Source organism: Methylobacterium sp. A49B, from assembly GCF_053346215.1.
Genome location: NZ_JBKFBO010000002.1, coordinates 1 through 47,481, shown reverse-complemented (window position 1 = coordinate 47,481; position 47,481 = coordinate 1). Strand labels below are relative to the sequence as shown.

Sequence of the window (47,481 nt, the reverse complement as noted above, 5' to 3'; positions counted from 1 at the left end):
TCTGGTCCTCTGTCTCCCGTTGGACGGGATGTGTGCGGTGCGACAGGAACTGCAGGATGTCCTCGGGCGATAGTGCACGGATGCAACAGCCCGAACGAGGCCCCTGGGAGGGCTACATGGAGGTGCGCTGCAGCACATCCCGCGCAGGATCGAAGTTGATCTGCATCAGGATATGTAACGGGCCGCTTCCGGAAACAAAAAGCCCCGTCGCTCGGAGGCTGACGGGGCTGAAGTTCGTTCGTGAACGATCCCAGGACCAACCGGGAAGCTTCACCGTTTGTTAAATCCTAACGCTCGGCGGCCTGCAAGCCTGCGCGCAGCGGTAGAATGGCGTTAAGATTAACGCGGTGGTGCGGCGGGTTCGGCTCGCTGCCTGGCGCCCGAGCTTTCAGAGGGCGCCGTTCCGGCGCGACAGACTAGACGCAAGGTTCTTCCTGGGGCCGATCCGGTTCAGCCCGGCGCCTATCCAGTGCTCGCCGCAGGCATGACCCACGGGGCGCCGTCTCGGGGCGTCCATGCTCTTGGAGGTCGGGTCCCGAGCATTGTAATCTCCGGGGCGGGCGGCGAATCGGGCAGCCGGACGTCCGGCCCGGAGCGGTCTGCCGCCGACGCGGCCACGCGCACGGCCACGCCGTTCGGCCTGTGGAGAAGGGGCGGATGTCGAGCGTCAGCGAGCGGACCGCGCGGCATCAGCGGATCATGGGCCCTCTCCTCGTCGCCGCGATCCTGTTCGGCCTGGCCGGATTGCCGATCGCGGTCTGGCTCGACCTCCGCGGCCTGTCCGAGCGCATGCTGGCGACGCAGGCGGTGGAGACCGGCCGGATCATCGACCAGATGCGCAGCTTCTACGCCAGCGACGTGGTCCAGGCGGTCAACGGCGCCACCGGCCGCGTGGTGACGACCCACGATTACAAGGGCGTGCCGAACGCGATCCCGATCCCCGCAACGCTCTCCCTGGAACTCGGCGACCGGATCAGCGGCGGAGATGGGGCGGTGAAGTACCGCTTCGTGTCCGACCTGCCGTTCAAGGACCGCAAGCCCCACGAGCTCGACGCCTTCGAGGCCGCCGCCCTGGCCGACCTGCGCGCCCACCCCCAGACCAACTTCGTCAGCGAGACCACCGGCTCGATCTTCGACCGGCAGGTCCGCATCGCTGCGCCCATCCGGATGGAATCCGCCTGCGTGCGCTGCCACAACGCGCATCCCTTGAGCCCCAAGACCGACTGGAAGGTCGGCGACGTGCGCGGCATCCAGGAGATCGTCCTGCGCCAGCCGATCGCCGCCAACGTCCTCGCCTTCAAGTACCTGCTCGGCTACTTCATCCTGGCGGCGCTCGCCGGCACCACCTTCCTGCTCCTGCAGGCGCGCCAGTCCCGGCTGATCGACCGGATGAACCGCGAGCTGACGGAGTCGAACGGCTTCCTGGCCGCGATCTCGGTGCAGATCGCCAAGTACATCTCGCCCCAGGTCTACAAGAGCATCTTCAGCGGCGAGCGGGACGTGTCGGTGGCCACCGAGCGCAAGAAGCTGACGATCTTCTTCTCCGACATCAAGGATTTCACCGCCACCACCGAGCGCCTGCAGCCCGAGGAGCTGACCGCGCTGCTCAACGAGTACCTGACCGAGATGACCGCCATCGCCCTCAAGCACGGCGGCACGGTCGACAAATACATCGGCGACGCGATGCTGGTGTTCTTCGGCGATCCCGAGACACGGGGCGTGCGCGAGGACGCGCAGGCCTGCGTGCGGATGGCCATCGAGATGCAGAAGCGCCTCGGCCAGCTGAACGCCCGCTGGCGCCGGGCCGGCATCGAGCGCCCGTTCCAGGCCCGGATCGGGATCAACACCGGCTACTGCAACGTCGGCAATTTCGGCAGCGACGATCGGATGGACTACACGATCATCGGCGCGGAGGCGAACCTCGCCGCCCGCCTGCAATCGGTGGCCGCGCCCGGCGGGATCACCCTGAGCTACGAAACCTACGCGCTGGTCAGCGACATCGTCCGGGCGGGCCCGCAGGAGCCGATCCGCATGAAGGGCATCAGCCGCGAGGTCGTCCCCTACGCCATCGAGGGCGACCTCGCCGCGGAGGCGCCGGAGACGGTCTTCTCCGAGCACGCGCGGGGCATCGACTTCTACATCGACGTCGATGCCCTGGAGGCGGACGGCGCCGCCCGGCTCCGGAAGCGCCTCCTCGAGACGCTGGCCGCCGTCGACCGCCGGATGACCGGCTCGGGCGCGCCGAGCCCGGAGCCGCAGCCGGGCGCGTTGCAGCCCGCGGCGGCGGGCTGACGGGGCCGGACGGGCGTTGGAGATCCTGGGAAGACCTGTCGACGGGGCGAAGATGGACGGCAGCGGTCAGGGGGCGACAGGCACGAGGGCGCGGGTGTCGGGCGCGGGGGCTTCCGGAGCCGGGCCGCGGGGCACGCCCGTCGCCCGTGGGCGTGGCTCTCGCCTCGTCCTGGTCCTCACGGTCATGCCGTCCCTCCTGGTCACGGCCCGCACGGCCCGGGCGGTGGAGGAGGACACGGTCGGCTGGTGGATCTATGCCGGCGCGGTGCGCAGCACGCTGCTGTCGCGCTACATCGGACCCGAGGCGGCGACCGAAGCGCTGGCCGCGATCGCCCGCGCCGGCCGGGATTGCGGCCTGACGGCCCGGATCGACGCGCGCGACGCCTTCGGGGCCACGCCGCCCGGCGCCGCGCCGGTGGTGTTCGGCCCGTTCCTGAGCCGGGCGCGGGTCGCGGCTTCCCTGGCCTGCATCCGGCGCTATGTGCCGTCGGCCTTCGTCACGCAGTCCGGCCCGCCCGTATGACGCGGGTCCGGGCCGCCGGCCCGGAGACCGGGAGACCCGCATGAACCCGATCGCGCTGCTGTCGATGCTGGCCCTGCTCGCGACGTGGATCGGGATCGGTGTCGCCGTCCTGGCCTACGGGACGCCGCTCGGCGTCGCCTGCTACGTGCTCGCCATCGTCGCCACCCAGCCGCGGGTGTGGAGGCTCCGGTGACCGACGCCCCCGCCCCCACCGGCGCGTTCCTCGAGGCGCTGCCGCCGCCGGCCAGGCTGCGCGGACGGCGTCCCGTGGCAACCCGCGCGGCGCGGTAGCGCGGCGATGTTCGGATTCTCCCTCAGTTCCACCGAGCCAGACAGCATCGCGCACATCATCCAGGTGGCGCTCGCGCCCGCCTTCCTGCTCTCGGCCCTGGCCACGCTGCTGAACGTGTTCTCCACCCGCCTCGGCCGGATCTCCGACAAGGTCGACGCCCTCTCGGCGGAGGCCGCCCGGATGGCGCAGGCGAGGGCGGCGGATGCCGAGGCCGTCCGCCTGTCCCGTCGGCTGAGCTACCTGCGGCGACGCTCCTTCGTCCTCGACATGGCGGTCGTTCTGGCCTCGCTGGCGGGCGGGCTGATCGGGCTGGCCGTGCTGACCCTGTTCGTCGGGGCGCTGCGCGACGCCGCCACGGCGTCGATCCTGTTCGCGTGCTTCGGGGCGGCGCTGATCTGCACCGTCGCGGCGATCGCCGCGTTCATGGCCGAGATCCTGATGGCGGGGCGCGGCGTGCGCGACGAGGTCGAACACCAGCAGGACAAGGTGCCGGCCGGGCGCTGACCCGGCCCACGGATTGCGATTGCACGGATTGGGAACCGGCCCTTAATCTTAACGGTGCCTGATGCCGCCGTACGCTGCGCTCGAGTGTTCCGTCATGAGTCTCGCGATCTTCGTTGCCCTCATCGCCGGAGCCCTCTGCCTCGGGGCCCTGTCGTCGCTCCTTCCGTTCGGTCGGCGGGAGGACGAGGATCTGGAGCAAGCCCTTCCGCGCGAGGACGAGTTCTTCGACATGGGCGGTCCGGTCATCGACATGGAACCGCATCATTGAGGCGCCGGGGCCGCGCGCTGCGGCCCGGGACCGAGGGCCAGCCGGGGTTTGCAGGCGGCGCGACCTTGCGCAGTCTGTGCGACCTTGCCTGCGGCAGCGACGCGCATTCGTGCTGGCCGCGAGCCGAATGCTGGACACGTCGAAGTCTGCGGCTCGCGCCATCCCATCTTATACAACTAGCGGTAGTAAAAATGTCCGCAAATGGTTCACGTCGCCGACCCACTTGATTGATAAATCATCGTCGTACGCACTCCTCTCGGGTTTTTACGTCGCCTGGATGCAGTCATAGCGAGCTGTCGATCTTCTGCAGAACGCGGGTTGTTGATGGACAAGGCACAGGGCGACCGTACAGACGGCATGGAAAAGCCTGCAGACATCGCGCAGGAGGCGAACGGCATCGCCTTCCTGCTGGCCAGTGCCGCCTATCTGGCGCTCGCGGGGGCGCACCTGCGGCGCGAGGGAGCGGCAGGGCTCGCCCTGATGGACGAGATCGAAGGTCAGATCGAGGAGGCGCTGATCAGCTTCGCGGCCGAGAACACCTACGAGGTCGCGCGACCGGACATTCTCCTGCACGCGACCCGCAAGGTCCGCGCGCTGCTCGATGCGGGGCGCCTGATGGTGCCGGAGGTTCACTCCCTTCAGTGATCCCGTCTGTGGTGCTCCGCTCGGGCTGGGGCGACCGACCCGATCGCGCAGCCCTGCCGCGGGTTTGTCGCCCGGACGACTGTCGGATTGGATACGGACATGCCGGCGGCGGTTGACCGGCGGACGGAGGGGCGCGATGCGGGTGGATGAACCGCGGAGGCGCGACATGCCGCTGGCAGGCTATGAGGCGGGACAGCCGGTCATCGATCAGGAGACCCTTGCCCACGTGCGATTCGGGATGTTGGACGGTCGCGTCGTCCCCTGCCGTGTGCCGATCGACGTGCTGAGAGACCTGTTTCACGCGGGCGACCGCCCGTTCGACCCGCTCGACATCTTCCGGAGCCACCGCCGCGCCATCGAGGACGCGGCCATCGAGAAGTACGAGCGCTCGGGCGCGCCGGACGGCATCCTGGACCTCGACGAGTCCGATTTCATCTGAGCAGACCCGTGTCGGCAGGCCGCCGCTTCATCCCTCGGGTCCTTGGTGCATCACAGGTTCTCGTCGCAGGGTCGGTGGCGGCTTTTGCGCGGCGTGCGCAGAGCGCGGCGGCCCGGACCGGCCCGACGGGTGCCGGGGCGTGGGCGCGTCTGCAAACCGCGTCCCGGGCAGACGGCCGCGAAGGCGGCGCGCCGCTGAACCTGCGCCGGATGGCGGCGTTGACCTCCCGCCAACGCGGGGAGCGGCCGATGTCTTTCATCGACGAGATCAGAAGCGACCGGGCTGCTTGGCTCGAGCGTGCCCGTGCGGAGCCGGAGGATGCCTTCCCCGGCGAATCTTGGCTGTCGATGTCGGTGGCCGACATCGAAAGTCTGGAAGAAGTCGTGTCGGGTCGGTGCCCGCGCGACGACCGGCCGATCAGAGCGGCCCGTTCGGCATCGCTCGGCAGCGCGGAGCCGATTGTGCGCCGGCAGGACGGTCGCGGCACCCCGCGTGTCACCGGCGGTCGATCCGGAGCCGTGACGGGCGGGCCCGGTCCGGAACCGGCACGGCAGGGCGGCGCGGGCCGCCGAGCCTGACCCGCCGCGGAGCGGGCCGCCTCCGATGCGGAGCGCGGCGTTCGCCGATGCAACACGCGAAGCAATACGCCGGACATCGAGCTTGGCCATAAGACCGTTCGAGGCCTCCGATCGTCGGAGGCCGAACGGGGTCTGCGCGCGATGACAAGGCCAGCGACGATGACTAGCCGCCTCGTGGACGCCGTCGTGACGGCAGCTATGGGGTTCAGCCTGATCGTGCACGCGCAGTTCATGGTCCTGCCGCCGCACTTCGTGTGAGACTTGGGTCCGGTCGATGCCTTCGGCGCGGCTGTCTCCGCGAGCGGAGCGAAGCGATCCCGTGGCGCCACGCCCGATAGGGCCACGCTGCCCTGGGTCGCTCCGCCCGTGATGACGGGAGGAGCGCCTCAACCGATGCGTTCACGCGGACACCCTGCAGGGCCTGTGGCGCGTCGGCCCTGATGGTCTGCGCACCGGTCGCGACGTTGCGCGCGCGGACGCGAACGGCCGAGCCCGGCGCCGGTCGTGGACCGGGCCGCAGACTTCGCCTGGGGCCGTCGGATCAGCGCTGGACGAGGCGCACCCGATGATGCCGGTGGTGCCGGCGCCATTTGAGGAGCGCGTAGCGAACCTTGCTGAAGTAGGCGTAGAGTCTCGACTTGTGCCGATGACGATGTGCGAGCTGAACCCGGTGGGCATGTGGGGGCTGCACCGCGCGGCTCACCACGACCGTCGGCTTCCAGGCGGCGGGCTTCGCGTTCAGTACAGCGATGGGATCGACGTAATCGACCCTGCGGGCGCGCCCAGCGCCGCCGCAGCCCGAGCAGAGCGAGCCGGACAGCCGCCGCCAAGCCGCCTGTTCACGCGCGGCGATGCTCCGGTCGGCTGCATCCGACAGCTCGATCGGGCTTCTGAGCAGCGCCGACCGATCTTGTTGCCGGAGGATCCGGGACGAGGGACCAGAATCGTCGGGCACCTCAAGCATCGGAAGCCGGACAGTCTGTGGTTCTGCACGGCATGTCACAGCACAGGCGCAGCCGAGAGGAAGCGCTATCAGAAGCGTCATTCTGGATGCTGGATGAGACATCGTCGCCCACGACTCCGACGCGACCGCTCCACTACGCCGGACCGGGCTGCTGTAGCCAAATAATGCTATTTGCAACCGGATGGCGCAATCTAGCCCGTAAATACGACAGCTTAGGCAAAGTACTTAGAAGTTGGCGGCGGTCAATCGTTATTTGCGACCCGAGAGCAGAAACCTGATGGCTACTGAGCCCGAGGCTGAGCCCGAGCCGGCGCTACGGCGAAGCTTGGCTGTCGTTGCCGCGGAAATGTCGGCGCGTCCTGGGCTGAGGATGCCGGGCGTGGGCGCAAGGTCCCGTTCTCGTCCTGGATCCCGGGCGCTGGCCGGTCGCCTTCGGCCGTGCGTCCCATGCCGGTGCGTTTGCGAGGCGCTGTCCGGCTCTGCCGCAGGCGTCGCGAACCCCGTCCTCCAGTCCGCACGCGGCGGAGGGCACCGGTACGTCGGGCCGGCGGTGCGACCTTGGCCGCGGCCGCCCGCTGCGGGAACCCGCGACGTGCCCCGACCCGGCGGGACCTTGACGGTCGATCCGGCGAGCGCCTGAGCTGCGGCGTCCGGGCTCAGGGCGGCCCGGGAACGGGCCCCTCCGCCCTGGGCGGCCCGTCCTGCCGCGCGGACCAGACGACACGACCCGCCACGTCCCGCAGGGCTGCGGAGCCCGAGCGGCCCGCGAGCAGCTGCGCGAAGCGGGCCTTCGCGTCGGCGACGGCCGCGGCCTCGGAGGCGCCGAGGATCTGCTCGTCATGGATGATGATGCCGCTGGCGCTCTCGCGATGGATGACGCATTGCAGCCGATAGGGGGCGAGCGGTTCGGTCGAGGCCATCGCCAGTCCCGTCACGGAGCCGGTCTGGCAGCCGGGCCGCGACCGGCCGGTCTCGCCGCGGCGCGCCCGACGGCCCGGTGCGCCGGGCCCGGTTCAGCTGACCATTCGCCATCCCGGATGGCGAAGACGCAGCGGGACACCCGCGCCTCCTCAGATCGAGATCTCCAACGAGAAGATATCAGAATTGGCCGCGCCATGAACGGTTCGAGACGGGGCTGGCAGTGCCGTTGCACCTCGATCACTTCCGAGGTCCAGCCCGGATCGGAGCCGCGGTGGCGCGGCGCCCGATCAGACCGGATCGGGCGCCGCTCTGGAGGGCGGCTCAGGCCGCCTCACCCTCCGCGTCGTCGGCGTCCAGAATGGTCTCCAGATCGCCCACCAGGGCGTCCAGCTGGTCGGCGGTCGCCTTGAGCTTGAGCGTCGTGCCGTCCTGGGCCTCGACCGCGATCTCGATGTGATCGGCGACCTTCGCGGCCAGCGCCTGCTTCACCGTGTAGGTCGTCACGTCAGCCTTGTCCGCCATGCTGTCTCCTGGGTTGGCCCTGGGCAAACCCGGCACCCGTCGCATCGATGCTGCGGCAGAAGTTCGCGACGCGGCCCGGAGGAGCGGTCTACCGGCGCTGGCGCGTGTAGCGCTCGACGACCCGTTGCCGATGCGTCGGCGCCTCCGGGAGGTGGGATGCGCCCGCCGGGACGGCGGCACGGGATACGGGCCGCGGCGCGGGCAACAGCTCCGGTATGGCCCGGGGCGTCTCGAGGATGACGGCCTCCAGCACACGCGGCCGGGTCGATCGTGCCGGCCGCGGGCCGCGGTCCGGCCGTGCCGCGAAGGTCCCGAGTGCCCAGAGCCCGAGGCAGAGCAGGCCGATCAGGATCCCGTCCCAGGACGGCTCGGCCCGGCACATCAGGATCCCGGTCCCGGTCAGGGAGGCCGCGGCCGCGAAGAGCCGCGGAGTCGGATCGCCGGAGGTCATGCCGCAGCCTCGGCGCCGCGCGCTGACGGCGCGTAAATTCCACCGTTCCAATTGTCCCGAACCGGCCGATTCCGGTAGCCGAACACGGGCTGTCCTCAGCCGGCCAGGCTCGACGGCGGCTGCCAAGTCACGCCGGGATGCTCGCGGATGTCGCCGGCCCGGCTTCCGGTATCGGCATCGCTCGTCCAGTCGCTGGGCTCGGTGAGGCCGGCGATCTCGGCCTCCGGATAGGCGGCGGTCAGAAACAGGCGCGCCTCGCCCTCGGCTTCGGCCCTGACCGTGACGAGCGGCTCCGGGCCGCCCGGCCGGCGCAGCTGCGCGATGAACAGCTTGGTCATGACGGGGCTCCCGAGGCTCCGGCCGGCGTGAGCCGATCCGCATTGGCAGGCCATCGCTTCATCGGCTCAGGTCCTGGGTTGGCTGCGGGTCCCGCAAGGCCGGCCCACGCTTCTGCAAAGCCCCCGAGACCCTGCGCGCCTCCGACATCGATTTCCGCGACGTGAAGGCCGCCGGCGCGCAGGCGATCCGGAAGGCGCGCGCGGCCGTGGTAGCCGGCCGCGTGCGCCATACTGTCCAGCGCCGCGAGAGCGTCCAGCGCCGAGCCGGTCCAGAGGACGATGCCCGTCGCCGCTTGCATGATCCGGAACACCTTCACGCGACGCCCCAGGCCTCCGATGCTCGGACAAGCTTGCGAGCGGACTCGGTGTTCCCGGTCGATCCGGTCATGGCTGACGGTTCGGGCCGCGCGCCGCCGCGGGTCCGCGACGGGCGCCGGGAGGGGCTGGCGGACGAGGGCGGCAAGCGCGGCAAGCGCGGATTGCGCCCTGCCCATCCGCTGCGGCCGATTGGGCGGGGGCCGGAACACGCCGTCGAGGCGCGCGGTTATCCAGCCCATGCCGGCATGGTCTGCCCCGGGTCTGCCCCCGAGGCAGTTCTCAGTCAGCCCCGAGACAGTCCTCAGGGCCGGCGCCATGGTCCAGCACGTCCCGAACCCGATCGGAATCAGCAGACCCATGACCAGCCGAACCGTCTATTCCGCCCTGTTCGCCCTCGCCCTCGTCGCCGGCAGCGCCGGCATGGCTGCCGCGCAGAGCACGCCCAACGGCAACACGTCCACCTCCGGCGCCCCGGCCGGCGACAACAGCACCGGCAACGGCGCCACCGGCAGCGGCGCGGCGCCCAGCGGGCGGTAACCGGGCGTTAACCCTGTGCCATGACATCACCGGTCTTCACGACCGTGCACCTTCCACGTCCCGCGGCCAACCGGCACGCGGGACGTTTTGTATCGCGCGAAGGTACCGGCCTCACTGCTCCATATCGGCTCCGTCTGTGGATGAGCCTCAAGAATTGACTTTAGGAAGGATACTAAACGCGCCGGTGATGCCTCCTCGGATCTTGGATTTTCCGTCCGGGTTACGCGTGGACCCGTGAAGGCCCACGCCCTTTCCAAGGAAGCCGGAATCGTCGTACTGGGACCACCTAGACGATCATTCCGAAGCCAAAGGTCACGACACGGGCGATGCGGTCGAACTCTGTCCTGCAGCTCAGGAGTGAGAGCCCAGGTCCCCAACAGGCTGCCGCGTGGCGCGACGCGGTCGCGCCGTTCTGGACCTTCGCGATCCGCGAGGAGGACGTGGCCGAGTTCCGCGGGCGGTCGCAGGTCCGGCACCTCGGTAACGCGATCCTCTGCCGGGCGAGCGCCTCAGGCCTACGCTTCGCCCGCGAACGCGCCCTCGTGGCCCGTATGGGGGTGGATCATATCCTCGCGCATGTGCGCCTCTCCGGCCGCTCCCGGATCGGGACCGGCGGCGACGAGCGCGACTGCGCGCCGGGCGACATCTGCCTGTTCGACCTGTCGCGCCCGCTGACCGCCAGCACCACGGATTACCAGGCCCTCACGGTGGTGTTGCCGCGGGCCCTCTTCGGAGCCGATCAGAGCCGCCTCGACGCCCTGCACGGGGCGGTGATCCCGGGTGAGACGCCGTTCGGCCGGATGCTCGCCGATCACCTGCGCGCGCTCAGCACGCACGCCGACGGGTTCTCCGAGCGCGAGGCCGAGGCGGCGACGCGGGCCACGGCGGCGCTGCTCGCCGCCGCGACGAGCGCCTGGCCCGACGCGACGCGCGGCGAGGGTTCCGACAGCGCGCCGCTCCTCCTCGTCCTGCGCCGCGTCATCGAGATCGAACTGGCCTCCCCAGAGCTGAATGCCGACGCGCTCGGGCGCCGCTTCGGCGTCTCGCGCAGCGCTCTGTACCGCCTGTTCGCCCCGCTCGGAGGCGTGTCGGGCTACATCCGGCAGCGCCGGCTGGCCTGCGCCTATCGGGAACTCGCCGCGGGCGACGGACGCCACGCCCGGGTGTCGGAGGTGGCATACCGCTGGGGCTTCGAGAGCGCGGCCCATTTCGCCCAGGCCTTCCGCGCCGAGTTCGGCTGCGCCCCCCGGGACGTTCGGGGGCAGGCCGTGGCCGAGGCCCCGGCGGTGCCCGGCCAGCCGTCCCGGACGGAGACCTGGGCCGACTTCTACGACTGGGTTCTCAGGCTGGCAGCCTGAGGGATGCGGGCCGCGGCCCTTGTGCCGACGGCCCCGCATCGCCCATATGGCCCCTGATGACAGTCGGGGTTCGGCATAGGCGCGCCGCGCGTGCGCGGGGCTGGTGGGCGATCGCCGCCCGCGTGCTCGCGCTCGTCCTGGCGTTCGTCCTGGCGCTGGCCGTCGCGCCGCCCGGCGCCGGCCTCGCGGCGGATCTGACCTTTCACGCCGGCAGCCATCATGCCCGGACCGACGGACCGACCCTCGGTGCGCCGGCCGCGCCCGGGGACGTCGATCCCGGCCTCGGCGAGCACCTGCATTGCGGCTGCCATCAGGCCGCGCGCCTGGAGGCGGCCGAGGTCGCGCCTCCGTCCGTTCCGGGCCGACCGCTGCCCGCCGCCCTCGCGCAAGGCCGGCCCTCCGTCGCGCCCGACCGGCTGCCCCGGCCCCCGCGCACGGGCGCTGACGCCGCCTGAGGGCGCGCGTTCCGCCCGGTCGCCGGAATCGGCTCCGGGCCCACCCGCACACGACACCTGAACGGGACCCCGGAGGCCGCCGCGCGCGGCAGCCCGCCGTCCCGGCCGAGCAGCTTCCCCATGCGCATCCTCCTGTCCGCGGCCCTCCTGTCCGTGGCCTTCCTGGCCGCCGGCATCACCCTCGGCGCTGCAGTCCCCGCCCTGCCCGACCTCCTCCGGCACGCGCTCGCGGCGTCCGGTCTCGTCCCGGCCCCGCGCGATGGCCTAGACCACAAGCACGCCGCCGGGCCGGACCGGCCTGCGGGCGCCGGCCACGACCAAGAGCGTGGCCATGATCACGACCACCCGGACGGCGCGGGGGAGGCCCGCGACGCGGGCGTGATCCGCATGCGGCCCGATCAGGTGGAGGGCCAGGACATCGTCACCCGGACGGTGGCGGGCGGCACGCTGGCGCGCCACCTCCTGGTGCCCGGCACCATCACCCCCGACACCGACCGGATCGCCCGGGTCCCCGCCCGGGTGGTCGGCACCGTGGCCGAGATGCGCAAGCGCCTCGGCGACGCCGTCCAGAAGGACGAGGTCGTCGCCGTCCTCGACAGCCGCGAGGTCGCCGACGCGAAGAGCGAATTCCTCACCGCCCAGGTTCAGGCCGAGCTGCAGACGATCAATTTCGAGCGCCAGCAGAAGCTCCTGGCCTCGCGCAGCGCCTCGGAGGCCGCCTTCGAGACCGCGCGCGCCGCCTATTTGGAGAACCGGCTGCGCGTCGACCTCGTCCGCCAGAAGCTGTCGGCGCTCGGCCTCGACGCGGCAGAGGTGGCGGCCGCCCAGAAGCGCGACGAGGCCACGCCCAACCAGTCGAGCCTGCGCCGCTACCCCCTGCGGGCGCCGCTCACCGGCCGCATCGTCGAGCGCAAGGTCGATGTCGGCACCGCGGTCGGCAAGGAGGGCGACCCGGCGGACCTCTACACGGTGGCGGACCTCTCCACGGTCTGGATCGAGCTGTCGGTGCCGACCCTCGACCTCGCCCAGGTGCGGGAGGGCGCCCGCGTCACGGTCACGCCCGGCCGGACGGGCGAGACGGAGCGCCGGGCGGACGGGCGCGTGATCTTCGTCAGCCCCTTCCTCAACCCCGACACACGCTCGGCCCGGGTGGTGGTCGCCTTGCCGAACCCGGACCTCGCGTGGCGGCCCGGCACCTTCGTCACCGCCGAGGTCGAGATCGCCCAGGACGCGGTCCCGGTCCGGATCCCCAAGGCGGCCGTCCAGACGATCGCGGGCCGGAGCGTCGTCTTCGTGCGCAATCCGGACGGCTTCGAGAAGCGGCCGGTCACCCTCGGCCGGTCCGACGACGAGGCCTACGAAGTCACCGCGGGCCTCGCGGCGGGCGCCGAGATCGCGGTCGCCAACGCGTTTGTGCTGAAGGCCGAGCTCGGCAAGGCCGATGCCGACCACGACCATTGAGGATCGCGCCATGATCAGCCGTATCCTCGCCGTCTCGGTCCGCCAGCGCTGGCTGGTGCTGCTCCTCGTGCTGCTGGCATCCAGCTTCGGCGCCGTCGCGCTCACGAAGCTGCCCATCGACGCGGTGCCCGACATCACCAACAACCAGGTGCAGATCAACACCCTGGCCCCGTCGCTCTCGCCGGTCGACGTCGAGCGGCAGGTCACCTACCCGGTCGAGACCGCGCTCGCCGGCATCAAGGGCCTCGACTACACGCGCTCGCTCTCGCGCAACGGCTTCTCGCAAGTCACCGCGGTCTTCGCCGAGACCCTCGACATCTACTTCGCCCGCCAGCAGGTCGCCGAGCGCCTCGCCCAGGTGCGGGAGGACCTGCCCCCCGGGGTCGAGCCGCGAATGGGGCCGATCTCCACGGGGCTCGGCGAGATCACCATGTGGTCGGTGCAGTACGCGCCCCCGCGTGAGCGCACGACGGTGCCGGCGGGACAGCCGGGCTGGCAGCCGGACGGGCGCTACCGAACCCCGGAGGGCCAGGATCTCGGGTCGGAGCTGGAGCAGGTCGCCTACCTGCGCACGGTCCAGGACTGGATCATCCGGCCGCAGATCAAGGCGGTGCCGGGGGTGGCGGGCGTCGACAGGATCGGCGGCTTCGAGAAGCAGTACCACGTCCAGCCCGACCCGACGAAGCTGACCGCCCTGGACCTCTCCTTCGCGGACGTCGCCCGGGCACTCCAGGCCAACAACGCCAACCAGGGCGCCCGCTACCTGGAGGATAACGGCGAGAGCTACGTGGTGCGCGCCGCCGGCCGCCTGGAGAGCCCGGAGGCGATCGCCGACGTCGTCGTGGCGAGCCGCGGCGGCGTGCCGGTACGGATCCGCGACGTCGCTACGGTGCGAGTGGGGCGCGACCTGCGCACCGGCTCGGCCAGCGAGAACGGGCAGGAGACGGTCATCGGCACCGCCCTGATGCGGATCGGGGAGAACAGCCGCACGGTGGCGGCCGCGGTCGACGCCCGGCTGGACCAGATTCGGCGCGCGCTGCCCCCCGGCATCGTGGTCCAGACGGTGCTCGACCGGCGGCAGCTCGTCGAGGCCACGATCCGCACGGTCGCCAGGAACCTCGCGGAGGGCGCGGGCCTCGTCATCGTCGTCCTGTTCCTGCTGCTGGGCAACATCCGGGCGGCGCTGATCGCCGCGCTGGTGATCCCGGTCGCCATGCTGATGACCGTGACCGGCATGGTCGAAGGGAAGATCTCGGCCAACCTGATGAGCCTCGGGGCGCTCGATTTCGGCCTCATCGTCGACGGTGCGGTGATCATCACCGAGAATGCGCTCCGCCACCTCGCCGAGCGGCAGCACGCGACCGGGCGGGCGCTTACCCTGGAGGAGCGCCTGGAGACGGTGCGGGCGTCGGCCGAGGAGATGATCAAGCCGTCCCTCTACGGGCAGGCGATCATCATCCTGGTCTACGTCCCGCTCCTGACCTTCACGGGGGTCGAGGGCAAGATGTTCCAGCCGATGGCGCTGACCGTCATCCTCGCCCTGGCGGCGGCCTTCGTGCTGTCGCTGACCTTCGTGCCGGCCCTGATCGCCGTCGCCCTCACCGGCCGGGTCACCGAGGCGGAGAACCCCCTGATCCGGGGCCTGAAGGCGCTCTACCGGCCGGTGCTGGCCGCCGCGATCCGCGCGCCCGCGCCGTTCGTGGGGGTGGCGCTGCTGCTCCTCGCGGGCGCCGGCGTCCTCGCCGGGCGGCTCGGGACCGAGTTCATCCCGCAACTCGACGAGAAGAGCATCGCGCTCAACGCCACCCGGATCCCGTCGACCTCCCTCACCCAGTCGCAGGCGATGCAGCTCAAGGTCGAGCGGGCCATCGCGAAATTCCCGCAGGTCGCCTACGTGTTCTCGAAGACCGGCACCGCCGAGGTCGCCACTGACCCGATGCCGCCGAACTCCTCCGACACGTTCGTGATGCTCAAGCCGCAGGCGGAGTGGCCCGACCCGAGCCTGTCGAAGGCCGCGCTGCAGGAGCAGATCGAGGCGGCCTTGGGCGAACTCGCCGGCAACGTCTACGAGTTCTCCCAGCCGATCCAGCTGCGCTTCAACGAACTGCTCGCCGGGACGCGGGGCGACCTCGCCGTGAAGGTGTTCGGCGAGGCCTTCGAGCCGATGCTGGAGACCGCCAACCGGATCGCCGCGATCCTGCGCGGGATCCCCGGCGCCGACGACGTGAAGGTCGAGCAGATCGCCGGGCTGCCGGTCTTCGAGATCCGGATCGACCGGGCCGAGGCGGCGCGGCTGGGCCTGAGCACCGGGGCCATCCAGGACGTGATCGGCGCCGCCATGGGCGGCCGGGACGCCGGATTCGTGTTCGAGGGCGACCGGCGCGTGCCGATCGTGGTGCGCCTGACCGATCAGGTCCGCGAGGACCGGGAAGCCCTGGAGAACCTGCCCGTCCCCCTCCCCCCGGGGCCGAACGGCCGGGCAGCCTCCGTGCTGCTCCGGCAGGTGGCGCAGTTCTCGATCAGCGAGGGGCCGAACCAGATCAGCCGCGAGAACGGCCGCCGCCGGGTGGTGGTCACCGCCAACGTCCGGGGCCGCGACATCGGCTCGCTGGTGGCGGAGGCTCAAAGGAAGGTCGCCGATCAGGTGACCCTGCCGGCGGGCGCCTCCGTGACCTGGGGCGGGCAGTTCGAGAACCTCGCCTCGGCCCAGGCGCGCCTCGCGGTGGTGGTGCCGATCTGCTTCGTCCTGATCTTCCTGCTGCTCTCCTCGGCTCTGGGCGGCGCGCGGGACGCACTCCTCGTGTTCAGCGCGGTCCCGCTAGCCCTCACCGGCGGCATCGCGGCCCTGTGGCTGCGCGGGATGCCGCTGTCGGTGCCGGCAGCGGTCGGCTTCATCGCCCTCTCGGGCGTGGCGGTGCTCAACGGCCTCGTGATGCTGACCTTCATCAAGCAGCTGGTGGCCGAAGGCCGGCCGCTGCGGGACGCGATCCGGGAGGGCGCCCTCACCCGGCTGCGGCCCGTGGCGATGACCGCCCTGGTCGCCTCCCTGGGCTTCGTGCCGATGGCGCTCGCCACCGGCACGGGCGCGGAGGTCCAGCGGCCGCTCGCCACCGTGGTGATCGGCGGCCTGATCAGCGCGACCCTGCTGACTCTGCTGGTGCTGCCGGCGCTCTACGCGCGCTTCGGCCGGGCCAGTCCGGCGGCCGGCCACCGGAGCGCCGGATTCCCCGAGCCGGTGGCGGATCGTGCAGCCTGACGGGGCCGCCCTCAGGCGGGGAGGATGTGCAGGAAGCCCCCGACCATGCCGAGGGCCCCGATGCCGAACAGACTCGCGGCGATGTAGAGCCGCATCCGGCTCGCGTCGGCCGCCGACGGGGAGGCGTCTTCGGGCGGGTCAAACCAATCCATGGGGGCGCTGTCCAGTCAGTGCATCGGGTGGCTCGGGCGGGAGGCGCCGCCCTAGGCCAGCCCGATGACGGCTGGATGACCGATCCGCCAAGGCGGAGGGCGGGCCCCGCGGAGCCGCCCGTGCGAATCCCGTGCCGCCGCTACGGCTTCACGAGCAGCACGTTCACCGCCTTCGCGAGCACGTGGACGGTATCGCCCTCCTTGAGCCGCAGCGCTTCCAGCGAGTCGAGCGTCATCACCGACGCCATGCGATAGGTGGTGCCGACGAGTTCCACCTCGACCTGGGCCATCACGTCCCCACGCTTGATCGCCGTCACCGTGGCGGGGATGTCGTTGCGGGCGCCGTGCTTCATGGATCGTCCTCGTGGCGCAGCCGTCGCGGCTGCCGGATGGGCCTATCGGCTCAAGCGCCTCGGCCTCTGGCAAGGCCGGCGCGCAGGTTCAAGCGGGCGCCGGCCTCGCGTCGGGATCAGCGGCTGCCCGCGGCGCCGGACGCTCCGCCGCTGGCGCCGCCGCCCTGCTGGAACCCGGCCGCGTTGGGCGGCCCCTTCATCCGGCCGTCCTGGTTCGGCATCTCCGGGCCCGGGGCCCCAGCCTTGGTCGAGCCGGTCGTGTCGCTCGTCCCGGTATAGCCGGCCGCGTTCGGCGACCCCTGCATGCGGGCGCCGTGCGCGGCATCGCCGCCGGCCGGGCGGGTTCCCTCGGCGGCCAGCGCCGCGGAGTCAGTTGCCAGGGAGCCCGTTGCCAGGAGGCCGGCGGCCAAGATCGGTATCCACGTCTTCATCTGCGTGCCCTCGCGTGCTCCTCGTGCCGCCTCTCGGGGGCGACAACGAGGCAACGCCGGCGGCGGCTTCCTGTTCGAGGCAAGCAGTCGAGGCGCGCGGCGGCCGGTCTCCGCGGCCGCTACCCGGCCGGACTGGGTTCGGCGACGGCCGCGCCGTCGAGCCTCAGGCCCGCGAAGGTCAGGGTCGCGGTGTAGACGACCGTTCCACCCTCGTCGCGGACCAGCACGGTGAAGGCCTGGTTGTCGCCGTCGCGGGGGATGATCCAGCGCGCGATCTCCGGCAGGCTGATCATCGCCCCCGGCGCGCCGCATCCAGATCCGCGCACTCGGTCCCATCGGTGTCTGGCAGGAACTGGCCGTCGTGGATGTCGAAGAAGAAGCGGGGCAATCCACCCCTCCGTGCGGTGCTCTCATCAGGCCAACCCACGGTCGGTGCGCCGGTTCTCCATCAATTCCAACCTACGTTACAGGCTTTCCGTCCGGACCGCGGTCCGGAGGCTACCGCGATCAGTGCAGCGCCGAAGATCGGGGGATGGACGGGAGCAGATGACCTGCTGGCGTTCTGCACGCACGCGAACCACCGGCGGCACCAGATCGACGCCGCACGCATCCGCGATCTGCCGTGGGCATCTGGATGCGTCCCGCTGATCTGCCGGCGACGAGAACGAGAGTTCGGACGACTGCCGATCATCACCGCAGGGCCAGTTCGTCGCTATGGCATGTCGCGTCGCGGGTGCGGGGCCGACATCCCGCCTCAGCATGCCCGCTCCGGAAACAGGGCGTCCCGGGCCTATTGGAACAAGCCGTGGGCTGCCGCCCGGACATCATGGAACATGGTCGCGAAGAAATAGGCCAGGATGAACAATCCCGCATTGAAGAGTCCAGGATAATGGGCGGCCACGTTGCTCGCCCGGGCCGCGGCGGCCTTGCTGGGAAGCAGCCGCCGCACGCACACGGCCACGACGACGCCGATCAGGGCCCCGCCCAAAACATCGCTCGCGTAGTGATAGCCCGCGTAGATGCGCGGAAGGCAGACGACCAGCACCGACCAAGCGTAGGCGAGCGCCCCGAGCGGCCAGGCGAGAAGCCAGAGCGCCGTCGACAGGGCAAAGCTGAGCGCGGCGTGATCGCTCGGGAAGGAACTCCAGTGTTCGAGCGTCCCCATGTTCGTTCCGATCGGAGCCACGAAGGCAGGATCGCCGCCGTGCAGGGGGCGGAGCCGCAACGGGGAGAAATTCTGGACCAGACGCGAAACCACGACGGCCAGGAACATGCCGCCCGCGGCTTCGAACGCCGTCGTCCGGGCGGAAACCTTCTCGTCGCCGCGATACCAGAGATAGATCAAAACGATGATCAGAGGCAGGAGCCTGATGCTCTCGAGATCGAGGAACTTGACGACGAACTTGTCGAAGAACGCGTGGCGGCCGGCAATGGCGCCCGTGAGATGCAGCATATAATCGTCAAGACTCGAAAAGACGTGCATCGACGGATCCTTAGGTCAGGATCAAAGCACGGTAGGCGAAACGCGGCGCCGCGACAACGTGTCTGCCGTCAGTGGATATTGCGTATCTATCTCTTCCGTCCAGCAAGTCCTGACTGACTACCTCTGTTGTGAGTTCCAGCCGGGGTATCGTCTGTAGAGCATCACTTTATCGTGACGCGAGTGGCCGTCTGTTGATTAGAATTGTACCTGCGGATCCGATAGACGGCGCCGCGATCGGCGCTGGACCACGTTCCGAGTCCCGGCAGGATCGGGTGGTGGGCCCGGCAGGACTCGAACCTGCAACCAGACCGTTATGAGCGGCCGGCTCTAACCATTGAGCTACGGGCCCGGGAGGCGCCGACCGATAGCCGATCCCCGCCCGCCCGTCACCCGGTTTCCGCCGCCCCGTCCGGGCTCCGGCTCGGGGGCGCGGGCTCGGCCATCGCCGCGGGCCGGTCCTTGATGTGCCAGAGGTAGCGCGCCAGGATCGACCGGTACGGCGCGAAGGCGCCCGCCACGGCGTTCGTGTCCGTCCGGCCGGTGAGCCGGCGCAGGCAGCCCACCGCCGCCACGTCCCCCTCCGGCCAGATGTCCGGATCGTGGAAATGGAAGATGCCGACCATGTCGGCGGTCCAGGGACCGACGCCGCGGATGCCGCACAGGCGCGCCGCGCGCTCCCGGTGCGGCAGCCCGGCGAGGTCAGGCCCGAGCAGGCCCGCCGCCTCCGCGGCAACGATGGCCTGGAGAGCGCGGATCTTGTTTCCCGAGATGCCGCAGGCCCGCAGCAGATCCGCGTCGCCGGTCTCGAACAGGCCGCGGGGAGTGGTGGCGGCCGTCGCGGCCGCGGCCTCGATCCGCGTCCAGATCGCCGCGGCGGCCCGGGTGGACAACTGCTGGTTGACCACCTCCACGAACAGGCGGTCGGCGACGGGGCCGCTCGCCGGCGGCGCGATCACGATCGGGCCGGCCTCGACGAGGGCGGCCCGCAGGACCGGGTGCGCGCCGGCCGCGTCCAGAAGATGCGCGTAGATCGCGGGATCGAGCATCGCCGTGAAGCCTGTCCGACGTGGGATTCGTCCGGCGGGGTTCCTGGGATCCGGGAGGTTGAGCGGCGTTCCCCCGAGGGCGGTCCCGACGCGACTCCCGACCCGCAGAGCCCCGTCGGCGACGGATCATAGCGCGGGCCCCGGGGCGCGGTCCGGGGTCAGGATGCCGCGCGGCCTTGCTCGGGACGCGGGTGGGACCACCTCGGTTCGGAACCGCGCGGCCTGCCGCGGCGGTCTCGTGCGGATGCAAGCCCGGGGGCGAGTCTCGGCGACATGGCGACCTTCTTCACCGCGGACACGCATTTCGGCGACCCGCACATCCTGCGCCACCGCGCGGACCGGTACGGCGACGTCGCGGCCCACGACGAGGCGCTGGTGGCCGGCTGGAACGCCGTGGTCGGCCCGGAAGACGTCGTCTGGCACCTCGGCGACTTCGCCGCGCATGCGAGTCGCGCCCATTGCGCGGCCATCTTCGCCCGGCTGAACGGCGCGAAGCATCTGGTCCGGGGCAATCATGACTCCAACCGCGTGCTGGACCTGCCCTGGGCGGAGCCCCCGGTGGAGAGTCTCCGCCTCTCGGTCGCGGATGCCGCGGGGCGGGCGCACCGCCTGTTCCTGTCGCACTACGCGCATCGCGCCTGGCCGGGCCTGTGGCGGGAGACGCGCCACCTCTACGGGCACAGCCACGGCCGGCTCCCCGACACCACCCGCTCCTGCGATGTCGGCGTCGATGCCTGGGGCGGCCGCCCGATCCCGCTCGACGCCATCCTGGCGCGACAGGACGCGGCCGGCCTGGTCCCGGAGGAGATCGCCGCGCACGGGCTGCGCTAAGGGCTACAGAAAGGGCTGCACGCCCTATGTCACCGCCCACATGTCCGGAGGCCGCACGACCATGACCGACCCCTCCTCTCCACAACCCGGATGGGCCGAGGCCGCGGCGCAGGCCGGGACCGACCTCGGCCTCGGGACCGCCTTCCCGACGATGCAGCCGGCGGACTGGGACCGGGTCTGCCGCCGGGCCGGCCAGATCCTCGCTGCCCGGGGCGAGGTCCTGTCGCCCGGCTGGGAGCGCGGCGTGGCGCGGGCCGCGGGCCGGTCCGATCCCGCCGACGGGCCCGGTGATCAACTGGCCCGCGACGAGGCCGACACCGTGCTGGCCGAGGAGGGCGAGGTGTTCGCCCCCGAGGACGACGCGTGACGTGCGGCGCGTCCGGGCGGTTGCCGTCGCGCGGGCGCCGGCCGATGTAAGGGGCATGCCTCAGCCCGAACACCAGCGCGCCGCCCCGAGACCTGCAGCCCGAGCGAATCACGGCGGCACACCGACGCCCCTGCGGGTGGTGCCGGTCGCGGGCGGCCCGGTCCTCGACGGGCCGACGCGCCTGCGCCTCGGCCAGACCTTGCGGGCGCTGTACGATCCGGTGATCGACGAGGCTCTGGACCCGCGGCTGGCGGAACTGCTGCGCCAGCTCGACGCCGACCGGAAGGGCGGCGCCTCGCGCTGAACCCGCGGTCTATGCCTCGGAAGGGGCTCCCGCCGGTGGATCGGGGGGATGTCACACCGACGGGAGCCGAGCCGAGCCGACGGATCGACCCAACCCGCCCGTATGTCGCCCGGGAGCAGCCTGGGCGCTTTCACCTAAGTCAAATTCGGCCCGGAATACCGGTATAGAAATGCCGATTTTGCCTCTCCGACGTGGAAAATCGCTCCTGCTCAGGCCGTGGCCCCGGTCACCGAGAGCATGACGCCGTCGTTGCCGATCTCGGATCCGCTGTAGCCGAGCATGCGGGCGAGCTGCTCGCGGGCGCGCCAGACGCGGCTCTTCACGGTGCCGATCCGGCAGTTCATCACAGCCGCGGCCTCCTCGTAGCTCAGGTTCTCGATCGCCACGAGGACGAGCGCCTCCCGCATCACCGGGGCGAGCCGGTCGAGGGCGGCGCGCACGTCCTGCAGGTCGAGGTGGCCGCCCTGCTCGGGGATGCTGGTGAGCCGCTCGGCATGGTTGCCGTCGGTGTCGGCGACCTCGCGGCCGTGCTTGCGGTGCTGGCTGTAGAACACGTTGCGCAGGATCGTGAACAGCCACGCCTCCAGGTTGGTCCCGGGGGTGAAGCCGCCCCGCCCGCGCCAGCCGCGCAGTAGCGTGTCCTGCACGAGGTCGTCGGCCGCCGCCGGGTCGCGGGTCAGCGAGACGGCGAACCGGTGCAGGGCCGGCACCACCTCCAGCAGGCCCGCCCGGAAAGTCGCGTCCCGCTCGCCCTCGGCCTGCACCAGGGCGACGTCGAGGCGGGCCAGCAGCTCGGCAAAGCGCTCCGCGGCGGTCCCGGGCGCCGGGCCGATCTGCTCGTAGGCACGGCCGAGCAGCGTCCCGAGATGGGCGCGCACCGCCTCCGGCAGGCCGTGCCGGCCGTCCTCGCCGGACTCCTCCGCGAGGTCTTCGGCGAAGTCATCGGCCAAGGTCTCGGCGGGATCGAGGAGGGATGGGCCTTCTGTGGCGGGCATGCAGGTCCGGTCGTCGGCGGGCGGGCCGGTGGCCCCATGGCACCGGTTGTCGCCCGCCCCGAACCCCCATGCCGCAACATGGGTTAGCCCTATCGCGGAAGGCGCCTCAGCCCCGGGTGCCGTATCGCCGCGCCGCCGCGACCCCCGCGAGCACGGCCGCGCCGGCCGCGGCGGCGGCGAGGCCCGCACTCAGGGTCCCGGCGGACGGCACGCCCTTGCGCGCGCGCCAGCCCCCGTCCGTCCCCGTCCCCCGCGCGACCGGATCGCGCAGGGCGCCGTGGGTGCGCGGGCCCGGATCGGCCCGGTCGAGGGCGAGCCGGAATCCCAGGCCCATGAGATGCTCGGTCGGGTACGGGGCCAGCGCGTAGCCCACCTGCGCGAGGCGGGCCGGCCAGCCCACCGCGACCTCGTCCCGCGGGTGCCGCACGAGGCGGAGATAGGTCTCGGCCACGGCCTCGGGCGCGTAGTACAGGTGGCCGGGATTGAGCCGCTTGCCGGTGACGTTGGCGCCGTGCTCCAGTCCCGGCGTGTCGACGATCGCCGGGAACACCGCGCAGACGTGGACGTGCCGGTGCCGGGCGAGTTCCTGGCGCAGGCTCGCCGAGAAGCCGCGCAGGCCGAACTTGCTCGCCGTGTAGGCGGCCGCGAAGGGTGTCGGCGCCCAGCCGCCCATGGAGACCGTGTTGATCAGCGTGCCCCGGCCGCGGTCGAGGAAGTGCGGCAGCACCGCGTAGGCGCCGTGGAGCGCGCCCAGCAGGTTCACCGCGATCGTCCGCCGGTGCAGGTCGAGCGGCGCGTCGAGCAGGGGGCCGAAGACGCCGACCCCGGCGTTGTTGATCCAGACGTCGATGGCCCCGAAGGCGTCGATCGCGGCGCGGGCCAGGGCGTCGACCGCCGCCGGATCCGTGACGTCGGTGGGGACCGCCAGCGCCCGCGCCCCCGATGCGCGCAGGTCCCGGACGATCCCGTCGAGCACCTCCGCCCGGCGCGCCGCCAGGACCACCCGGGCGCCCCTCGCCGCGAAGGCCTCGGCGGCGGCCCGGCCGATGCCGCTCGAAGCCCCGGTGATCACCACCGTGCCGCCGTCCCGTCCCGCCATGCCGGGTCTCCGTCTCGTCTTGCAACTCCACAGCGAACCGCGGCGCGGGAAGTGGCGTTCCCCCTGGCAGCTGCGGCGAACCGGACATGTCTGCCCGCGGACCTCCGAACGCCGCCCCGAGCCCGTCCGCCTGTCCGCCGAGGTCCGCCGATGCCAACCCCCGACCCGATCCGCCCCGAGGCCGCCGGCCCGCAGGGACGGGCTTCGCAGGACCAGGCCTCCGCCGTCTGGACGCTGGCGCTCGCCACCGCGCTGATCGGCCTCGTCGCCTTGCCGCGCCGGGCCGCCCGGCCGGCCGAGCGGCGGGCCGGGGCGCCCGAACGCGACGGCGCACGCCGGCCCTCGCCCTCGCACGCGGGCGGCGAGGCCCACGCGGTCGCCCGGACCCAGACCGATCGCGGGCGCGCCGCCTCGGGGCCGACCGAGATCCCCGCCAAGGGCTGGAAGGACATCGCGCTGCGCACCTACCACGACATCGGCGAGAACCGCCTGTCGCTGATCGCGGCCGGGGTGACCTTCTTCACGCTGCTGGCGATCTTCCCCGCGGTGGCGGCCCTGGTCTCCTGCTACGGCCTCGTGGCCGACGCCTCGACCATCAACGACCAGCTCGCCAGCCTCCAGGGCATCCTGCCGCAGGGGGCGCTGGAGATCGTCGGCGATCAGGTCAAGCGCCTGAACGAGCAGGGCAACACCACCCTCGGCTTCAGCCTGCTCGTCGGCATCGTCCTGTCGGTCTGGAGCGCCAATGGTGGCGTGAAGCACGTCTTCGACGCGCTCAACCTCGTCTACAACGAGCGCGAGAAGCGCAACTTCGTGGTGCTCAACCTCGTCTCCCTCGGCTTCACCGCGGGTGCGCTGCTGTTCCTCATCCTGGCGCTGTCGGCAGTCGTCGTCCTGCCGGTGGTGCTCTCGTATATCGGCCTCGGCACGGACGCGTGGTGGCTGACGCTGCTGCGCTGGCCTGCCCTGCTGGTGGCTGTGCTGCTCGGGCTCGCCCTGCTCTACCGCTACGGGCCCAGCCGGGACGCGCCCCGCTGGCGCTGGGTCACGCCGGGCGGCGCCCTGGCGGCCGTGCTGTGGATCGCCGCCTCGCTGCTGTTCTCCTGGTACGTCGCCCATTTCGGCAGCTACAACAAGACCTACGGCTCGCTCGGCGCGGCGATCGGTTTCATGACCTGGATCTGGCTCTCGACCATGATCGTGCTGGTCGGCGCCCAGGTGAATGCCGAGATGGAGCACCAGACCGCCGAGGACACCACCGTCGGTGAGCCGCAGCCCCTCGGCACCCGCCGGGCCCGCATGGCCGACACGGTGGGCGCCGCCGCGGAATAGGGCGCCTGCGCGGCGTCGCCCCGGTGGCGGAACGGGGACCAGGCTCCTGAGGTCTCCCATCCTGGTCCGGCCGCCGGTCACCGCCCGGGATCAGGCTGTCATGGCTGCTCTGCCGCGCGCCCGCAGGGTTTCGGCGCCTCTGCCAAGCAACCGAGGGCTCGCGGGCCCGATTTCGGGCGGGTGCGAGACTTGTCCCGCCTCCGGCTCACGGCCGGACGAGGCGAACTAACACAGGTTGGCGCGCGTTTTTTCGGTCCAGGCACAAGCCGGTCAAGAAGATCCGAACTTCGGTGTTCGAAAGATCGCTGCTCCTTGCCTGATAGAAATATCCGTGGCTCGCTCCTTCAACGATACCGCTGGTGATGCCGTCCTGCGGGCCGGTGGCAAGGCCGGGGCCTTGTGGCCGCATCCCGGCAGGCGGAACGTGGTCGGGCTTTCCGTGCCGGCCGTTCGTGCCCCGATGGTCCATCCCCTGCGGGTCATGGGGGCCGCGGCGTGAGGCGGTTCGGTTCGCAGCACGCCGGCGCGGCCGCGCTTTGACCGGAGGCGGGCGTGGATAACCCGTTCGTCCGGAAGATGGAGCAGCATGTCCGGCTCGCGCCCGAGGACCGCGCGCTGCTCGACGGCCTCGCGCGCCAGCATGTCCGCCACGTCGCGGCCCGTCAGGACATCGAGGGGCAGCAGAGCGACCCGTACCACACGCACCTGATCCTCGACGGCTGGGCCTGCCGGTACAAGCAGTTCCCGGACGGGCGGCGGGCGATCGTCGCGCTGCTCCTGCCCGGCGACCTGTGCGATCCCTTCGTGTTCCGCCGCGCGCGGATGGATCACGCCATCGGGGCACTCACCCCGGTCACCGTCGCGCGCATCACGCCGGACCAGATCGGCGACGCGATCCGCGGCCGGCCGGCGGTCGAGGAATGCCTGTGGCGGGAGATGCTCGCCACCCTGGCGATCCACCGGGAGTGGATCGCCAGCGTCGGCCGGCGCTCGGCGATCGAGCGGCTCGCCCACCTGTTCTGCGAGCTGCACCTGCGGCTCGCCCGGGTCGGGCTGGCGGACGGGACCTCGCTGCCGATGCCGGTGACCCAGCCGGATCTCGCCGACGCCCTCGGCCAGACGAGCGTGCACATCAACCGCACCCTCAAGGAGCTGCGCACCAGCGGCCTCGTCGCCCTGCGCAGCCGGCGCCTGACCATCCGCGACCTCGACGGGCTGATGGAGCGCGGGCTGTTCGATCCGGCCTACCTGCAGCTCTCCTGAGGGCGGCGGGCGATACGCCGCGGCATGGCCGCCCCGTGAGTCGCCTGGCGAACCTTGCCTCGGGCGTGAATCGGCCGATCTGAGCCGGATCTTCCTTCCCGTCCGGGCCGCCTGACAGACGATGCACATCCACCTCGACGCGCTCGGAGGCGTCGCCGGCGACATGTTCGCCGCCGCGCTGCTGGACGCCTTTCCCGAGCACCGGGAGGGCGTGCGCGCGAGCGTCCGGGCGGTCGATGCGCGCATCGCCTGTGCGGTGCAGGATCACAACGACGGCATCCTGCGCGGCTCACGTTTCGCCGTCTCGAGCCCCGAAGCCGACCGCGGACCGCACCGGCACGACCACCCGCGTCCCGCGCGGGATCACCACGGGCACCACGACCATGCCCACGATCACGTCCACGATGACAACCACGTCCATGCCCACCACCATCCCCACCACCACGATCACGGCGGTGAGCCCGGTCATCAGCATCGTCATGAGCACGGCCACCGGCCCTGGGCGGAGATCCGCGCCCTGCTGGCGGCGGCGGATCTCGCGCCTGCCGTCCGGGCGCACGCGCTCGGCATCTTCGGCCACTTGGCCGCCGCCGAGGCGCGGGTCCACGGCATCGCCGTGGCGGCGGTGGCGTTCCACGAGGTCGGCGCCTTCGACTCGATCGCCGACATCGTGGCCGCCGCCCACCTGATCGCCGTGCTGGAGGCGCGGAGCTGGAGCGTCTCGGCCCTGCCCCTCGGCTCCGGCCGGGTTCGGACCCAGCACGGCCCCCTCCCCGTCCCGGCGCCCGCGACGGCGCTGCTGCTCGAAGGGTTCGCGACCCTCGATGACGGCATCCCCGGCGAACGCGTCACCCCTACCGGCGCGGCGATCCTGCGCCATCTCTGCGGCGACGATCCCGGTCGGGGACGCCCCCGGGGGATCCTGGGGCGCACCGGCATCGGCTTCGGCACGAAGGTCCTGCCGGGCCTGAGCAACTGCCTGCGCGCCCTGGTGGTGGAGGACGGTGGCTCCACCGGTCCGGGCCGGCGGGACCTTGCGGTGATCGCCTTCGAGATCGACGACCAGTCGGGCGAGGACCTCGCCATGGGGCTCGACCGGCTGCGGTCGGAGCCCGGCGTGCTCGACGTCGTGCAGGCGCCGGTCCTCGGCAAGAAGGGCCGGATGATGGCCCGCGTCCAGGCCCTCGTACGGCCGGAGAGCCTGGAGGCGGCGATCGCGGCCTGCTTCCGGGAGACCACCACGATCGGCCTGCGTTACCACCACGTGGAGGGCGCGGTGCTCGACCGCGCGGCCCGCAGGGTCGAGCACGACGGCCGGTCCGTTCGCGTGAAGGTCGTGGCGCGGCCGGGCGGGCGCACCGCCAAGGCCGAGGCCGACGACGCCCGCGACCATCCGGGCCACGCGGCCCGGGCCGCCCTGCGCCGCGAGGCCGAGCAGCGCGCGCTGGAACAGGAGCAGGAGGAGCGGTGACGCGCCAGCATCTCGAAACCGTCCTATCGGGGCTTGGGCCCGTCTCGGTCGCGGTGAGCGGCGGGGTCGACAGCCTGACGCTCGCCACCTTCGCCCACCGGCTGGCGCCGGGCGCGGCCCTGATGGTCCACGCGGTCTCGCCGGCCGTGCCGGAGGAGGCGACCGCGCGCGTCCGCGCCGAGGGCGCCCGCGAGGGCTGGGACCTGCGGGTCATCGAGGCCGGCGAGTTCGCCGATCCGGCCTACCGGGCGAACCCGGTCAACCGCTGCTTCTTCTGCAAGACCAACCTGTACGGTGCGGTCCGGCAGGTCACCGACCGCCAGATCCTGTCGGGCGCCAACCGCGACGACCTCGGCGAGTACCGCCCCGGCCTCGACGCCGCCCGGGAGCATGGCGTGCGCCACCCCTACGTGGAGGCGGGCTTCGACAAGGCGGCCGTGCGGGCGCTCGCCCGCGACCTGGGCCTCGGGACGGTGGCGGAACTGCCGGCGGCACCCTGCCTGTCCAGCCGGGTCGAGACCGGCATCCCGATCGAGCCGGAGACCCTGGGCTTCATCCACGCCGTCGAGCGGCTGGTCGGCGGGGCGCTGGATGCGGACAGCGGCGCCAAGCGCGCGGTCCGGTGCCGGGTGCGCGCCGAGGGCGTGGTGGTGGAACTCGATCCGGCGAGCCTCGCGGCACTGGCTGCGGAGGATCGCGAGAAGCTCGGGGCGGGCATCCGGGACATCGCGCCGGCGCGTCTCGCCGGCCTCGTCCGGTTCGCCCCCTACCGGGTCGGCAGCGCCTTCCTGGTACCGCAGGGAGAGGCCCGGTCGTGAGCGTCGCGGACGAATTCACCCTCGATTTCGCCCGGTCCGAACGGATCGGCCTGGAGGAGGCGATCTTCTGCGCCGGCAAGAGTCCCGAGCAGATCGACGCGATCCTGGAGGCCGCCCAGGCGCGCGGCGCCTCGCTCCTCCTCACCCGCCTCGACCCGGAGAAGCGCGACCGGTTGCGGGACGCGGCGCGGCTCGACTACTGCCCGGTCTCGCGCACGGCGGTGTTCGGCGAGGCGCCGCATGTCGCGGGCCCGGCCCGCGTCGCCGTGGTGGCGGCCGGCACCTCGGACGTCCCCGTCGCCCGCGAGGCCCTGCGGGTGCTGGCCTATGCCGGCCGGGCCGCCTCGCTCTTCGCCGATGTCGGCGTCGCCGGCCTGTGGCGGCTGACGTCGCGGATCGAGGAGATCCGCGCGCATTCGGTGGTGATCGTCGCCGCCGGGATGGACGCGGCCCTGCCCAGCGTCGTCGGCGGCCTCGTGGCGGGCGCGGTGATCGCCGTCCCGACCTCCGTGGGCTACGGGGTCGCCGCGGGCGGGCGCGCCGCCCTCGACGCCGTGCTGGCGAGCTGCGCGCCGGGCATCACGGTGGTCAACATCGACAACGGCTACGGCGCCGCCTGCGCCGCCCTGCGCCTGCTCCACGCGGCAGGACGCCTCGCCGCGGGGACCGAACGATGAGTCGACGCGAAGCATTACCCCGCCCGATGCGCGAAGCTGGAGACTGCACTGGTGTTCGAGCATCCGCCTCGTCATCCCGGGGCCGCAAAGCGGAGCCCGGGATCCAGACACGCGCGTTCATTCATGGTTTGCGCCGTCGGCGGCTCTGGGTTGCCCGCCTCCGGCGTGCCCCTTCGGAGCCGGGCTCGCCTGTGGCGTCCCGGAACGACGCATGGGCCTTCGGTGGCGCAGCGACCTGCCGGATGATCACTTTGACTCACAGATCCTCGAACGGAGACAGCCGATGGAACGCCGCAGCTTCCTCCAGGGCGCCGTGCTCGGCGCAGGTCTTTCGGGCGCGAGCCTCGCTGGCGCCGGCAGCGCAGGTGCGGCCGTGAACGCCCCCGCCCTTCCTGGCAACCGCCCGCAGGATCCGGCGGACCTGCCCTTCGTCACCGATCCCGGCGAGCGCCGGGGCGAGATGCTCTACCGGACCTTCGGCAAGACGTCGGAAAAGATCTCGGCGATCGGGATGGGCGGGTTCCACCTCGGCAAGAACGCCGTCACCGACGACGAGGCGACGTGGCTGATCCATGCCGGGATCGATCGCGGCATCACCTTCATGGACAATTGCTGGGACTACAACGAGGGCCGCTCCGAGCTGCGCATGGGCGTCGCCCTCGACCAGGGCGGTTACCGCGACAAGGTCTTCCTGATGTCCAAGATGGACGGGCGGACCAAGGAGGAGGCGCTCAAGCAGATCGACACGTCGCTGAAGCGCCTGCGCACCGACCGGATCGACCTCGTCCAGCACCACGAGATCCTGCGCTTCGACGACCCGGACCGGGTCTTCGCCGAGGGCGGGGCCATGGAGGGGTTTCTCGAAGCGAAGAAGCAGGGCAAGCTGCGCTACATCGGCTTCACCGGCCACAAGGACCCGCGCATCCACCTGCAGATGCTGGAGGTGGCGGCCGAGCGCGGCTTCCACTTCGACGCGGTGCAGATGCCCGTCAACGTGATGGACGCGCAGTTCCGCTCGTTCAGCCACCTCGTCCTGCCGTATCTCGTGCAGAACGGCATCGCGCCGCTCGCCATGAAGACCTTCGGCGACGGGGTGATCCTGAAGTCGGACGCGCCGATCAAGCCGCTCGAGTACCTGCACTTCTCGCTGAACCTGCCGGTCTCGGTGGTGATCACCGGCATCCAGAACCAGCGCGACCTCGACCAGGCCTTCGAGGCGGTGAAGACCTTCACGCCGATGGACAAGGCGACGGTGGCCGAGCTGCTGTCGCGGGCCAAGCCCTACGCGCTGGAGGGCAAGTACGAGCTGTTCAAGACGAGCGCCACCTTCGACGGCACCGCCAAGAACGCGGCGTGGCTCGGCGACGACGTGCAGGGGGTGAAGAAGCTCGCGCCGACGATGGAGTAGGAGCGGGCTGGCGCGTCCGATGTTCCCCTCCCCCCTGTGGGGAGGGGTCAGGGGTGGGGGTGGTGCGGAAGGCACCGCAGCGCTCGACCCTGGACCACCCCCACCTCCAACTCCTCCCCGCAAGGGGGAGGAGAGAATCCCCCCTCATGCGACGTCCTCCAGCCGGATCGGCAGGCTCCGGATCCGGCGGCCGGTGGCGTGGTACACGGCGTTGGCGATGGCGGCGTTCACCCCGATGATCCCGAGCTCGCCCAGGCCCTTCAGGCCCAGCGCATCCACCTGATCGTCGGGATCGGGCACCAGCAGCGCCTCCACCTCGGGGGCGTCGGCGGCCGTGGGGACGAGGTACTCGGCGAGGTCCGGGTTGCGGTAGGCGGCGCCGTCGACCACCGTCTCCTCGAGCAGCGCCGAGCCGAGGCCCCAGATCATCCCGCCCGCGAGCTGGCTCTTCGCGGTCAGCGGGTTGAGGATCCGCCCCGCCGCGAAGGCGCCGGTGAGCCGGGCCACCCGGATCTCCCCGGTCTCGGCGTGGACGTGGACCTCCGCGAACTGCGCGCCGAAGCCCCAGGACACGGCCTTCCCGCCCCCGCCGAGGGTGAGCCCGATATGGCCCTGCCGCAGGCCCGCGAGCGCCTTCTCCCGGTCGCCGCCCGCCGGCACGAAATCCGCGATCGTCTCGACGCCCTCGGGGCCGACGGCGTCCGCCAGCGCGATCCCGGTCCCGTCCGGCGCCGCGAGCCGGCCGCCCGCGAGGCGCAAGGAGCCCGGATCCCGGCCGGCGAGGCGCCCGCCCTGCCCGGTCGCGGCCTGCGCCAGGGTCTCGCGGATCTGCCGACAGCCGAGCGCCAGGGCGTTCATCAGGCTGGTGGTGGTGCTCGACCCGCCCGAGATGCCGGCCGCCGGCAGGTCCGTGTCGCCGAGCCGGACCGTCACCCGCTCGACCGGCACGCCGAGCCCGTCCGCCGCGCCCATCGCGAGCAGCGTCGTGATGCCGTTGCCGATCTCGTGGTGCGCGCAGGCCACCTCCGCCGACCCGTCCGGGCCGAGCCGGACCCGCATGGTCGCGGCGGCGATCTTGGCGGGCCGCACCGAGGTCGCGCAGCCCAGCCCCACCCGCCAGAGGCCGTCGCGCATCGCGCCCGGCCGCGGCACCCGGCGCGACCAGCCGAAGGCCCGCGCGCCCGCCTCGAAGCAGGCCATCAGCGGCCGGGTCGAGAACGGTTTTCCCGAGACCGGATCCATCGCCGTGTCGTTGCGCCGGCGCAGGGCGATCGGGTCCATGTTCAGCGCGACCGCCATCTCGTCGACGGCGCTCTCCAGGGCGAACAGGAACGGCACCTCCGGGGGCGCCCGCATCGGCCCCGGCGTGTTGCGGTCGACCCGCACGGCCCGCTCCTCGGTGCGGAGGTTCGGGCAGGCGTAGAGGCTCGCGGTCACCTCCGCGCCCTCCATGACGAAGGGGTCGAAGCGCGACGTCACGGTGTCGGCCTCGTGAACCAGGGCGGTGAACCGGCCCGTCCGGTCGGCGCCGAGCCGGATGCGGTGGCGCGATTCCGGCCGGTAATTGGCGATGGTGAAGCAGTGCCGCCGGCTCGGCACCAGGGAGACCGGCCGGCCGAGGCGCCGGGCCGCCAGGGCGACGAGCGCCGTGTGCTGCGAGAGGGCGAATTTCGAGCCGAAATGGCCGCCGATCAGGCCCGCCACGACCCGCACCTGCGCGGGATCGAGGCCGAGCTGCGCCGCGAGCCCGTGCTGCACGGCGCCGACGTAGCGGGTCGGCTCGTGCACGGTGAGCCGGTCGCCGTCCCAGGCGGCCCGGGTGGTGAACAGCTCGATCGGATTGTGGTGCTGGACCGGCGTCTCGTAGCGCGCTTCGACCCGCACGGCGGCGTCCGCCAAGCCCGCCTCGGCATCGCCCCTGGCGATGTCCTCGTGGTGCGGCTTGAGCTCCGCGAGGCGCACGGTCTCGGCGCCGGGCGCGTCGAAACCGCCGGCGGCGGGCTCCGCGGCATAGGAGACCTTGACCGCCCCTGCCGCCGCCTCGGCGGCCTCCTGGGTCTCGGCGACGACCAGCGCCACGATCTGGCCGGCATAGGCGACCGCGTCGGAATCCAGCGGCCGGTGCGAGCTGTTGGCGAAGCCGCCGGCCATCAGGTGCTTCACCGGCGCCACCGCGCCCGCGAAGTCCCGGTGGGTGAAGATGCCGAGCACGCCCGGCACCCGCCCGGCAGCCTCGAGGTCGAATCCGGTGATCCGGCCCCGGGCGATCGTGCTGGTCACCAGGGCGGCGTGGGCCGTGCCGGTCTCCGGCCCGGTGAGGTCGGAGCTGTAGAGGGCCCGGCCGGTGACCTTGTCGGGCCCCTCGACCCGGGTGTGAGGGCGGCCGAGATGGCCGTCGGTTTCCCCTGCGCGCGCGTCCATGCCGCCCTCCTGAATCAGCCGCCGCTTGGGCCGCATCACGGGAAAGGAAGCCCCGAGGGGACCGTTCGGCTCCCCGGACGGGCCGCCGGGCGACAGGATGCAGCAGAGCCGATCCGACTTGGCCGTCACCGCGAGCGCGGCGAAGCGACCTGGGGCAGCGCGCGGCGGGTGAGCGTGGCGCTACTGGATTGCTTCGCTCCGCTCGCAAGGACGCATCGGGCTGCGGCCGCCTTCGCTGCCGCAGCCCGTGACCTCAGTTCAGGACCTTCCCGTCCGGTCCGACCTTGACCTCCTGCTCCTTGTCGGCGCCGGCGACCTTGATCTCGTACTGGACCGCGGAGCCGTCCTTCTCGACCTCGGCCTCGTAGGCCTTGCCGCCGCCGGCCTTCTGCTCGGCGATGGCGAGTGCGTCCTTCAGCGAGGTCTTGGCGTTCTGGAAGTCGGAGGCCTTCAGCCGGGTGAAGTAGCGCTCGATCGGCTGGTTCTCGGTCTTGTAGAGGGCGCCCGTGTCGGCGTTGATGCCGTACTCGACGAGCTTGCCGCTCGGGTAGACGACCTTGATCGCGTAGTGGGCCGGATCCTTGCTGCCGGCCTTCTCGAAATCGGCGTCGATGGCGCGGCCGCCCTTCTCGTCGCCCTGCGACTCGGCGGTGGTGAGCGCCTGCGCGAGGCTGACCTTGGCGACCTTGGCGACCTGCCACTCCTTCATGTTGCTGTCGGCCTTGGAGGCCGGCTCGGCGGGGGTCGCGGTGGGGGTCTGGGCCAGGGCGAGGCCGGTGGAGAGGGCGAGCAAGCCTGCTGCGGCGGTGAGGCGGGTGATCATGGCGGGGTGTCCCTTTGCGGGTTCATTCACGGGAGCGTGAAACGTCGGGTCCGGAAATCCGGTTGCCCGCGCCCGGGAAAAAATTCTGCCGCCGTCGCCGAGCGGAGGATCGGGCTGGATCGGCCGCCCGGCGAGACGGGCGGCCGGCACCCCTGTATGACACGCGCACGATCCGGCGTGCCCCTGGGCGACGGCGGATTCCCCCTCGGATGGAGCAGGCCATGACCGCGAACGAGCCCGAGCCGCTGGACGAGTTCACCCGCCTGCACGCCAAGCTGTCCGCCCTGGAGATCGTGCTCGGCGTCCTGATCGGGCGGCTGTCCGAGGAGAACCCGGAGATCCGCGAGGACGTGAAGCGCGACGTCGCGGCGATCCTGTCCGACATGCCGATCGACGGACCGAGCGAGGAGATGATCGCCGATGAGGTCCGCCGGGCCGCCGAAGTCCTGACCAGCGTGTCGATCGGCTGAGGCCGCCTCAGCGCGGCGGCCTCCGGAGCGCCCCGTCGAGGCGGATCGTCTCGCCGTTCAGCATCGGGTTCTCGCCGGTGTGCAAAACGAGGTCGGCGTCTTCAGCCGGACGGCCGAGGCGCGGCGGGACGGCACGGTCCGGCTCAGCGTGTCCTCCAAGTCCTGCGGCAGGCCCGCCATCCCCGGCATCCCGGAGATGCCCGGCGCGATGGTGACGGCGCGGATGCCGTACCGGGCGTGTTCCCGGGCGATCGGCAGGGTCATGGCGGCCCCGCCGCCCCTCGCGCCGCGTAGGCCCCCTGCCCGATCTGCCCTCGAAGGCCGCGATCGAGGCAGTGCTGATAATCAATCCCCGGCTCGCCTCACGCGCCCGGCGCCTCCCGGGCGATGTCGGCCAGCACCATCCGGGCCCCTGCCGCCATCGGGCCCCAGGGCCGTCGCCTGGCCCAGCCCATGCCTGCTCCGGTGACGTTGAGGACGCGTTCGCTGATCATCCTGGCTCCTCTTCGGTTCCAGGCGGGCAAGGCAGTCCCGGGACGTGGCGTGGGATAGCGAGGCCTGAAAGAGCGTCCGTCACCCTCTGGGACGGGCCAAGTTGCGGGCTTGGCCGTTGACGTGTGATTTTTTCCCACATAGAGATCGTGCCGCGGACCACTGTATTGAGTCGTGTCTCCACGTGCTTCTGAAGGTTCGTTTCACTTCTGCAGAGTGATCGGCAGGGAATGATCGGTCGAGGGCCGATCATTCGAACGGCCTGCATCGAAATCATGTCTCACGCGCGCGGATCAGGTCGTCCGGGCGCGCCGATCTCCCTCGTCCGCGGAGGACAGCCATGCGCGCGCCCTGGATCGAGACGGTCGTCCGGCACTGGCGGCACGGGCGGATCGTCCGGCGTCGTGCGGGTGAACGGCATCCCGGCATCGTCGCCGCGCTCCGCGCCGCGACGCCCGACAGCGTGCTGCTGGCGGGCAACTCGCATGCGGAGTTCATCGGAAGCCCGGATCTCGGCGGCCGGCCCTGCATCAACCTCGCCGTCGGCGGCAGCACCGCCGCCGACTGCGCCCGCCACCTCGCGGATCTGCGGCTTCCGGTCCGCTGCGCGGCCGCGATCCTGATCATCGGCACCAACGACCTCCAACGCTGGCGGCACCCGGAGCGTCTCCGCACCCGCGACCGGTTCGAGGCCGAGGCCCGACGCATCCTGCGGATCCTGGACCGGTGGTCGGCGCAGGTCTTCGTCGCCGCGGTCCCACCGATCGGCACCGAAGCGACCGGCCGGGATCCCGCTGCCGTCGCGGCCTTCTCGGCGCGCCTCGCCGGACTCTGCGTCGCGGAAGGCCACGCGTTCGTCGATCCCTTCGCGCGATGGCGGGCCGGCACCGGAGGACGGGCCGGTGCGGGGCTCCACCGGGACGGCGTGCATCTCGCCGATTACGCGCCCCTGGCGGAGGCGGTCGCCCGGCTGGTGGCGCTCGGCCCCGAACCGCCTGCCGGGCGGCCATGGTGTCCGGCCGCTCCGATCCCGGTCGCGCCGGCGGCGGCTTCGGCGATGGCCCCTGCGATAGCTTCTGCGGCGACCCTACGGGTCCTGCGCGCCGCCTGGATCGGTCGCCCGTGAGGATCCGTGAAGTCCTGGCGGCGGTCGTTCGGCCGCATCCGGGCCAGCGAGGCGGCACCGGGCGGCCCCTCCCCGTCCGCATCTGGCCCGACGATGCGGCGCTCTGGCTCGACGAGAACGGCGTCCGGCACCGCCGCGCGTCGCGGCACGTCCTCGCGTCGCTGGCGGCCTTGAGGCACGGCGGCCGCTACGGCGCGCGGGTGGCCGGCACGGGCAAGGTCGTGACCGGGCCGGTCAGCGTCCTGACCCTGCGGGACCCGCAGGACGAGTGCGGGTTCGTCTTCTGCCTCACGCCGTGCGGTCATGGGGAGGAGCCCTTCTGAGCCCACGAGGGATCGCGGGGGCGCGCCGCAAAACCGGGGACCACGTGCAGCGCCACCTGCGCTGGGATGTGCGCTCACGGCGGGCTCGTGCACAGCAGGGTCGGCGCGTAGACCGTCCGGAAGCCGGCACGGGCGTAGAGCGCCTCGATGGCGCCGCCGGCCGGGCATTGCAGGAAGACCTGCACGGCCCCTCGCGCCCGCGCCTCGCGCAGGGCCGCGGTGGTCACGGCGGCGCCGAGCCCGCGGCGCTGCCGGTCAAACCGGGTGCTGACGTTGTAGAGCCCGGCCGTGTCGCCGCGCAGGTAGAGACTCGCGCAGGCCGCCGGGCCGGCGGCGTCGCGCAGGACGAGGTGAAGCGGCGTCACGCCGGGCCGGACCCGGGCCGCCCGGAGCGCCGGCAGGTAGGTGCGGCGCAGGTGTGTCCGCACGGCGGGATCGTCCGACAGGTAGGCGAAGACGCCCTCGAAAGCCGGCCCCGGCGCGGGGGTCGCCTGCACGGCAACCGGGTCGTCCCCGGCGGACCGGGCCGGCAGCGACCGCGCCACCATCCAGCTCGCCGGGTAATGCACGGCGGGCTCGAACAGCCCGCGCAGGAGCGCGACCTCCTCGGCATCCCGGGCCAGGAAGGCCGGCGCCCGGGCGCGCCCCAGGGCCGCCGCCCCCGCCCAGGCGAACTGGTCGGGCCGGCTGACCCCGTAGGCGAAATTCAGGGTCGGGTCCGGGATGCCGCGCGACCAGACGTAGCCGGCGCCGCCGGGTCCGTGCTCGACGCCGTCGATCAGGGAGCCGGTGAGCGACGCCACGTGGGCCTCGCGCAGGGCGTCGAAGGTGAGATCGAGCGCCCGCATGGTCAGGCGGCGGTCGAGTTGGGCTCGGCTGACGACAACGCGGCGATCCGGGCGTGCAGCTGGGGCGACAGCACGATGTCGAGGTGATCGGTCTCCAGCACGGTCTCGACCGACAGGAGCCGGCTCGTGAGCGGCGCCCAGTCGATCACCGGCAGGCCGCGCGCCCGGGAATCCGCAGCCACGAAGCTGCGGATCGGCACCGCGCCTTCCTCCAGTCGGAGGGCGCGGAACTGGACGGCGTGGTCGACCAGCGTCCAGAGCATCCGCTCCCGGCTGCCGACCTCTGGACCGTCGGCCGGCAGGGGCTGCGGCTCGGCGGCGAGGAAGCGCAGGAACTGCACCTCCGCCTCCGGATCCATGCGGGCGCGCAGGGCCTCCCACTGGGCCGCCATCGGCGAGCGGTCGAGCCAGGCCGCCAGCATCGCCCCGTGCGCCGCCCGCTCGTCGGCCGCGATCGGCCGGCCGGCGCCGGGGGCGAAGGTGGGCTCCAGCCCACAGGCGTCGAGCATGCCGACCCAGTCCAGGGGAAAGCCGGGGCCGAGGCGCCGGGCGGTCTCGTAGGCGAGCACCCCGCCCCAGGACCAGCCCAGGAAGATGCAGGACCCGGCCCGCCCGCGCATCAGCGCGCGCACCTGCGCGGCGTATGCGGCGGCGAGGTCGGCGACCGGCGGCAGGGGCCGCACCGCCTCCACCAGCGAGGCGCAGAGGAAGCCGTGCGCTTCCTGCTCCGGGCCGAGGCGGGCCACCAGTGGCTCGTATTCCCGGGTGCTGACGAGCAGTCCCGGGAACAGCACGAGGAGCGGCCGGCCGCTTCCCGGGCGTCCGGCGCTGAGCCGGACCGTCGGGGCCACGCCCTCTTCGGCGGAGGCGGCGCCCGCCTCGACCCGGGCCGCCAGCTCCCCGATGGTCGGATCGCGCAGGAGATCCGCCACCCCGATCCCGCCTCGGGGGGCGATCAGGCGCAGCCGCGCCACCAGTCGCAGGGCCGAGAGGGAATCGCCGCCGAGTTCGAAGAAGCGCCGATCGGCGACCCGGACCGGGAAGCCCAGGACCTCGGACCAGATCCCCGCGAGTCGCCGCTCCGTGGCGGTGCCCGGCGGTCGCCCGCGGCGGTCGTCGGCGGCCGGATCCGGCAGGGCGTTGCGGTCGAGCTTGCCGTTGGTGGTCACCGGCATCCGGTCCAGGAGAGTCAGGCTCGCCGGCACCATGGGCTCCGGCAGGGTGCGGGCGAGGCCGGCGCGCAGACGCCCGGCCTCCGGGCGGCGCCCGCGCACCGGGACGACGTAGCCCGCGAGGTAGGCGCCGGCCGGGCCGTCCCGGCGCAGGACCACGGCCTCCGCGACCCCCGGCAGGGACCGCAGGGCGGCCTCGACCTCGCCGATCTCGATCCGGTGGCCGCGGATCTTGACCTGATCGTCGGCCCGTCCCGCGAAGGCGAGGCTGCCGTCGGGCCGCCGTCGCACCCGGTCCCCGGTCCGGTACATCCGTCCGCCACCCGCGGCGAACGGGTCGGGCAGGAAGCGCTCGGCGGTGAGCGCCGGGCGCTGCCAGTAGCCGCGGGCGAGGCCGCCGCCGATGTAGAGCTCGCCGGTCTCACCGTCCGCGACGGGCACGAGGTCGGGACCGAGCACGTAGGCCGCCCGCGTCCCCACCGGGCCGCCGATCGGCGCGTAGGGCTCATCGAATTCCGCGTCCGACGGCACCTTCCAGATGAGGGGCGAGATCACGCACTCGGTCGGGCCGTAGCCGTTGATCAGCAGCCGGGGCTTCAGGGCGCGGCCGAGCCGCGCGAAGGTCTCCCGAGGCATGCCCTCCCCGCCGAAGGAGTAGACCTGGACCGTGGGCGCCGCGCCCAGGCGCTCGGCCCACTCGGCGAGCTGGCCGATGAAGCTCGTCGGGAAGCCCGCATGGGTCACCCGGTGGCGGCGGATCTGCGCCAGGGTCTCGGCGGCAGTCCACAGCTCCGGGCCGCGCAGCACGATGCAGCCGCCGGCCACCAGCGGCGTCATCCAGCGTTCGTGCGCACCGTCGAAGGCGAAGGACAGAACGTGCAGTTCGCGCGACTCCACGTTCATCTCGTACGCCTCGGCCGTGCTGCGGCAGTGCATGGCGAGCGGCCCGTGCTCGACGACGACACCCTTGGGCGCCCCCGTCGAGCCCGACGTGTAGATCAGGTAGGCGGGATCCCCCGGTTCGGGCAGTGCGGGCGCGGCGGAGACCGGGCCGTCCTCGAGGGCCGCGCGGTCGAGCCGGGTGATCGCCGGAGGCAGCTCCAGGCGACCGGCGATCTCGGGCGTCGTGAGGCAGTGAACGATCCCGGCATCCGCCAGCATCCCGTGCACCCGGGCGGGCGGATACGCGGGATCGAGGGGCAGGAAAGCCGCGCCGGCCCGCAGCACCCCGAGCAGGGCCACGATCATCTCCGGCCCCCGCTCCAGCGCCACCGCCACGCGGTCCCCACGCCCGATGCCCCGTGCCGCGAGCCCGTCCGCCAGGGCGGCGGCCCGGGCGTCGAGATCGCCTCGGGTGAGCGTCGCGCCTTCGAACAGCACCGCCGGCCGGCCAGGCTCCGCCGCGGCGAGGCGTGCGAGGCGGGCCGGCACGGTCTCGCGGTCGGCGTCGTGTGGGGGCCCTCCCGGAGAGCTTGACGCGCGGGCGTTCGCCGCATCCGCGATCCAGGCCCGGGCCTCAGCGATCGTGCAGGGGCCGTGCACCCGGTTCCAGCCGGCGGGTAGCGCGCGTCCGTCGGGCCAGAAGGCGCCGTGCCCGGCCTGATCGAAGGTCACCACGACGGTGCCATCCATCCAATCCGCGGCCGATCCCGCGTCCCCGTCCTCGCCGGCCTGCCTGTCCATCCGCTCGCTCCTGCGCCGCTCGGGCTTCGAGGGACTGACGGTTGAGCCAGGACGCCGTTCACGGCGGCGCGTTCAGGCGCGCCCGAACAGCCTGAACCGCCGCCGGGGCCAACCGTCAGGGAGGTGCCGGAGACGTGTGGAGGGCGGATGAGGGACGAGTCACGGGACGAGGCACGAGTCCGGCTCGCGGTGGCGGGCAGCCGGGAGGCGCCCCTGATCCGCGTCGCCGAACTGGGCACGCCGGACGCCGCCGTGGAGGCGATCCTGGCCCGCGCCGAGGCGCTGACCGCGCAGGACACGGGGGTTCAGCGGATTGCCGTCGCGGCCGATCCGGAGACGGTCGGGCGGCTCCTCGCCCTCGGGGCCGCCCGCCGCGTCGGCGACGGGATCGAGATCCTGCCGGGCCTGCTCTGGCAATGCGCCGCCCGATGGCTCCCCGATGCGCGGCCGCCCTTCCCCGCGCTGTACACCGCCACGGAAGGCCGCCGCCATCCGCTGCGTCCCGAGACGCCGGCCGGCACCGTCTACGCCCGCGTCATTCCCTGGCTCGAGCGCACCTTGAGCTTCCGCACCCTGACGGAGCCCGGCGACGTCGCCCTGTTCTCGGCCTGGATGAACGATCCGCGCGTCGCCGCCGTCTGGCAGGAGACCGGATCCCTCGACGCGCACGCCACCTATATCGGCAGGCTCCAGTCCGATGCCGGGACCCTGCCGCTCCTCGGATGCCTCGACGGCACGCCCTTCGGCTATTTCGAGCTCTACTGGGCGCGCGAGAGCCGCCTCGGTCCGCTCTACGAATCCGACCCCTACGACCGCGGTTGGCATGTGGCGATCGGCGATGCGGCGGTGCGCGGACGCTCGTACCTCTCGGCCTGGCTGCCGTCGCTGATGCATTACCTGTTCCTCGACGAGCCGCGCACGCAGCGCATCGTCGGGGAGCCCCGGGCGGATCACGCCCAGCAGATCCGGAATCTCCACGCCTCAGGCTTCGCCACGGTGGCGACCATCGACTTCCCGCACAAGCGCGCGGCCCTGGTCGCCCTGTCACGCGAGCACTTCGTCCGCGACCGGCTCTGGGTGCCGGGCGCGGCCGCCGCCGACGCCGCACCACGGCCGCCCGCCGTGCCGGCCTGACGCGCCAGCCTGACGCGCTCTTGCACCGCCGGGACCGCCGGTTCGGCGAAGGAGCGTGGCAGACCACGAGCTTCGACCTGTTCCCGACCACAGAGATGCGCGCGATGACGGATTACCCCGAGACCGACGACATCATCGGCATCGGCTTCGGCCCGGCCAACCTGTCCCTCGCCATCGCCCTCCAAGACGCGATCGGCGACGGACCGCCGCGGCCGTCCCTCCGGTTCATCGAGCGGCAGGAACGGTTCGGCTGGCACCGGGCGATGATGCTGCCCGGCGCCGACATGCAGATCAGCTTCGTGAAGGACCTCGTGTCCCTGCGCGATCCGACGAGCCCATTCAGCTTTCTCAATTACCTGCATGTGAAGGGGCGGCTCAGCACCTTCCTCAACCTGAAGACCTTCAACCCGTCGCGCGTGGAGTACAACGACTATCTCGCCTGGGCGGCGAACCACTTCTCGGACGTGGTTGCTTACGGCGAGATCGTCGAAGCCGTACGGCCGGAGGCGCGCGACGGGCGGCTCGCCGCCTTCGTGGTCGAGGCCCGGGACAGGGCAGGTGTGTCCCGCCTGCGCCGCTGCCGCCACCTCATCGTGGCGGCGGGCGGTGATCCGGCGATCCCCGCCCCCTTCGCCGCCCACGCGCAGGACCCCAGGCTGATCCATTCCTCCTGGTACCTGCCGGGAATCGCGCAGGCCCTCGGGGCGCCGCGCCTCGACGGGCCGGAACCCCGCATCCTGGTGGTGGGTGCGGGTCAGAGCGCCGTGGAGATCGCCACCGACCTGGGCGAGCGCTATCCGCGCGCGCTCATCGACCTCGCGATCCGCGGGCCGGCCTTGAAGCCCGCCGATGACAGCCCCTTCGTCAACGAGATCTTCGATCCGGCTGCCGTTGACCGCATCCACGACGCGCCGGAGCCGGTGCGGGCGGAGCTGATCGCCGCACACCGGTCCACCAATTACGCGGTGGTCGACGCGGACCTGATCCAGGATCTCTACGCCACCCTCTACGAGCAGGCGGTGAGCGGCGTGACCCGCTACCGGCTGCGGCGCAGCACCCGGGTGGTGGCGCTGGAGCCGGGGTCGGGCGCCCTGTGCGCGACCCTGCGCGACGACGTCGCCGGGGTCGAGGAGCGCCAGCCCTACGCGGCGGTGATCTGCGCCACGGGCTACCAGCGCGCCGCGGTGCCGGCGATCCTCGACCCCGTGCGCCCGTTCCTCGCCGGCGAGACCGCGGACCGGAACTATCGTCTGCCGCTCACTCTCGCCGAGCCCCGGGTGAGCCTGCACCTGCAGGGGTTCAGCGAGCCGACCCACGGGTTGACCGAGACCCTGCTGTCGATCCTGCCGGTGCGGGCCGGCGCCATTGCGCGGACGATCCTCGGGGAGGAGCGCGCCGCCCGGGCCGCGATCCGTTCCGCCGCGTCGGCTCCGTGAGGCGGCCGGCCGACCTCGACCGGGACGGGGTCGTCGCCCTGGTCCTGCGGCTCTCGGGGCCGGCGATCTTCGGGATCTCCGCTCACGCCCTACAGATGCTGGTCAACGCGTGGTTCGTGGCCGATCTCGGGGTGGCGGCCATCGCCACCATCGCCATCGCGTATCCGGTCACGCTGCTTGTGGCGGCGCTCGGCTACGGGGCCGGGATCGCGGCGGCCTCGCAGGTCGCGCGGGCGCTCGGTGCGGGCAACCGGCACCGGGCCGACGCGGCCGCCGCCCTGGGATTCTGGCTGAGTCTGCCGGCCGGGCTCGTCGTGACGGTCGCGATCCTCATCGACACGCCGTTCTGGCTCCGGCTCCTCGGCGCGGACTCCGCGCTGGCCGCCGCGGCCGCGCCCTACACGGCGCTCGCCACGGTCGGCACGGTCCTGATGCTGGTGATGATCGTCGGCGGCTTCATCGTCCGAGCTCAGGGTCATGCGCGCCTGAGCGGCGCCATCATGGTCGGCGGCTTCGGCCTGAACATCCTGCTCGACTGGGTGCTGATCCGCCTCTGCGGCCTCGGCACCGCGGGTGCGGGCTGGGCGGCGATCGGTGCGCAACTCGCGGGCGCCGGAGCGTACGGCCTGCACTATGTCCGGGCGCGGGGTCCGGACCGGATCCGGTTCCGGTGGCCCGGCCGAGGCCGGATCGAGCCCGGCCTGATCCCTGAGGCCCTTCGGCTCGCCGTACCGGCCACCGGGTCAAGCCTGCTCGCGGCCTTCGCGATGGCGCTGTTCGTCGAGGCAGCCGCCCCCTACGGCGACGCCGCGGTCGCCGCTCAGGGCATCGCCCTGCGCCTGACCCTGGTGGCGGCCCTGCCGCTGCTCGGTATGATGGCTGGCGCCCAGGCTGTGCTCGGCCACGCGGCCGGCGCCGGACGGCGGGACCGTCTGCACCGCGCCCTCGGCGTCGTGCTCGCCGCCGCCCTCGTCTACGGATTCGGCGTCGGCGGTCTGATGGCCGCGCTGGCGGGGCCGCTCGCCGGCCTGTTCGCGCAGGATCCCGGCACCGCCCGCGAGGGGGCTCGCGCGTTGGTCATCTTCGCCCTCGCCTTCGCGCCGGTCGGCCTACAGCTCGCCGCCGCGACCCTGTTCCAGGCCATCGGCGCGCCGCGCCGGGCCGCCGCGGTGTCGCTGGCCGCGCAGGGGCTGGCGCTGATCCCGCCGCTCCTGATCCTGCCGCCGCTCATGGGCTACGCGGGCGTGCTCGCCAGCCGGGTCGCGGCCGAGTTCCTGGCCGACGGGATCGGGCTGGCCCTGATGCTGGCCTGGTTTGCGGACGCGCGCCGGGCAGGCGGCGCAGCGGCGGTCGAGGGCCGCGAGACAGTGGAGGTGCCCCCGGCGCACGAGGCCGCACACCAGGGCACGTGAGACCCCGAGCCGCGCCGCGATCTCGATCTGCGGCACGCCCTCGACCCGGTGGAGCCGGAAGGCGGTGCGCACCGGCTCCGGCAACTCGGCCACCGCGGCCGCGACCTGCCGCAGGGATTCCCGAGAGGCTGCGGCCGTCTCGGGCGTTCCCGCCCCGGGATCGGCCGGGTCCGGAGCGGCGTCGAGGCCGGTGAACAGGCGCCCCTCGAAGCCCCGCCGGCGCGCCCGGTCGAGGGCGAGGTTGCGCACCATCCGGCCGACATAGGCGGCCCGATCGGCCTGCTCGGCTTGCGGTGGGTCGGCGATGAGACGCAGCATCACGTCCTGGACCACGTCCTCGGCCTGGGCCGGGCAGCCGAGGATGCGGCGCGCCCGCGTCAGGTAGGCGGCGCGATGGCGCACGAACGCGGCGAGGTTCCACGTTGCCGCGTCGACCGGCTGCCGGTCGGCGCGCCCGGTCGCCGCAAAGTCATGGCTCACGTCGCGCTTGAGGGCTGCCACTGTCACGCTCGCAGAGTTCGTGCAGAGGCAAGGGCTATCACGGGAAATCTTTGCGCAACAACCTCTATGTTCATGAATTAGAACTATTAAAACTTGCGAACGCTTCGTTTTTTCTGCCGGATTGTCTATAGAATTCAGTCTCCAGCGATGGTGGTCACCCGCGTCGACTTGCTGTCCGGATCTCCGGCCCCCGCCCGCCCGGCGCCGGCTCGGACGCGCCAGGGCACGGGCGGCCGTGTATGCTGGGCGCGTGCCGATTCGGATCGGGCGACCGGTCCGGATGTCCCGCACGATGGCCTTCGCGATGTCCCTCGCGCGGGCGCGCGAGCAGGAGAACCAGCGCCGCGATGCCGTCCTTCGACACGTCCGTCCCGGTCGGAGCGTTCGCGCTGATCCTCCTGGCCTTCGCGGTGAAGCAGCTCGGCGCGGATTTCCTGCTTCAGAGCAACTGGATGGCGCAGGGCAAGGAGCGCGCCGCGGACTGGATCGCCCCGCTCTGCGCCCATACCGGCCTTCACGGACTCGGCACGCTGCTGATCGCCCTCGCGGTCAAGCCGGCCCTGTGGTGGCTCGCCGTCGTCGATTTCGCGATCCATACGGCGATCGACCGCGGCAAGGCTCTGGTTGGCCAGCGCACCCACTTCCCGGCCACGGACGCCCGCTTCTGGTGGCTGATCGGCGTCGATCAGTTCCTGCATCAGGTCACCCATATCGGCCTCGCCGTGATGCTGGCGGTCGCCTGATCGCGGCCTCACTGCAGCTCGACCTCCAGCAGCCGGTTCGTGTCCACGAGTTTGCCGGCGAGTTCCAGGATCAGGAAGCGCTGGAACGTCAGCGCGAGGTCGGGGCGCTCGGCCTCCATGCGGGCGAGGGCGGCGCGGTCGAGGCCGACCACCCGGCAGGGGCTCTCGGCCAGCGCCGTGGCGGTGCGCCGGCCGCCCTGCACCAGGGCGATCTCGCCGATCACCGTGCCCGCCGTCGTGGTGCGCAGGCGCAGGTTGGGCCGGCCGGGAAGGCTCATCTCGATCGAGACGACGCCCCGTTCGAGGAAGTAGAGGGCGTCGGCCACCTCGCCCTGGCGCATCAGCGTCTCGCCCGCCGCGAGGTCGCGGACGGCGAGGTAGGGCGCGAAATCGGCCGGTCCGACGGCGCAGCCCAGGCGGTCGGCCACGTGCCGGGCGAAGGGCGCGACCTCGTCCGTGCCGGCTGTCCCGGTCTCCGACAGGAGGGTGTCCTCGGCCTCGCGCAGGGCCGCGTCCAGGGTGTCGAGGATCCGGATCCGCGCGTTGGCGGTGAGGCGGCTGCGCGCGACCTGCCGCAGCACCGTCGGGCCGAGATGGACGAGCAGAACGTCGAAGCCGCGCTGCTCGGCGCGCTGCCCGATCTTGCGGAACGCCACCAGGGCGGAGCTGTCGAGCCCGACGCAGTCCCGGAAGTCCAGGATGAGGACGCGCAGGTCCGCGGCCCCGGCGGTACTCTCGCCAGTACTCTCCGCCACGACCCGGCGGTGGATCGCCTGCGCGTTGAGGAAGAACAGGTAGCCCTGCAGGGCGTAGATCCGGGTCCGGGTGCCGGCCGCGCGCAGCCGCTCGGCCGTGTCGGGCGCGCGGATCACGCTGCTGCGCCGCTCCGCCCCGGTGAGCACCCGGCGCAGGGCCGGGATCTGCGCGTACTGGACCGCGAAGATCAGCATCGCCATCAGGACGCCGACCAGGAAGCCCACGGTGGCGCCGAACAGCGCGGTGGCGGCGCAGACCACCAGGGCGATGGCGATCTCCCACCGCAGGAAGGCCCGGCCGGCGAGCGCCAGGTTGGTCAGGTGGCCGAGGCCCAGGGCGACCAGGGCGCCGCCCGCCAGCGGGCGCGGCAGCAGCGCGATGATGCCGGCGCCGAAGACGAGGAGGGCCGCCATCGCCGCGAGGGTGAGCCAGCGGCCCAGCCAGCGCCCGCCCCCGATGTTGTGCAGCTGCAGGGTCGAGGTCCGGTCGAAGCCCATCACGGGGCTGCCGAACAGGCTGCCGAGCAGGTTGGCGACGCCCGACGCCACGAAGACCCGGTCGACGTTGAACTCGCGCCGCAGGTCCAGCTCGACGCTGACGACGTAGAGGATCTGCACGATCACCGCGACGACCACGTAGGTCACGATCTTGGGCAGGATCGGCAGCATCAGGGCGGGATCGAAGGACGCGAGGTGGCCGATGGCCGGCACCCGGAGCAGGGAGCCCGGCGGCAGCGGGTCGATCAGCCACCCGCCGGCCTGCGCGGCGGCGGGCCCGAGGCCCTGCCAGGCCAGCCCCAGATGCACCACGAGGAGGCTCGTGAGGATCACGGCCGGGTAGGTCGTCCAGTGCGCGCGGCGCCGGGGCAGGTAGAAGGCGCAGACCCCGATGCCGAGCGTCAGGCCGACCCGCCCGAGCGCCCCGGGATCGATGGGGGCGAAAGCCGCCGGGCCGAGGTCGCCGAAGAGCGCGCCGACGAGCGCGCCGACGAGCGCACCGAGGGGATCGGCGAGCTGGGCGCCGATCTGGACGCCGCTGCGCAGGAGCAGGAGGCCGACGCCGGCGAGGAACCCCATCAGGACCGGGAACGGCAGCAGCTGTGCCAGCAGCGAGGCGCGCAGGGTCCCGAGGAGGGCGAAGACGAGGCCGGTAATCGCGGTCGAGAGCCCGCAGGTGACGAGGACGATCGGGCCGACCGAGTCGGGATCGGTCACGCCCGCCGCGCGCAGCTGCTCGGCGACGGCCGCGGCGATCGCCGCCTGGACGATGGCCGCCGCCCCGAAGAAGGACAGCGAGATCACCACGTCCCGCCGCAGCGCGAGGAAGACGAGGCTGCCGGCCATGTAGGCCGCCAGCATCGCCGACACCCCGGCGGCGCGGCACTCCGCCAGGGGGCCCGAGAAGATCAGCTGCGAGAAGCTGATGAGATCGACGACGATCATCATCGTGGCCACGGCGGCGGCCACGACGGTGCGCGACAGGCGCAGGGTCGCGGCACCCGCCACGCCCCCGAATCCCGGCGCTGCGGATGACAGATCGGCGGTGGTCATGGGGGCGGGATCCGGCTCTCTGAGCTCCGGCGCAGGCCGCAATCGCCCCCGCTGCGCTGTCGTGCGCGGTTGCGGACGGGTGCCGGATTCGTGGGGGATTGAGTAGCGCCTCCCGGCCGGTGCCGCACGCTTAAAATTCCGTGTTGGTTGATCGATTTGAGGGCACGTTTTACTGATCCTCTCCTCGGAAGATCGGAGAACGCTCGCATCCGATCAGTCCCGGATCATGCCGGCGGGATCCGGGATAGGCGCAGGATTTCAGTAACACTGTTCCGGAGGCCGCCCTGATCCGCGGCCGGCCCGTCAGGGCGCCGTGGCCGCCGACGGGGTCCGCCGTCTCCGGACACGCGTCCTCGTCCCCGCGCGCGGTTCGGCGCCGGGGGCATGGCCCAGGAAGCAACACGCGGGACGCGGGACGCCGCGGGAACCCAGGTGTCGG

General features: G+C 72.3%; 47 protein-coding genes, 1 tRNA gene and 3 pseudogenes. 29 read left to right on the top strand and 22 right to left on the bottom strand.

The window, feature by feature from the left end; genetic code table 11:
* Window positions 1-657: 657 nt before the first annotated feature.
* The 8 genes from ACLBX9_RS00430 to ACLBX9_RS00395 all read left to right on the top strand — a co-directional run bounded on the left by ACLBX9_RS00430 (window position 658) and on the right by ACLBX9_RS00395 (window position 5,541).
* Window positions 658-2,292 carry an adenylate/guanylate cyclase domain-containing protein gene (locus tag ACLBX9_RS00430; protein ID WP_010686640.1) on the top strand — a complete coding sequence of 545 codons (1,635 nt, stop codon included), beginning with the start codon at window positions 658-660 and terminating at the stop codon, window positions 2,290-2,292.
* A gap of 184 nt (window positions 2,293-2,476) precedes the next feature.
* Window positions 2,477-2,815, top strand: a complete 339-nt coding sequence (locus tag ACLBX9_RS00425) for a hypothetical protein (protein WP_010686639.1) — start codon at window positions 2,477-2,479, stop codon at window positions 2,813-2,815.
* A 40-nt stretch (window positions 2,816-2,855) separates the two neighbouring features.
* The gene (locus tag ACLBX9_RS00420) at window positions 2,856-3,008 is read left to right on the top strand and encodes a hypothetical protein (RefSeq protein WP_010686638.1); all 153 of its coding nucleotides are present in this window, start codon (window positions 2,856-2,858) and stop codon (window positions 3,006-3,008) included.
* 105 nt (window positions 3,009-3,113) lie between these two features.
* Window positions 3,114-3,611 (top strand): DUF2721 domain-containing protein, encoded by a 498-nt coding sequence (locus tag ACLBX9_RS00415; protein WP_010686637.1) that lies wholly within the window; start codon window positions 3,114-3,116, stop codon window positions 3,609-3,611.
* Between the two features lie 94 nt (window positions 3,612-3,705).
* Window positions 3,706-3,879: a hypothetical protein gene (locus ACLBX9_RS00410; RefSeq protein ID WP_010686636.1), complete on the top strand. Its 174-nt coding sequence runs from the start codon at window positions 3,706-3,708 to the stop codon at window positions 3,877-3,879.
* Between the two features lie 357 nt (window positions 3,880-4,236).
* Window positions 4,237-4,524, top strand: a complete 288-nt coding sequence (locus ACLBX9_RS00405; protein ID WP_244625475.1) for a hypothetical protein — start codon at window positions 4,237-4,239, stop codon at window positions 4,522-4,524.
* Window positions 4,525-4,690: 166 nt separating this feature from the next.
* A complete protein-coding gene (locus tag ACLBX9_RS00400; protein WP_106428331.1) occupies window positions 4,691-4,963 on the top strand; it encodes a DUF1488 family protein in 273 nt (90 codons plus the stop codon).
* 248 nt (window positions 4,964-5,211) lie between these two features.
* On the top strand, window positions 5,212-5,541 hold the full coding sequence (locus ACLBX9_RS00395; RefSeq protein WP_447717517.1) for a hypothetical protein: 330 nt from the start codon (window positions 5,212-5,214) through the stop codon (window positions 5,539-5,541).
* Between the two features lie 541 nt (window positions 5,542-6,082).
* Here the strand turns inward: ACLBX9_RS00395 and ACLBX9_RS00390 are convergent.
* From ACLBX9_RS00390 to ACLBX9_RS00370, 5 genes are all read right to left on the bottom strand, one after another.
* Window positions 6,083-6,496 carry a hypothetical protein gene (locus tag ACLBX9_RS00390; protein WP_158168900.1) on the bottom strand — a complete coding sequence of 138 codons (414 nt, stop codon included), beginning with the start codon at window positions 6,494-6,496 and terminating at the stop codon, window positions 6,083-6,085.
* 665 nt (window positions 6,497-7,161) lie between these two features.
* The gene (locus ACLBX9_RS00385; protein WP_447717516.1) at window positions 7,162-7,425 is read right to left on the bottom strand and encodes a hypothetical protein; all 264 of its coding nucleotides are present in this window, start codon (window positions 7,423-7,425) and stop codon (window positions 7,162-7,164) included.
* A gap of 322 nt (window positions 7,426-7,747) precedes the next feature.
* Window positions 7,748-7,948, bottom strand: a complete 201-nt coding sequence (locus tag ACLBX9_RS00380) for a hypothetical protein (RefSeq protein ID WP_010686630.1) — start codon at window positions 7,946-7,948, stop codon at window positions 7,748-7,750.
* 88 nt (window positions 7,949-8,036) lie between these two features.
* Complete coding sequence (locus ACLBX9_RS00375; protein WP_447717515.1) at window positions 8,037-8,399, bottom strand: energy transducer TonB; 363 nt, start codon at window positions 8,397-8,399, stop codon at window positions 8,037-8,039.
* A 95-nt stretch (window positions 8,400-8,494) separates the two neighbouring features.
* Window positions 8,495-8,737 carry a hypothetical protein gene (locus ACLBX9_RS00370; RefSeq protein ID WP_010686628.1) on the bottom strand — a complete coding sequence of 81 codons (243 nt, stop codon included), beginning with the start codon at window positions 8,735-8,737 and terminating at the stop codon, window positions 8,495-8,497.
* 675 nt (window positions 8,738-9,412) lie between these two features.
* Here ACLBX9_RS00370 and ACLBX9_RS00365 point away from each other — a divergent pair.
* From ACLBX9_RS00365 to ACLBX9_RS00345, 5 genes are all read left to right on the top strand, one after another.
* On the top strand, window positions 9,413-9,592 hold the full coding sequence (locus ACLBX9_RS00365) for a hypothetical protein (protein WP_010686626.1): 180 nt from the start codon (window positions 9,413-9,415) through the stop codon (window positions 9,590-9,592).
* A 326-nt stretch (window positions 9,593-9,918) separates the two neighbouring features.
* Window positions 9,919-10,950: an AraC family transcriptional regulator gene (locus ACLBX9_RS00360; protein ID WP_447717514.1), complete on the top strand. Its 1,032-nt coding sequence runs from the start codon at window positions 9,919-9,921 to the stop codon at window positions 10,948-10,950.
* 122 nt (window positions 10,951-11,072) lie between these two features.
* The gene (locus tag ACLBX9_RS00355) at window positions 11,073-11,405 is read left to right on the top strand and encodes a hypothetical protein (protein WP_447717513.1); all 333 of its coding nucleotides are present in this window, start codon (window positions 11,073-11,075) and stop codon (window positions 11,403-11,405) included.
* Between the two features lie 120 nt (window positions 11,406-11,525).
* Window positions 11,526-12,866, top strand: coding sequence for an efflux RND transporter periplasmic adaptor subunit (locus tag ACLBX9_RS00350; protein WP_447717512.1), 1,341 nt, complete (start codon window positions 11,526-11,528; stop codon window positions 12,864-12,866).
* Between the two features lie 10 nt (window positions 12,867-12,876).
* Window positions 12,877-16,122, top strand: coding sequence for an efflux RND transporter permease subunit (locus ACLBX9_RS00345; protein WP_447717511.1), 3,246 nt, complete (start codon window positions 12,877-12,879; stop codon window positions 16,120-16,122).
* A gap of 11 nt (window positions 16,123-16,133) precedes the next feature.
* On the opposite strand, the gene ACLBX9_RS00340 is transcribed toward ACLBX9_RS00345, so the two are convergent.
* From ACLBX9_RS00340 to ACLBX9_RS00310, 7 genes and pseudogenes are all read right to left on the bottom strand, one after another.
* Complete coding sequence (locus tag ACLBX9_RS00340) at window positions 16,134-16,274, bottom strand: hypothetical protein (protein ID WP_010686621.1); 141 nt, start codon at window positions 16,272-16,274, stop codon at window positions 16,134-16,136.
* Window positions 16,275-16,414: 140 nt separating this feature from the next.
* Window positions 16,415-16,627 carry a TOBE domain-containing protein gene (locus ACLBX9_RS00335; RefSeq protein WP_010686620.1) on the bottom strand — a complete coding sequence of 71 codons (213 nt, stop codon included), beginning with the start codon at window positions 16,625-16,627 and terminating at the stop codon, window positions 16,415-16,417.
* 116 nt (window positions 16,628-16,743) lie between these two features.
* On the bottom strand, window positions 16,744-17,058 hold the full coding sequence (locus ACLBX9_RS00330) for a hypothetical protein (protein ID WP_010686619.1): 315 nt from the start codon (window positions 17,056-17,058) through the stop codon (window positions 16,744-16,746).
* Window positions 17,059-17,177: 119 nt separating this feature from the next.
* Window positions 17,178-17,446, bottom strand: a pseudogene (locus ACLBX9_RS00325) (DUF6894 family protein).
* Between the two features lie 402 nt (window positions 17,447-17,848).
* Window positions 17,849-18,541, bottom strand: coding sequence for a phosphatase PAP2 family protein (locus tag ACLBX9_RS00320; RefSeq protein ID WP_447717510.1), 693 nt, complete (start codon window positions 18,539-18,541; stop codon window positions 17,849-17,851).
* A 273-nt stretch (window positions 18,542-18,814) separates the two neighbouring features.
* Window positions 18,815-18,890, bottom strand: a tRNA-Ile gene (locus tag ACLBX9_RS00315).
* A gap of 37 nt (window positions 18,891-18,927) precedes the next feature.
* The gene (locus ACLBX9_RS00310; RefSeq protein WP_447717509.1) at window positions 18,928-19,587 is read right to left on the bottom strand and encodes a DNA-3-methyladenine glycosylase family protein; all 660 of its coding nucleotides are present in this window, start codon (window positions 19,585-19,587) and stop codon (window positions 18,928-18,930) included.
* Window positions 19,588-19,860: 273 nt separating this feature from the next.
* On the opposite strand from ACLBX9_RS00310, the gene ACLBX9_RS00305 reads away from it, so the two are divergent.
* From ACLBX9_RS00305 to ACLBX9_RS00295, 3 genes are all read left to right on the top strand, one after another.
* Window positions 19,861-20,418 carry a metallophosphoesterase gene (locus ACLBX9_RS00305; protein ID WP_010686615.1) on the top strand — a complete coding sequence of 186 codons (558 nt, stop codon included), beginning with the start codon at window positions 19,861-19,863 and terminating at the stop codon, window positions 20,416-20,418.
* A gap of 61 nt (window positions 20,419-20,479) precedes the next feature.
* Window positions 20,480-20,785: a hypothetical protein gene (locus ACLBX9_RS00300; protein ID WP_447717508.1), complete on the top strand. Its 306-nt coding sequence runs from the start codon at window positions 20,480-20,482 to the stop codon at window positions 20,783-20,785.
* Window positions 20,786-20,840: 55 nt separating this feature from the next.
* Window positions 20,841-21,089 carry a hypothetical protein gene (locus tag ACLBX9_RS00295; protein ID WP_039894525.1) on the top strand — a complete coding sequence of 83 codons (249 nt, stop codon included), beginning with the start codon at window positions 20,841-20,843 and terminating at the stop codon, window positions 21,087-21,089.
* A gap of 209 nt (window positions 21,090-21,298) precedes the next feature.
* On the opposite strand, the gene ACLBX9_RS00290 is transcribed toward ACLBX9_RS00295, so the two are convergent.
* Both ACLBX9_RS00290 and ACLBX9_RS00285 read right to left on the bottom strand, forming a co-directional pair.
* A complete protein-coding gene (locus ACLBX9_RS00290; RefSeq protein WP_010686612.1) occupies window positions 21,299-22,084 on the bottom strand; it encodes a sigma-70 family RNA polymerase sigma factor in 786 nt (261 codons plus the stop codon).
* Between the two features lie 106 nt (window positions 22,085-22,190).
* Window positions 22,191-23,183: an SDR family oxidoreductase gene (locus tag ACLBX9_RS00285; RefSeq protein ID WP_010686611.1), complete on the bottom strand. Its 993-nt coding sequence runs from the start codon at window positions 23,181-23,183 to the stop codon at window positions 22,191-22,193.
* Between the two features lie 150 nt (window positions 23,184-23,333).
* Here ACLBX9_RS00285 and ACLBX9_RS00280 point away from each other — a divergent pair, with 150 nt between their 5' ends.
* From ACLBX9_RS00280 to ACLBX9_RS00255, 6 genes are all read left to right on the top strand, one after another.
* Window positions 23,334-24,515, top strand: a complete 1,182-nt coding sequence (locus tag ACLBX9_RS00280) for a YihY/virulence factor BrkB family protein (protein ID WP_010686610.1) — start codon at window positions 23,334-23,336, stop codon at window positions 24,513-24,515.
* A gap of 552 nt (window positions 24,516-25,067) precedes the next feature.
* The gene (locus ACLBX9_RS00275) at window positions 25,068-25,778 is read left to right on the top strand and encodes a Crp/Fnr family transcriptional regulator (RefSeq protein ID WP_039894523.1); all 711 of its coding nucleotides are present in this window, start codon (window positions 25,068-25,070) and stop codon (window positions 25,776-25,778) included.
* Window positions 25,779-25,899: 121 nt separating this feature from the next.
* Window positions 25,900-27,249, top strand: a complete 1,350-nt coding sequence (locus tag ACLBX9_RS00270; protein ID WP_447717507.1) for a LarC family nickel insertion protein — start codon at window positions 25,900-25,902, stop codon at window positions 27,247-27,249.
* Window positions 27,246-28,067 carry an adenine nucleotide alpha hydrolase gene (locus ACLBX9_RS00265; protein ID WP_447717506.1) on the top strand — a complete coding sequence of 274 codons (822 nt, stop codon included), beginning with the start codon at window positions 27,246-27,248 and terminating at the stop codon, window positions 28,065-28,067. The genes ACLBX9_RS00270 and ACLBX9_RS00265 overlap by 4 nt, the downstream gene beginning before the upstream one ends.
* Window positions 28,064-28,744 (top strand): nickel pincer cofactor biosynthesis protein LarB, encoded by a 681-nt coding sequence (gene larB / locus ACLBX9_RS00260; protein WP_447717505.1) that lies wholly within the window; start codon window positions 28,064-28,066, stop codon window positions 28,742-28,744. The genes ACLBX9_RS00265 and larB overlap by 4 nt, the downstream gene beginning before the upstream one ends.
* Before the next feature lie 283 nt (window positions 28,745-29,027).
* The gene (locus ACLBX9_RS00255) at window positions 29,028-30,152 is read left to right on the top strand and encodes an aldo/keto reductase (protein WP_447717504.1); all 1,125 of its coding nucleotides are present in this window, start codon (window positions 29,028-29,030) and stop codon (window positions 30,150-30,152) included.
* 144 nt (window positions 30,153-30,296) lie between these two features.
* On the opposite strand, the gene ACLBX9_RS00250 is transcribed toward ACLBX9_RS00255, so the two are convergent.
* Both ACLBX9_RS00250 and ACLBX9_RS00245 read right to left on the bottom strand, forming a co-directional pair.
* Window positions 30,297-32,573: a xanthine dehydrogenase family protein molybdopterin-binding subunit gene (locus ACLBX9_RS00250; protein WP_447717503.1), complete on the bottom strand. Its 2,277-nt coding sequence runs from the start codon at window positions 32,571-32,573 to the stop codon at window positions 30,297-30,299.
* A 253-nt stretch (window positions 32,574-32,826) separates the two neighbouring features.
* On the bottom strand, window positions 32,827-33,396 hold the full coding sequence (locus ACLBX9_RS00245) for a PepSY domain-containing protein (protein ID WP_010686602.1): 570 nt from the start codon (window positions 33,394-33,396) through the stop codon (window positions 32,827-32,829).
* Window positions 33,397-33,617: 221 nt separating this feature from the next.
* Between ACLBX9_RS00245 and ACLBX9_RS00240 the strand changes: the two genes are divergently transcribed.
* Window positions 33,618-33,866, top strand: coding sequence for a hypothetical protein (locus ACLBX9_RS00240; protein WP_010686601.1), 249 nt, complete (start codon window positions 33,618-33,620; stop codon window positions 33,864-33,866).
* 7 nt (window positions 33,867-33,873) lie between these two features.
* On the opposite strand, the pseudogene ACLBX9_RS00235 reads toward ACLBX9_RS00240, so the two are convergent.
* Window positions 33,874-34,221, bottom strand: a pseudogene (locus ACLBX9_RS00235) (SDR family NAD(P)-dependent oxidoreductase); the annotation flags it as partial.
* A 7-nt stretch (window positions 34,222-34,228) separates the two neighbouring features.
* Window positions 34,229-34,360, bottom strand: a complete 132-nt coding sequence (locus ACLBX9_RS00230) for a hypothetical protein (RefSeq protein ID WP_447717502.1) — start codon at window positions 34,358-34,360, stop codon at window positions 34,229-34,231.
* A 338-nt stretch (window positions 34,361-34,698) separates the two neighbouring features.
* On the opposite strand from ACLBX9_RS00230, the gene ACLBX9_RS00225 reads away from it, so the two are divergent.
* Both ACLBX9_RS00225 and ACLBX9_RS00220 read left to right on the top strand, forming a co-directional pair.
* On the top strand, window positions 34,699-35,484 hold the full coding sequence (locus ACLBX9_RS00225) for an SGNH/GDSL hydrolase family protein (protein ID WP_447717501.1): 786 nt from the start codon (window positions 34,699-34,701) through the stop codon (window positions 35,482-35,484).
* The gene (locus ACLBX9_RS00220) at window positions 35,481-35,807 is read left to right on the top strand and encodes a hypothetical protein (RefSeq protein ID WP_447717500.1); all 327 of its coding nucleotides are present in this window, start codon (window positions 35,481-35,483) and stop codon (window positions 35,805-35,807) included. Before ACLBX9_RS00225 ends, ACLBX9_RS00220 begins: the two co-directional genes overlap by 4 nt.
* A 74-nt stretch (window positions 35,808-35,881) precedes the next feature.
* Here the strand turns inward: ACLBX9_RS00220 and ACLBX9_RS00215 are convergent, their stop codons facing one another.
* Together ACLBX9_RS00215 and ACLBX9_RS00210 are read right to left on the bottom strand one after the other, a co-directional pair.
* A complete protein-coding gene (locus ACLBX9_RS00215; protein WP_447717499.1) occupies window positions 35,882-36,655 on the bottom strand; it encodes a GNAT family N-acetyltransferase in 774 nt (257 codons plus the stop codon).
* A gap of 2 nt (window positions 36,656-36,657) precedes the next feature.
* On the bottom strand, window positions 36,658-39,510 hold the full coding sequence (locus ACLBX9_RS00210) for an amino acid adenylation domain-containing protein (protein ID WP_447717498.1): 2,853 nt from the start codon (window positions 39,508-39,510) through the stop codon (window positions 36,658-36,660).
* 147 nt (window positions 39,511-39,657) lie between these two features.
* On the opposite strand from ACLBX9_RS00210, the gene ACLBX9_RS00205 reads away from it, so the two are divergent.
* Genes ACLBX9_RS00205 through ACLBX9_RS00195 form a run of 3 tightly spaced genes read left to right on the top strand, consistent with a single transcriptional unit; the run spans window position 39,658 to window position 43,492 of the window.
* On the top strand, window positions 39,658-40,644 hold the full coding sequence (locus ACLBX9_RS00205; RefSeq protein ID WP_447717497.1) for a GNAT family N-acetyltransferase: 987 nt from the start codon (window positions 39,658-39,660) through the stop codon (window positions 40,642-40,644).
* Between the two features lie 20 nt (window positions 40,645-40,664).
* A complete protein-coding gene (locus ACLBX9_RS00200) occupies window positions 40,665-42,080 on the top strand; it encodes a lysine N(6)-hydroxylase/L-ornithine N(5)-oxygenase family protein (RefSeq protein ID WP_447717496.1) in 1,416 nt (471 codons plus the stop codon).
* Window positions 42,077-43,492, top strand: coding sequence for an MATE family efflux transporter (locus tag ACLBX9_RS00195; protein WP_447717495.1), 1,416 nt, complete (start codon window positions 42,077-42,079; stop codon window positions 43,490-43,492). Before ACLBX9_RS00200 ends, ACLBX9_RS00195 begins: the two co-directional genes overlap by 4 nt.
* Before the next feature lie 24 nt (window positions 43,493-43,516).
* Here the strand turns inward: ACLBX9_RS00195 and ACLBX9_RS00190 are convergent.
* Window positions 43,517-43,894: pseudogene (locus tag ACLBX9_RS00190) on the bottom strand (sigma factor); the annotation flags it as partial.
* Between the two features lie 446 nt (window positions 43,895-44,340).
* Here ACLBX9_RS00190 and ACLBX9_RS00185 point away from each other — a divergent pair.
* Window positions 44,341-44,736 (top strand): DUF3307 domain-containing protein, encoded by a 396-nt coding sequence (locus ACLBX9_RS00185; protein WP_010686591.1) that lies wholly within the window; start codon window positions 44,341-44,343, stop codon window positions 44,734-44,736.
* An 8-nt stretch (window positions 44,737-44,744) separates the two neighbouring features.
* Here ACLBX9_RS00185 and ACLBX9_RS00180 read toward each other — a convergent pair whose 3' ends face one another.
* Window positions 44,745-47,042 carry a cyclic nucleotide-binding domain-containing protein gene (locus ACLBX9_RS00180; RefSeq protein WP_447717494.1) on the bottom strand — a complete coding sequence of 766 codons (2,298 nt, stop codon included), beginning with the start codon at window positions 47,040-47,042 and terminating at the stop codon, window positions 44,745-44,747.
* Window positions 47,043-47,481: the final 439 nt, after the last annotated feature.

Coding starts and splice junctions, on each gene's coding strand:
- ACLBX9_RS00370 (WP_010686628.1), bottom strand. CDS start 8,737: ATGACCAAGCTGTTCATCGCGCAGCTGCGCCGGCCGGGCGGCCCGGAG.
- ACLBX9_RS00295 (WP_039894525.1), top strand. CDS start 20,841: ATGCCTCAGCCCGAACACCAGCGCGCCGCCCCGAGACCTGCAGCCCGA.
- ACLBX9_RS00340 (WP_010686621.1), bottom strand. CDS start 16,274: ATGGATTGGTTTGACCCGCCCGAAGACGCCTCCCCGTCGGCGGCCGAC.
- ACLBX9_RS00280 (WP_010686610.1), top strand. CDS start 23,334: ATGCCAACCCCCGACCCGATCCGCCCCGAGGCCGCCGGCCCGCAGGGA.
- ACLBX9_RS00185 (WP_010686591.1), top strand. CDS start 44,341: ATGCCGTCCTTCGACACGTCCGTCCCGGTCGGAGCGTTCGCGCTGATC.
- ACLBX9_RS00310 (WP_447717509.1), bottom strand. CDS start 19,587: ATGCTCGATCCCGCGATCTACGCGCATCTTCTGGACGCGGCCGGCGCG.
- ACLBX9_RS00245 (WP_010686602.1), bottom strand. CDS start 33,396: ATGATCACCCGCCTCACCGCCGCAGCAGGCTTGCTCGCCCTCTCCACC.
- ACLBX9_RS00255 (WP_447717504.1), top strand. CDS start 29,028: ATGGAACGCCGCAGCTTCCTCCAGGGCGCCGTGCTCGGCGCAGGTCTT.
- ACLBX9_RS00380 (WP_010686630.1), bottom strand. CDS start 7,948: ATGGCGGACAAGGCTGACGTGACGACCTACACGGTGAAGCAGGCGCTG.
- ACLBX9_RS00395 (WP_447717517.1), top strand. CDS start 5,212: ATGTCTTTCATCGACGAGATCAGAAGCGACCGGGCTGCTTGGCTCGAG.
- ACLBX9_RS00345 (WP_447717511.1), top strand. CDS start 12,877: ATGATCAGCCGTATCCTCGCCGTCTCGGTCCGCCAGCGCTGGCTGGTG.
- ACLBX9_RS00335 (WP_010686620.1), bottom strand. CDS start 16,627: ATGAAGCACGGCGCCCGCAACGACATCCCCGCCACGGTGACGGCGATC.
- ACLBX9_RS00225 (WP_447717501.1), top strand. CDS start 34,699: ATGCGCGCGCCCTGGATCGAGACGGTCGTCCGGCACTGGCGGCACGGG.
- ACLBX9_RS00360 (WP_447717514.1), top strand. CDS start 9,919: ATGCGGTCGAACTCTGTCCTGCAGCTCAGGAGTGAGAGCCCAGGTCCC.
- ACLBX9_RS00365 (WP_010686626.1), top strand. CDS start 9,413: ATGACCAGCCGAACCGTCTATTCCGCCCTGTTCGCCCTCGCCCTCGTC.
- ACLBX9_RS00300 (WP_447717508.1), top strand. CDS start 20,480: ATGACCGACCCCTCCTCTCCACAACCCGGATGGGCCGAGGCCGCGGCG.
- ACLBX9_RS00425 (WP_010686639.1), top strand. CDS start 2,477: ATGCCGTCCCTCCTGGTCACGGCCCGCACGGCCCGGGCGGTGGAGGAG.
- ACLBX9_RS00405 (WP_244625475.1), top strand. CDS start 4,237: ATGGAAAAGCCTGCAGACATCGCGCAGGAGGCGAACGGCATCGCCTTC.
- ACLBX9_RS00250 (WP_447717503.1), bottom strand. CDS start 32,573: ATGGACGCGCGCGCAGGGGAAACCGACGGCCATCTCGGCCGCCCTCAC.
- ACLBX9_RS00400 (WP_106428331.1), top strand. CDS start 4,691: ATGCCGCTGGCAGGCTATGAGGCGGGACAGCCGGTCATCGATCAGGAG.
- ACLBX9_RS00375 (WP_447717515.1), bottom strand. CDS start 8,399: ATGACCTCCGGCGATCCGACTCCGCGGCTCTTCGCGGCCGCGGCCTCC.
- ACLBX9_RS00420 (WP_010686638.1), top strand. CDS start 2,856: ATGAACCCGATCGCGCTGCTGTCGATGCTGGCCCTGCTCGCGACGTGG.
- ACLBX9_RS00290 (WP_010686612.1), bottom strand. CDS start 22,084: ATGCCCGCCACAGAAGGCCCATCCCTCCTCGATCCCGCCGAGACCTTG.
- ACLBX9_RS00205 (WP_447717497.1), top strand. CDS start 39,658: ATGAGGGACGAGTCACGGGACGAGGCACGAGTCCGGCTCGCGGTGGCG.
- ACLBX9_RS00210 (WP_447717498.1), bottom strand. CDS start 39,510: ATGGACAGGCAGGCCGGCGAGGACGGGGACGCGGGATCGGCCGCGGAT.
- ACLBX9_RS00285 (WP_010686611.1), bottom strand. CDS start 23,183: ATGGCGGGACGGGACGGCGGCACGGTGGTGATCACCGGGGCTTCGAGC.
- ACLBX9_RS00230 (WP_447717502.1), bottom strand. CDS start 34,360: ATGATCAGCGAACGCGTCCTCAACGTCACCGGAGCAGGCATGGGCTGG.
- ACLBX9_RS00330 (WP_010686619.1), bottom strand. CDS start 17,058: ATGAAGACGTGGATACCGATCTTGGCCGCCGGCCTCCTGGCAACGGGC.
- ACLBX9_RS00305 (WP_010686615.1), top strand. CDS start 19,861: ATGGCGACCTTCTTCACCGCGGACACGCATTTCGGCGACCCGCACATC.
- ACLBX9_RS00240 (WP_010686601.1), top strand. CDS start 33,618: ATGACCGCGAACGAGCCCGAGCCGCTGGACGAGTTCACCCGCCTGCAC.
- ACLBX9_RS00215 (WP_447717499.1), bottom strand. CDS start 36,655: ATGCGGGCGCTCGATCTCACCTTCGACGCCCTGCGCGAGGCCCACGTG.
- ACLBX9_RS00430 (WP_010686640.1), top strand. CDS start 658: ATGTCGAGCGTCAGCGAGCGGACCGCGCGGCATCAGCGGATCATGGGC.
- ACLBX9_RS00180 (WP_447717494.1), bottom strand. CDS start 47,042: ATGACCACCGCCGATCTGTCATCCGCAGCGCCGGGATTCGGGGGCGTG.
- ACLBX9_RS00320 (WP_447717510.1), bottom strand. CDS start 18,541: ATGCACGTCTTTTCGAGTCTTGACGATTATATGCTGCATCTCACGGGC.
- ACLBX9_RS00270 (WP_447717507.1), top strand. CDS start 25,900: ATGCACATCCACCTCGACGCGCTCGGAGGCGTCGCCGGCGACATGTTC.
- ACLBX9_RS00350 (WP_447717512.1), top strand. CDS start 11,526: ATGCGCATCCTCCTGTCCGCGGCCCTCCTGTCCGTGGCCTTCCTGGCC.
- ACLBX9_RS00385 (WP_447717516.1), bottom strand. CDS start 7,425: ATGGCCTCGACCGAACCGCTCGCCCCCTATCGGCTGCAATGCGTCATC.
- ACLBX9_RS00410 (WP_010686636.1), top strand. CDS start 3,706: ATGAGTCTCGCGATCTTCGTTGCCCTCATCGCCGGAGCCCTCTGCCTC.
- ACLBX9_RS00415 (WP_010686637.1), top strand. CDS start 3,114: ATGTTCGGATTCTCCCTCAGTTCCACCGAGCCAGACAGCATCGCGCAC.